Here is a 57,671-nt window from a genome sequence, read left to right as displayed (position 1 = left end):
CTTTTAAAAGAAATTAAAGTAAATCCTTTCTATGGCTATAGTTCTTTAAGATCTAAAAATGCTTCATTTAGAGGTAGTTTCAGAGATAGAAGTACAATAAAGTTTATTACAAAAGATGGAAAAGAGTATGAATGGGGTTATTCATTATCATATCAAAAAGGAATGGAGATAAAAAGAATATTAGAAGAAAGAATAAAAGAAAAAGAGGTATAAATTTTTTCTAGCTAGCTCAAATAAATTTTGAGCTAGTTATTAAAAGATTTATAGATAAAGAAAAAGAAATAAAATAGTATCAATTCATAAAATAAAAGAATGTAAAATGTACAAATAATATTTTTATAAATGAAAGGAGAGCAAGGAATGGAAGAATCTTTTAAACCTTTAAGTGTATCTGTAAGCCAATTATTTGGAGACCCTAAAACATTGTATAGAATACCTCAGTATCAGCGTCCGTATAAATGGGTTAATGAGCAAGTTGAGCAATTATGGTATGATATTTTGGATGCTTATGAGAATAATGTGGAAAACTATTTTTTAGGTTCAATAATAACAGCTAAAACCTCAGATGAAAGTGGTTATATTGATGTTGTGGACGGGCAACAAAGGATGACAACCTTGATGATTTTGTTTTGTGTTCTTAGGGATAATTATAAAGATATTAATAGTAATGATACTGGCAATCCATTTACTGTTGATATTGACGCTATAAAATCAGCTATAAGTTTAAATAACAGAAATAGACGTTTAAGGTTATTTACACATTTAAATCATCAATCTGATTTTTCAAAAACTATTTTAGATGAAGGGGCTACTTCTTCATTAACACCAATTTTTAAATATCAACTAAAAAATGATCAGGAACCCATTTATAAATTTATAAATACAGCTTTTATTTTTAAAGAAAAACTTTCAAATTTGGCTTCTGAAGAAAGAGGAAAATTTGTAAATTATCTATTTAATAAAGTTCAATTAATTAGAATAGATTGCTCAAATAGAGATTTTGCAATAAAGTTATTTCAAGTATTAAATGATAGAGGAATGGATTTAACAGCAGCAGATTTAATAAAAAGTTATTTAATTGGAAACCTTAATTCTCATTTTAAAGATGATAGAGAATTATTAAAAACATATGAACAAAGCTTCATATCTGATTGGTATAATATGGAAGAAGTCATGAAAAACTCTGATATAAACTTGAGTGAACTATTTACTATGTATGAATATTATTTACTGGCGAATAACCCTAAAAAATCATTGACAGAAGAGTTACAAGATTTATTTAAAGGGAAGAATCCAAACAAAGTTATATCTAATTTAAAAGATTTTGCAAATTTATACGATGAGAAAATAGTCAATACAAACTCTAAAATTATTTATTCTTTAAGGTATATTAGATGGAGCATGTATTGGAAAAGTATTGTTATGACAGCGTTTATTGAAAAGTATAAATATATAGATGAACTATTAATTGAATTAAGAAGGTTTTATTATTTATACTGGATTGCAGGAAAAACGCTATCTCAAATAAAACAGAGTTCATTTAATGTAATAAAAGCAATAAAAGAAAATAAGCATATTAATTATATAAAGAAAATATTTGAAAATAAAATAGAAAAGGATAAAATAATTGCTTTAGTAAAAGAAAATATAAGGTCTAGAGAAATTGATGAAGAAATTTGGATAAAACCATTACTTATATTGATTGAATATGAGATGACAGATAATTCCGTTCCACATTTTATAAAGCTTGAAAAAGAAATACAATTAGAGCATATTTTACCTAAAAGATATGATCAATATAGAGAGTGGGATTATATTAGTGATAAAATTGCTGGAACCTGGTTGAGAAGTATTGCAAATTTAACACTATTAAGTGGAAAGAAGAATGTAGAAGCTGCTAATAGTCCTTTCAATGTCAAAATGGAGACATACTCTTCTGGAAAAGAAAAAAATACAACAGCTTTCAGAATTTCACAACATATACTGGATGACTATAATAACAACAAATTTAAAAGACAATGGAATGAAAATGCTTTAAAGGATAGATGGCAATGGATTATTAATCAATTTGAAAAGATTTTAAATATAGACTGTGATGATTTAAAAAAGGAAGGAAAGCCTCTTTAAATATAAGATTAAAGAATACTTTTAAATATATATTTAAGAAGTATAGAAAAATTCTATAAATTATCAGGATTTAAAATAGTCTTCTATGGTAAAATGTAAATACTATAGAAGACTATTTTTATAAATAATTTAAAAAATTTAAAATTTTATATTATATTTTAAAAACATAATAGCTATTCAATTAAGAAAAAAGGAGGGATAATTTTTGATAAAATTAAAAAATATATCAAAGGAATTTAATGGAGAACAAGTTTTAAAAAACATTAATTTAGAAATAAAAAAAGGAGAGTTTTTTGTTTTAGCAGGGACATCTGGAAGTGGAAAAACCACTCTTTTAAAAATGATAAATTATTTATTAAGTCCTACAAAAGGAAGCATAGAGATAGATAAAAAAGATATTAAAGATTATCCTCTACGAGAACTAAGATTGGATATAGGTTATGTTTTACAGCAGATAGCACTTTTCCCTAATATGTCTGTTCGTGAAAATATAGAACTTATACCAGAAATGAAAAAATGGGATAAGAAAAGAAGAGCCAAAAAGGCTAGATATCTTTTGAATAAAATAGGTTTAGATTCTGATAAATATTTAGATAGGTTTCCAAGTGAATTATCTGGAGGAGAGCAGCAAAGAGTAGGAATATTGAGAGCTATCATAACGGAACCTAAAATTTTATTAATGGATGAACCTTTTAGTGCTCTTGATCCAATATCGAGAGCACAACTTCAAAATTTAATAAAAGAACTTCATAAAGAATTGAAAATAACGGTGGTTTTTGTAACTCATGATATGAAAGAAGCAATGTATTTAGGAGATAGAATATGTATTTTATCTAAAGGTGAAGTTATTCAAGTGGATAGTCCTGAAAATATAAAAAACAATCCTAAAAATCAATTTGTAAAGAATTTTTTTCAAATTGGAGAGGAGGCATAGAGAATGAATAATTTTCATGAAACTTTAATTTTGAGAAAAAGTGAATGGTTAAAAGCCATGCTTGAGCATATTCAGATATCATTATCTTCATTGCTTTTAGCAATATTGATTGCTGTTCCTCTAGCCATTATAATTACTAAAAACAAAAAAGTAAGAGAAATTATCTTACAGATAACAGGAATTTTCCAGACTATTCCTTCACTTGCAATATTAGGTTTATTAATACCTATTTTAGGTATAGGAGTAGCACCTGCTATGGTTGCTCTGGTCATTTATGCACTTTTCCCTATAATACAAAACACTATAACTGGCTTTTTAGAAATCGATTCTTCACTTCAGGAAGCAGCAGAAGCTTTTGGAATGACTAAAATGGAAAAGCTAAAAAAATTTGAACTGGCTTTAGCAATGCCTGTTATAATTTCAGGGATAAGAACAGCAGCAGTTATGGTTATTGGAACTGCTACTCTTGCTGCTCTTGTGGGTGCAGGAGGATTAGGCTCATTCATTTTATTGGGGATTGATAGAAATAACTCAGCTCTTATTTTTATAGGTGCAGCATCTTCAGCTATATTAGCTATTTTATTTAATGTTGGAATAAAATTTTTAGAAAAACAAAAAATAAAAATTGTAGTTTTATCTTTATGTTCTATAATTTTATTTTTACTTATTACTTTTGTACCAAAAATGAATGAAAATAAAAAACTTATAATTGCAGGAAAATTAGGAGTAGAACCTGAAATTATAATTAATATGTACAAAGTTTTAATCGAAAAAAATACGGATATAGAAGTTGAAATTAAGTCAAATTTTGGAAAAACAACTTTTTTATATGAAGCACTAAAAGCAGGAGAAATAGATATTTATCCAGAATATACAGGTACAATTATAACAAGCTTATTAAAAGAAAAAGAATTTACTAAGTCAAATGAAGCAAGGGAAGTATTTGAGATAGCAAGAGATAAAATTTTTAAGCAGGATAATTTAATATACTTGGAACCTATGAAGTTTCAAAATACCTATGCTTTAGCTTTAAAAAAGGAATTTTCAGAAAAAAATAAAATTTTTAATATTTCTGATTTAAAGAAAGTTGAAAAAAATTTAATAGCTGGTTTTACTTTGGAGTTTAATGATAGAGAAGATGGAAATAAAGGACTTCAAGCACTGTATAATTTAAATTTAAATATAAAAACTATGGAGCCATCTCTTAGATATCAGGCTATTAATCATGGAGAAATACAACTAATTGATGCATATTCTACTGATAGCGAAATTAAAGAAAATAATTTAATTGTTTTATTAGATGATAGAAAGTTATTTCCTCCATATCAGGTAGCAGCTCTTTTAAGAGAAAATACTTTAATTAAGTATCCAGAGCTAAAATTAATATTGGAAAAACTTGCCAATAAGGTAAGTGATAATGAAATGAGAGAATTAAATTATCAAGTTAGAGTTAATAGAAAATCAGCTTATGAAGTTGCTGAAGAATACCTACGGAAAAATGATTTATTAGATTAATTTTTATAATGAAAGGCAGGGTTAAAAATGATAAGAGTACTATTTGTCTGTCATGGAAATATATGCAGAAGTACTATGGCAGAATCTGTATTTACACATATGATAAAAAAAAGAGGCTTAGAAAATGAATTTATAATTTTTTCTGCTGGAACAAGTAGAGAAGAAATTGGAAATCCACCACATTACGGAACAGTAAAAAAGCTTAAAGAATTAAATATTCAAGTTGTTCCTCATAGAGCTACACAAATGACAAAGAAAGATCTAGAAGATTATGACTATATAATAGGAATGGATGAAGCTAATATTAGAAATATAGAAAAAATTGTGGGGACAAAAAGTGAAAAAATAAAAAAATTACTTTCTTTTTCTGGATTGAAGGATGATATAGCAGACCCTTGGTATACTGGGAATTTTGATAGAACTTATGAGGATATTGAAAAAGGTCTGAATGATTTTTTAAAAGAAATTTTAAAATAAAAAAAGTTGTTGCGAATTAAATTTTTTAAGTTTTGTTTAGCATCCTGAATATCTCAAGAGTTTGTTAAAAGCTCTTAAGATATTTAGTTATGCTAGCAGAACTCGTAAAGCAACAACCTTTTTTTGGATATGGAAGGATATTATTTTATATATTTTTCTTTTAATTCTTCAAGGAGTTCTTCATCCACTTGGATTTCTTCTTCATAGAAGCTTTTAATAACTCTATCAAAAGGAACTATCCATAAAGACATAGCTATTCCTTTTGGAAGAGCCATTCTAAAAGTTTTTAGTTTAATCAATAAATCATCAATTTTATTTTCTTTCATAGGGATGTAAAACACAGCAGAAGAACCTGGCCAAGTTTTACTTTGTTTTTGCTTAACTCTTTCATTCACAGCTCTTTTGACATCACTTTCCATAGTGTAATTATTAATATCTATCTGCTCTAAAAACTCTTCTAATCTTCTAGCTTGAGAATCATTTATATGAAGTATAAGCATTTTATATACTTTTTCAAAATTTATTTCCATATTATATCGCCCCTTTTTTCTTAGAAAATTTCTTTAAAAAATTAGAAAAATAACTATTTAACTTTACAGTTAGGTCATCAGCTAAAGCATAAAGAATAGGAATCACTATAAGAGTTAAAAGGGCTGAAAAAGATAAACCAAAAATAACTGTTAGAGCCATACCTCTGTATATTTCAGAGCCCTCACCTATTCCTAGAGCTAATGGAATCATTCCTAAAACAGTTGTTGCAGTTGTCATAAGTATAGGTCTTAATCTTGTGGTGCAAGATTCAATAATTGCCTCTTTTCTTTTATAGCCTCTTTCTCTTAGCATTTTTATAAAATCTATAAGTACAATGGCATTATTAACAACTATACCAGCTAGCAGTATTACACCAATCATTACCATTATATCTAGAGATTGACCAAAGATTACAAGTCCCCAAATGACTCCAATAAGAGCAAGAGGAATTGAACCAATAACAATTATAGGCATAATGAAGCTTTCAAATTGAGAAGCAAGTAAGGCATAAATTAAGAAAATAGAAATACCCAGAGCAAAAGTTAGTTGTCCCATTGCTTTTATCATATTTTCCGTATCTCCACCCCAACTGTAAGTTACTGTATTTGCAGGTTTTGCTTTTTTAAATTCTTCGATAAATTTTTGTTGAATTACTCTTTGTCCAGCTCCAGCATCATTTCCAGAGATAGTAACAGAATAAATTCTATTTTTCTTTTTTATTTCAGAAGAAGCCTCAGCATTTTTAATCGTAGCTACATCAGATAATTTTATAAACTTTTTATCAGCAACTTTTATATTAATTTGTTCAAGAGCTGCTAAATTATTTCTTTTTTCTTTTGGTAATCTTATCAGAACGTCAATCTCTTCAGTACCACTTTTTATAGTTACTGTTCTAGCTCTGTCTCCTCCTAAAATATAGTAGCTAAGAGTTTGAGCAATAGTTGCGGGATTAATTCCATAAGATTTTACTTTTTCTCTATCAACCTCGATTCTAAGTTCTGTTGAACCAGATGATAAAGTTGATGTAAGTTCCATTATTCCATTATATTTTTGCATATTTTCTAAGACTTGTTTTCCCAGAGTTTTAATTTCATCTAAATTTGAACCTTCTATAATAAATTCTATATCTCTAGTAGCATTACCACTTTTGAAAGAATTTGTTAGAGATATCTTCGTATCCAGAATATTTTTTGTAAGAGGTCTTATTTCATCCATTATCTCAAAAACAGATTTTTTTCTGTTATTTTTTTTGCCTATATCAATATTTAGAGATACGCTATTAGGCTGAACAATTGTGGAATAACTTTCAACACTTTCATGTTTAGCTACAAGATTTTCCATTTCTTTTGCGATTCTATTAGCTTTTTCAATATCAGTTCCCTTTTGTAACTCAGCCATTATTGAAAATTGACCTGTATCTTGTTTTGGGAAAAATTGAAATTTTATAAATCTAGGACCTACTAAAAGTGTAAAAAGAAAAATTCCTATTGCTATAGCTACAGTTTTTAATCTATTTATAACTGCCCAACTTATAATAGATAGATATCTTTTCTTGACTTTTCCAAAAATTCTTCCTTCCTTTGTACTTATTGAATTGGAAGTTAAAAATTTACTAGCTAACATAGGTATAAGTGTAATTGCAACTATAAGGGCAGCAATATTAGAAAATATAATTGCAAAAGACATATCTCTAAATATTTCTCTTGATATACCAGGAATAAATAAAATGGGTATAAAAACAACCATAGTTGTAAGTGATGAAGCTATAATAGAAAGAGTAACTTCATTCGTACCATTTTCAGCGGCCTCTAAAGTAGGAGAATTAAGCTCAGTTAAATGCCTAAATATATTATCAACAACAACAACTGAGTTGTCCGTAAGCATACCAACACCTATTGAAAGCCCCATAAGAGATATAAGATTAAGAGTAGTTCCTGCCATAGATAGAAATGCAAAGGTAAATATTACTGCAACTGGAAGAGAAGCAGAGATTAATAAGGTACTTTTAAAACTTTTTAAAAATATAAATAATACTATAGAAGCTAATATTAGACCTTGAATTGCAGAACTAGTAACATTTGAAATTGAGTTGTTAATATCTATTGAAGTATCTAAAACAATTTTCTTTTGAGTCCCAACTGGCATCATAGCTTCTAATTTTTCAATAGTTTTAAAAACAGAATTATTTAATTCGACAGTACTTCCATCGCTTGATTTAGAAATCATAACTGTAATTGAGTCTTCACCGTTTAAATACCCTATAGTTGATTTATCTTCATGAGTTAAAACAACATCAGCTACATCTCTTAATCTCAAAGTATTTCCATTGGCATTTATTACCATATTTTTAAAATCATCAATGGTTCTCATTTCGCCCATAAATCTCAATATCATATCCTTTGTACCATCAGATAATTTACCAACAGGTATAGTTGGAGTAGAGGCAGATATCAGAGAATACAGTTCCATAGGAGTCATATTGTACGCCATTAATTTATCAGAATCAACTTGAATTTGAACTTGCTTAGTAGGATTACCAAATATACTTACTTCTCCTACTCCTTCTAAGCTTTCAAGTTGAGGTTTTAAATATTGATCTATAAAACTTGCCAGAGTAGATTTATTAGGAGCAGTAAAAGCAACTATAGCAGTTAAGTTCCCAGAACCAACCTCAATTTTCTTTACAATTGGAGAGTTGGAATCATTTGGTAAGCTATTAGCTATTTTAGAAACCTCTCTTTGTATTTCATTAACTTTTTCATTGGAATTAACTCCAAAATTAAATTTTACAACAATAGTAGATCTTCCATAAGAAGATGTAGAGCTTATGGTATCTATACCCTCAACATTAGGTAGAGCTTCCTCAATTTTTTTAGTAATTTGATTTTCAACATCTTCAGCAACCGCTCCCGTCCAAGCAGTAGAAACAGTAACAACAGGAACTTGCATATTTGGTAACATTTCTTTTTTCATATTAAACATAGCAAGTAAACCTATGAAAATGATAGAAACCATTACCATTGTTGTAGCAACTGGTCTACGGATAGATATTCCTGCTAATGTCATTTATTATTCACCTCATTTTTAATTTCGACTTCATCATTATCTTGTAGTCCAAAGATACCTTTCACAACAATTTTATCTCCAGCTTTTATTTCGGCTGATGAGATTTCAGTATAAGGCAAATTTGTTACTCCTGTTTTAACTTCAATTTGATGAACCTTGCCATCCGAGTACTTATAGACATAATTTAACAAATCTCTTACAAAAATTGCTTCATCTTCTATAACTAATACATTAACTTTCCCAACATTTATAACAACATTTCCATACATACCATCTTTTATATTTTTTCCATTGTTTTCTAAGGATAGTTTTATTTGAAAATTCTTTGTTACTTCATCGGCAACAGGATTTATTTCAGTAATCATAGCATCAAAATCTCTATTTAATGCTTCAACCTTAACTTTTAAAGTATCACCTTTATTAATTTTAGATATTGCTTCCGCAGATATCCCTACATAGGCCTGCATCTTATCATCGTTTAATACAGTGAAAACAGTTTCCTTTGCATTAACTTTATTTCCAACTTTTACAAAAAGATTTGCAACAACTCCATCAATGTCAGCACGCCTTGTCAATTTATCAAAGTCATTTTTGGCGCTTTGAAAAGTAGCTTGAGCAACTTCCAAACTTCCTCTTGCATTTATAAAAGAACTTTCATACTGTGAAAATTCTAAAAATGATATAAGTTGCTTATCATAAAGTACCTTAAATTTCTCATAATTAGCTCTAGCTATGTCATAGCCAGCTTTTGCAGACTGATAATTTGCATTGGCTTGTAAATATGTTGCCTTTGTAGCTGGATCAGAAAATTCAACAACTAGTTCCCCTTTTTTCACCTTATCGCCATTATTTTTATAGATTTTTTCAACAGTTCCACCTTTTTCAGTAGAATGATTTATTTTATCTTGGGGTTCTAAAGTTAAACTTGATTCAAAAAGTTTTGACATTTCTTTTTCTTTTACCTCTCCAAGACTGACAAGTTTTATAATTTTATTTTCTTTAATATTATTATCTTTTTCCTCTTTTTTTCCACAGCCAACTAAAAATAAGCTTGTGCTCAAAATAAAAATTAAAATATTTTTCATTTTTCCTCCCTTGTTTAGCGAAAGCTTTAACTATTTTTTATAACTTAAATGTAAATAAGTTTTTATTAAATAATAAGTGATCTATACTTTTCAAACGCCAAATAGTAGTCCATTAAAGTTTTATTGTAATCTATATTGGCATTTCTATATTTATTTTCAGTATCAAGATAATCTATGGTTGATATAAGTCCCGCATCATATCTTTCTTGATCCATTTCAAAGTTCAGCTTTGCTACTTCCAAAGCTTTACTTTTAGATTCTCTTAATTTTTCAAGTCTAAGTAAGTCAAAATATGCACTTTTCACAGAAATCTCTATATTTTCTTTTGTAGAGATTTCTTTTAATTTCTGCTGTTCTTTTTCAAGTTTCGCTATTCTATAATCATCAATATCAGAACCAAAAGAAAAAATATTCCAAGTAACTTGTATTCCTCCCATCCACTTTGCATCTCTGTGTGAATTTTCAAATTTGGTTCTTTCAGTTGTTCCATAGGTTGCAAAAGCACTTATTTTAGGAAGAATATTTCCAGCTGCAGCAATACTTTGAGCTTCAGAAATATTAAACTGTTCTTCAGATATTTTTGCAGCTAGACTTTCATTTATAGCTTGTTCCAAATCTTTATCTATGTCAATACTTTTGGATAAATTGCTAGGAACATCAAAGTCAACAACTTTTATAAATTCATCTTTATTTAACCCCGTCTTTATTCTTAATTGTTCTCTATATGTATCGATTTGGCTTTTTATTGCAATTATATTTGATTCAATTTCTAGAAGTGAGTATTCCGTTTGAGATATATCACTTTTTTTAATTAATCTAAGCTCTAGTTGAATTTTTTGTTTATTATATCTTTTTTGTAGAATTTCCTTAGAGTTCTCAAGAGCTACCAGATCTTTTTCGGCATTTAAAAGGCTGAAATAAGCGGATATAGTTTCTATTCTCATTTGAATTTTTGAAATTAAAAAAGAATAATTTGCTATATTTTCATAAGCCTTAGCTCCTTTTATTCCTGCAAGAATAGTTCCACCTGCAAATAATGGCTGGGATATTGTAATGTTTTGTGTGTAGCCACCTCTTCCTTTTTCTCTATTTTTATCATTTATAGCAATTTCTCTATCGTAATTACTACGAGAATATTTTCCATTATATGTAACCTTAGGTAGGGCAACTTTAAAAGCCTTTTGTAGATTTATCTTAGAAATTTCTAAATTTTTTTCAGAAATTTTAATATCTTTACTATTTATAAGACTTAGTTCAATAGCCTCTTCAAGAGTAAGATCACGAGCAAATATTAAACCATTCAATAATATAAAGATTATGAATATTTTTTTCATAGTAGTTCTCCTTATTTTTTAAAATTAAATCTATACCAACATTTTTTTAATATTTTTTAATACAAATTCTCTTTTTTCTTCCATTTCATTTGAAATAAGTAGTTTTTTCACTTCTTCTAAATTTTTAATTTTAAAAACTCCTTCATCTATTTCAAAAATATCATCAATTAGAAAATTAGTTCTTATACCTTCTATCATTTTAGAGTAAGTTAAAATTTCACTTTTTGAAAAGTTAGTATATTTTTTTAAATTTTCCTTAATATTATCTCTGTGAACATTTGGAAGATTATAAATTTTTTTCAGATTTTCACTGCTTAAAATTTCAAGATTTCTGAATAAGTTTGCTAAAATAAGTTCTAGTTCAAGTTCTTCATCATTTAATTTTAATCTATATTTAATATATTTATCTAGAAATTCATCTAAGCTTTTAGAGGACTCTGAACAATCCTTTAATATATTTTTTAATAGATTTTTATATTCGGCTATGACTATAGAAAGTATTTCATCTTTGGATGAAAAATATGTATAAAAACTTCCTTTCGAAATATTACACTGTGCAGTTAATGAATTAATAGAAACCTTACTGTAACCATTTACAAGAATACTTTGTTTAAATGTATTTAAGATTAATTCTTTTTTATTTTCTTTGTCCATTTTATTTTCTTTAATCATAGTCATCTCCTTTTCAAAATTGACCATATGGTCATTGACCGAGTGGTCATTAAAAATATTATAGTATTTTTTTCTTATTATGTCAAATTTTATATTTTATAAGAAAATTTTTTCTTTTTCTTATTAGAGTTTATAAATTAAAATTCCTTGATAAAAAAATAGTAAAATGATAAAATTAAATAATATTATTTTATAATTTTATTAGGGGGATTTTATGAATTACAGAATAGAAACATTGATTTCAAGAGCAGAAGTTGAGAGAAGAATAAAAGAACTGGCAAAAGAAATTGAAAAAGAATATGAAAAAAAAGACTTAATTTGTATAGGACTTCTAAAAGGTTCAGTAGTATTTTTAAGTGACTTAATAAAAGAAATTAATTTGCCTCTTCAAATAGACTTTATGAATGTTTCTAGTTATGGAAATGAGACTACAACAAGTGGAAATGTAAAGGTGTTAAAAGATACAGATATAGATGTAAGTGGGAAAGATGTGTTAATCATTGAAGATATAATAGATACAGGAATTACTTTAGAATATGTGCAAGCTATGTTTAAAGCAAAGGGAGTATCCAGTGTTAAAGTATGTGCATTATTGAGTAAACCAGAAAGAAGAAGAGTTGAAGTCTTTGTTGACTATATAGGTTTTGAAATCCCAGATAAGTTTGTAGTAGGTTATGGACTTGATTATGCACAAAAGTATAGAAATTTACCATATATTGGTGCTGTAATTTTTGAAGAAAATTAATATTGAGTAGAGTTGATTTTATGTCATTTTATCATAAAAAAAAATATGGACAGAATTTTTTAAATAATGAACTTGAGATTTTAAATAAAATAATTGAAGTTTCTGAAGTTGGAAATGAAGATAGTATACTAGAGATAGGACCTGGTCAGGGTGCATTGAGTTCTATGCTTGTAGATAGAGTAAAAAATTTAATCTGTGTTGAAATAGACAGAGATTTAGAAAAACCGTTGCAAAAAAAATTTTCAAATAAGAAGAATTTTAAGTTGATAATGGCTGATATTCTCGAATTAGATTTAAGAGAATATTTAACAAAAAATACAAAAGTTGTAGCTAATATACCTTATTATATAACTTCACCGATTATAAATAAAATTATAGAGCATAGAGATTTAATAGATGAAGCATATTTAATGGTTCAAAAAGAAGTAGGAGAAAGAATTTGTGCCAAAAAGGGTAGAGAGAGATCGATTCTTACTTTAGCTGTAGAATACTATGGTGAGGCTAGCTATCTATTTACAATACCAAGAAGGCACTTTAAACCAATTCCCAATGTTGATTCAGCGTTTATAAAAATAAAATTAGATAGGGAAAACAAATATAAAAAAATAATGAATGAAGCAGTTTTTTTTAAATATATAAAAGCAGCTTTTTCAAATAAAAGAAAAAATATAGTAAATAATCTTTCAACTTTAGGTTTCAAAAAAGACTTTATAAAAGAGGTCTTAAAGGGGCTCAATATACCAGAAAGCGAAAGAGCTGAAAATATAGGAATAGATGATTTTATAGAGTTAATTAAAGCTTTTGAGATTAAAAAAAATTAATAAGGAAGGTTCTATGAACAAGAGTTATGAATTTATAATAGAAAGTAGACGGGAAGATATAGATTTTATAAATAAAATTGTAGAAGCTTATGAAGGAGCAGGGGTAGTAAGAACTTTAGATCCCTTAAAAGGAATAATAAGCGTTATATCTACATATGATTTTAAAGATTTTATGAGAGATATATTGATTGATTTAGGCAAAAAATGGGTTAAGCTAGAAATTATAGAAGAAGGAATTTGGAAAGGAAAATTATAGAGAGGGGTATTATGGAAAGATTAGAAAGTTTAATAGAATTTATTGTTAAGGAATTAGTTGATACAAAGGATAAAGTTAATATAACTTATGAAATTTTAGATTCAAATGTAACATTTAAAGTTTCAGTTGCTAAGGGAGAAATGGGAAAAATCATAGGTAAAAATGGGCTTACTGCTGGTGCAATAAGAGGAGTTATGCAAGCAGCAGGAGTAAAAGATAAATTAAATGTAAATGTTGAATTTATAGATTAGGGTGAAAAAATGGAGCTTTTAGTTGCTGGTAAAATTTTAGGAACCCATCACTTAAAAGGTGAAGTAAAAGTTTTGTCCAATATAGATAATATAAGTCTTCTTGAAGGGAATAAAATAATTTTGGAACTAGAAAATTCTCAAAAAAAATTATTTACTATAAAGAAAATTGAGCCTTTTGTTGCAAACAAATGGATTTTTTCATTTGAAGAAGTGAAAAATAAAAAAGATGCTACAGAATTAAGAAATGCACTTATTAAGGTTAGAAGAGATTTAGTTGGAATGACAGAAGATGAATATCTTATGAGTGATTTGATAGGATTGAAAGTCTATGACGTAAAAAACAATGAGTATTTGGGAGAAGTAACAGAAATCTTTGAAACAGCTGCTCATGATATTTATGTAATAGATACGGAAGATTATGAAATTATGATACCTGATGTGGAAGTTTTTATAAAAAAAATTGACTACCAAAACAGAAAAATGGAAGTTGATTTAATTGAAGGTATGAAAGAAATGAAGAAATAAGGAGATAGCTATTGCAGATATATTAACTTATAAGATGTAATAGGCTTGGTATAAGTTGTGATATGAAAATAAATATTTTAACATTGTTTCCTAAAATGTTTGAAGGTTTTATAACTGAGAGCATAATAGCAAGGGCAATTAAAGCAAAACTAGTAGAAATAAATATAATAGATATAAGAAATTTTTGCTTGGATAAACATAAACAAGCAGATGATATTCCCTTTGGAGGAGGCTCAGGTATGGTTATAAAAATTGAGCCAATATTTAGAGCTCTGGAAACTGTTGGAGGTAAAGTGATATACACTTCACCTCAAGGCAGAAAGTTAAATCAGGAGCTGGTAAAAGAGTTGCTTTTGAATGAAGAGTTGACTATAATAGCTGGACATTATGAAGGTATAGATGAAAGAGTTATAGAAAATAAAGTTGATATGGAAATTTCTATTGGAGATTTTGTTTTAACAGGTGGAGAATTGGCGGCAATGGTTATATCAGATGCTATTATTAGACTTGTACCTAATGTTATAAAAAAGGAGTCATATGAAAATGATTCATTTTTTAATAGCTTACTGGATTATCCACACTATACGAGACCAGCTGAATATAGAGGACTTAAGGTTCCAGAAATTTTATTGTCTGGTCATCATAAAAAAATTAATGAATGGAGATTAAAAGAAAGTTTGAAAAGAACATATCTTCGGAGAAAAGATTTACTAGAAAAGAGAGAGTTTACAAAATTAGAAAAAAGACTATTAGAAGAAATAAAAATAGAGTTATTAAAAGGAAAAGAAAATGAGAAATAAAATATATTTGAGCTTGGTGCATTACCCAGTTTATAATAGAAACAGAGATGTAGTTTGTACTTCAGTTACAAATTTTGATATACATGATATTTCTAGGACTTGTGGAACCTATGAACTGAAAGGTTATAGGCTTGTAGTTCCAGTAGATGCACAAAAGAAATTGACAGAGAGAATAATAGGATATTGGCAAGATGGAACGGGAGGTCAGTATAACAAAGATAGAGAGAAGGCTTTTGGAAGTACTGGGGTTGTAGAAAGTATAGAAAGTGTAATAAAAGAAATTGAAATACTTGAAGGGCAGAAGCCACTTATTATAACTACATCTGCAAGACTATTTTCAAACAGTATAACTTATGAAGGATTAAGAAAAAATATTTATGAAGACGACAGACCTTACCTTTTACTGTTTGGAACAGGTTGGGGATTAACAGATGAAATAATGGAGATGTCAGATTATATATTAGAACCAATTAGGGCTAAGTCTAAGTATAATCATTTGTCAGTTAGGGCAGCAGTAGCAATAATTCTAGATAGACTATTTGGAGAAAATTAATTTTCTTGGAGAAAATAATGGAAAATAAACAGATACAAATAAAACCAAACTCAAATGTTTTTTCTAATATGGGAGTTAATAATTTAAAAATAAAAAATATTACTTTAAATACTAGAAATAAAAAAATTATTTTTGATTGTGCTATATCATCTTTAAATTGTATAGATGAGATAGATAAAATTTATAAAAATATATCAGAAAAATTTGGAAGAGAATTAGAAGTTGGTTTTGAAACAGAAAATCAATATAATTTTTCAGAAGAAGATTTAAAGGAAATTGTAAAGAGGGCCGTAGAGAGATTAAAAAAGAAAAACTCTACTTCTAGGTCCTTTTTGTGTTTTTATAAAATTCATATAAAGGATAAAAAAATTATTCTGGAATTGAATGATGAGAATGCTGTATTTATTTTAGAAGAAATGAAAATAAATATAAAACTTGAAGCACTATTATTTGAATATGGTATAAAAGATAGAACTATTCATTTTTTAAGCGGAGATTTTTCAAAAGATATAAAAGATTTTGATGAAAGAATAGAAAAAATAATAAAAAAAGCAGAACAGGAAAATCAAAATAAAAGAGAGGAATTTGCTAAAAATAATATAAATTCACAAGAAAATGATTCTAATATTAATGGAAATTCCTTTAATGGGAATGGATTTAAGCCTTCATTTAAAAAGGAACCAAAAACAAAAGAAATAAAAGGAGAAGTTATTAAAATAAAAGATTTTTATTCACTCTATGAAGGCGAAAACTGTATAGTAGAGGGAGAAATATTTTTAGTTGAAGACAGACCGATAAAGAATGGGAGAGTTATAAGAACATTTATGTTGAATGATAAAACAAGTTCACTAACTGCAAAAATGTTTTTAGATTCTGCTGATGAACTTTCCATAAGTGAAGGGAAATATGTAAAATTAAGTGGAAAAGTACAGGTAGATATTTACTCAAATAATGAAAAAGTATTTATGGCAAACTCTATAAATTTTTTAGAACGGGAAAATACAAAGAAAATAGACTTAGCAGATGAAAAAAGAGTGGAATTGCATACTCATACTAAAATGAGTGAAATGGTAGGGGTTGTAGATGTAGAGGATTTGATAAAAAGAGCAAAAGATTATGGTCATTCCCATATTGCAATAACAGATTATTCAGTTGTTCATTCTTTTCCAAGTGCCTATAAAACAATTAAAGCAATGTCAAAATCTGTTAAAAGTGAAGAAGAAAAATTAAAAGTTATTTTTGGTTGTGAAATGTATATGGTTGATGATGAAGCAGAAATGGTTTCGCATGCCAAAGATATAGACATAGACAAAGAAGAGTTTATTGTTTTTGATATAGAAACACTAGGTTTAAATGCTCATAAAAACGAAATTATAGAAATTGGAGCTGTAAGAATAAAATCTGGAAGAATAGCCGAGAGATTTGGACAATTAATCGATCCAGAGAAAAAGGTTCCAGCTCATATTACAAACATTACTAAAATTACTGATGAGATGTTAAAGGGTATGCCAAAGATAGATAAGGTCATAAAGGATTTTGTAGAATTTATTGGAGATTCAACACTTGTTGCACATAATGCTCCCTTTGACATAGGATTTATAAAGAGAGATATAAAAAAATATCTAGGAAAGAAATTAGAAAACCCAGTTATAGATACATTACAAATGGCAAGAGATTTATATCCTGAACAAAAGAAATATGGCTTATCTGATATGAATAGATTTCTAGGTCTTTCTTTGGAGAACCACCATAGAGCAGTGGACGATGCTCAAGCCACAGCAAATATGTTTTTAATTTTTTTAGATAAATACAAAGAGAAAAAAATTACAAGATTGAATGATATAAATGGAGCCTTTGATTTAAATTTAAAAAAGCAATCTCTAAGAAATGTTATGATTCTAGTCAAAAATCAAGAGGGTTTAAAAAATCTGTATAGATTAATATCAGAAGCTCACATAAATTACTTTGGTGGAAGAAAAGCTAGAATTCCAAAATCATATCTTTCAAAATATAGAGAAGGTCTTATAATTGGTTCTTCACTTAGTGGACATTTTATGAACAGTGGAGAACTTTTGGAATTATATCTAAGAAACGACTTAGAGAAACTAGAAAAACAAATAGATTTTTATGACTATGTGGAGCTTCTTCCTAAATCTACATACAATGAACTTTTGGAAGTAGACTCAACTGGTGCAATTGACTCATTTGAAGCTGTAGAAGAGATGAATAAATATTTTTATGAATTGGCAACTAAAAAAAATAAAATAGTTACAGCTAGTTCAAATGTTCATTATCTTGATGAAAAAGATGAGCTTCTGAGAGCTATATTATTATACGGAAGTGGGACTGTCTATAATCCAAAACAGTATAAGGTAAATAATGGATTTTATTTCAGAACTACAGAAGAAATGTTAGATGAATTTTCATATATGGGTGAAGAGATTGCAAAGGAAATAGTTGTTAAAAATACAAAATTTATAGCCTCAATGATAGAGGAAGTGCAGCCAATACCAGATGGATTTTTTCCACCAAAGATGGAGAATGCAGAAGAAATAGTAAGAGAGATGACATATCAGAGAGCATATAAGATTTATGGTGATCCTCTTCCTAAAATAGTGGCAGAAAGATTAGAGAGAGAATTAAATGCAATAATAGGAAATGGATTTTCAGTACTTTATTTATCAGCACAAAAATTAGTAAAAAAATCTTTAGACAGTGGTTATTTAGTTGGTTCGCGTGGTTCAGTAGGTTCATCTTTAGTAGCCTTTATGATGGGAATAACAGAGGTTAATGCCCTATATCCACATTATATTTGTGATAATCCTGAATGTAAGCACTCTGAATTTATAGAAAGAGAAGGAGTAGGGATAGACTTACAAGATAAAATTTGTCCTAAGTGTGGTCAGCCGTATAGGAAAGATGGTTATTCAATTCCTTTTGAAGTATTTATGGGTTTTGAGGGAGATAAGGTTCCTGATATAGATTTAAATTTTTCAGGAGAATATCAGTCTGAAATTCATAGATACTGTGAAGAAATGTTTGGTAAAGAAAATGTTTTCAAAGCAGGAACTATATCAACTTTAGCAGATAAAAATGCAGAAGCCTATGTAAGAAAATATTTTGAAGATAATAATTTACCTATTATAAAAGCTGAAACAACAAGGCTTGGAAAACTTTGCCAAGGAGCAAAAAAAACGACAGGTCAGCATCCAGGTGGAATGATAGTTCTACCTAGTGACAGATCTATATATGAATTTTGTCCAGTGCAAAGACCAGCAAATGATGAAAATAGCTCATCTACGACAACACATTATGATTATCATGTAATGGATGAACAGCTTGTGAAACTTGATATACTAGGTCATGATGATCCAACGACAATAAAATTATTACAAGAATATACAAACATTGAAATAAAAGATATTCCACTTGCAGATAAAGAAACTTTAAAGATTTTCTCATCAACGGAATCTTTGGGAGTAAGTAAAGAGGATATAGGATCTGAAATAGGAACCTATGGAATACCAGAATTTGGAACAGACTTTGTAAGACAGATGTTAATAGACACAAAGCCTACAACTTTTGCAGAGCTTGTAAGAATATCAGGGCTATCTCATGGTACGGATGTATGGTTAAATAATGCACAAGAATTTGTAAAAGATGGGAAAGCAACACTATCAGAAATTATAACTGTGAGAGATGATATTATGAACTATCTCATAGATCAAGGTATAGAAAAGGGGACAGCTTTTAAAATAATGGAATTTGTAAGAAAAGGTAGACCTTCAAGAGAGCCTGAAGGCTGGGCAAAGTACTCTGATATGATGAAAGAAAAAGGAGTAAAAGATTGGTATATTGAATCTTGCAGAAGAATAAAGTATATGTTCCCTAAGGGGCATGCTGTAGCCTACGTAATGATGGCAATGAGGATAGCATATTTTAAAGTTCATCATCCTTTAGCATTTTATGCAGCATTTTTATCTAGAAAAGCTGAAGATTTTGATATGGAAACTATGAGCAGAGGAATACTAGCTAAGGAAAGATTAAATGAATTATCTAAAGAACCTAAGCTAGATCCTAAGAAGAAAAATGAAAAAGCTATATGTGAAATAATAGTTGAAATGGAAGCAAGAAATATAGAACTTTTACCTGTTGATATATATAAGTCAAGTGGAAAAAAATTCATAATAGAAGATGAAAAAATAAGAATACCACTTGTAGGAATAAGTGGTTTAGGTGGAGCAGTGGTTGAGAATATAGAAAAAGAGAGAGAAATAGCAAAATTTATTTCAATTGAAGATCTTAAAAGAAGAACTAAACTAAATCAAACAGTAGCTGAAAAATTAAAACAAGTAGGTGCTATTTCTGATTTAAGTGAAACAAATCAAATATCTTTATTTTAAAGGAGAAAGAGAAAATGAAGAAAGCAATACTAATTCTGATGATTATCATATCAAATTATGTCTTTTCATATAACTTTCCTATAAGTGACCCTTACTCGGCAACAATAATAGGAAGTTCTACAATAATGACACCCAATGTTAGTGAAGAAGTCCCAACAAAAGTGTATAGTGTAAAAATAAAGAAAAAAGTTCCAGAGATATTTTGGTATGCAGAAAATTTTGAGTTTTCTTTGACAGCACAGAAGAAAGAAGCACCTCTGATATTTGTATTGGCAGGAACAGGCTCTGATTATAAATCCGTGAGGATGAAATACTTTGAAAGAATTTTATACGATGCAGGCTTTAGTGTGATATCAATTAGTTCACCAATGAGTGCACAGTTTTTAATTTCAGCTTCAAAATATTCTGTACCTGGTCTTTTATTACAAGACAATAGTGACACCTATAAAGCCATGAAGTTAGCATATGAAAGAATAAAAGATAAAGTAAAAGTAACAGATTTTTACGTTATGGGTTATAGTTTAGGTGGAACAAATTCAGCAGTAATATCATATATAGATGAAAGTGAAAAATATTTTAATTTTAAAAGAGTATTTCTTATAAACCCAGCAGTTGAACTTTATAGTTCTGCAAAAAAATTAGATAGTTATCTAGATGAATTTACAAGAGGAGATACTTCAAAAATTGAATATTTAATAGAAAATGTTTTAAATAGAATGAAGAACAATATGAAAAATGAGTATACAAATATAGATTCAGAAACTATATTTAGCTTAATAAGTGGAGATTTTTTAACAGAGGCAGAAAAGAAAGCTTTTATAGGTTTGGCTTTTAGAATAACTTCAGTGGACTTAAATTTTATTTCTGATGTAATTACTAAAAGTAATGTTTATACTAAAGAAGGAGAAAAATTAAATAAGTATACAAGTTTGTTTGAAAATTTTAAGAGGATAGACTTTGCTAGTTTTGAAGACTATGTTGATAAGGTAGGCTTTCCATATTATAAAAAACAGAATGAAAATTTTACCATGGAAGACTTAAATAAAGAGGCAAGTTTAAAAATTATTGATGAATATATAAGAAATTCTGATAAAATTTTTACCGTTACCAATGAAGATGAGCTTATTCTATCCAAAGAAGATTTAAGATATTTAAAAGATGTTTTTAAAGATAAAATAAAAGTTTATCCTACAGGGGGACATTGTGGTAATATGTTCTACTATGAAAATGTTTCGTTAATGATAAATTTTTTAAAAAATGGGGTGTTAGATGATGAAAAATAAGATAAAGATATTTATATTATTTTTAATATTGATATTTACTTCATGTACAAATACAAAGGAAATTAAAAGAGAACCTCATTTAGTAAACTCTACAAATATTGAAAAAAATTATAGTGAAGAAAATGAAAGTAATTTGGATAAATATTTCGGTTCCAATGAAGATCCTTGGGAAGGTTTTAATAGAAGAATGTATTATTTTAACCACCAAGTTGATAAGTATGCTTTACTTCCTATTGTGAGAACTTATAAATTTATTACACCAGTATTTATACAAAATAGAGTAACTAATTTTTTTAGAAATATAAAGGGAATTAATACAACTGCTAATTCATTAGCTCAGCTAAAAGGTAGGAAAGCAATGAGAGCTGTGGCAAGATTCGCCATTAACACTGTTTTTGGATTGGGAGGAATGTTTGATGTAGCATCAAAAATGGGTATGCCTAAGCCTTATGAGGATTTCGGTTTAACCCTTGCACATTACGGGGTGCCTCGAGGTCCTTATTTAATACTGCCTTTACTGGGTCCTTCTTATCTTAGAGATGCCTTTGGTTTAGGAGTGGAAACAATGACAACGAGAGCGGCTGATCCATATAGACATATGGAATTATTTAAAATAAACAGTATTCCTGTTACAGTTCTTAGTGGTATTGATAGGAGAAAAAATGTTAAGTTTCAATATTATGGCACAAGTTCTCCATTTGAATATGAGTATATAAGATTTTTATGGAGTAGGTATAGGAAGTTGCAGGAAGAAACGGGGGTACAATTTTTCTAGAGGATTTTTGATTCATCTAATTAGAATGAAATTTAATTAAATAAAATAAGAGGAGGAAAATTATGGATTTAAAAGAGAAAGTTTTAGAATACAAAGAGGAAGTGGTAAAAGAAATTCAAAATGCAATTAGAGTAAAAAGTGTAAAAGAAGCTCCTTTACCTGGAATGCCATTTGGAGAAGGTCCAGCAAAGGCTTTAGACCATTTTATGGAGTTAGCTAAAAAATTGGGATTTAAAGCAGAAAAATTTGATAATTATGCTATGCATATTGATATGGGTGAAGGAGAGGAAACTTTAGGAATACTTGCACATGTGGATGTTGTTCCAGAAGGTGATAATTGGGAGCATCCACCTTATGGAGGTATAATAGAAGATGGAAAAATCTTTGGAAGAGGAACTTTAGATGACAAAGGTCCAGCTATAATATCTTTATATGCTATGAAAGCTATAGCTGATGCAGGCATAAAATTAAATAAGAAAGTAAGAATGATATTGGGAGCAGATGAAGAAAGTGGAAGTGCTTGTCTTAAATATTATTTTGGAGAATTAAAAATGCCTTATCCTGATTTAGCATTTACTCCAGATTCTAGCTTCCCTGTTACTTATGCAGAAAAAGGTTCCATAAGAGTAAAAATAAAAAAGCAATTTGAAACACTAGATGCTATAAAAATAAATGGAGGAAATGCCTTCAACTCTGTTCCAAATGAAGCCTTAGGAGAGATTCCTGTGTCTTTACTTGAGAATGTAAAAAATATGAAAAAAGTTGAGTTTTTAAAAGAAAAAGAAATCTATAAAATAAAATCAGCAGGTATACCAGCACATGGTGCAAAACCGCATTTAGGTTATAATGCTGTTTCAGCTTTATTTGAAGTTTTAAAAGAAATGGAAATAAAAAATGAAGAATTAAAAGGAATAGTAAATTTTTATGATAAATTTATAAAAATGGAGACTGATGGAGAATCATTTGGAGTAAAATGTGATGATGGAGAAACAGGAGCTCTAACTTTAAACTTAGGAAAGATGACTTTAGAGAACAATCAAATGGAAATATGGATAGATATGAGAGTTCCAGTAAAAATAAAAAATGATAATATTATTTCTCAAATAAAAAAAGTTGTAGAAGATTATGGTTATGAATTTGCTCTTCATTCAAATACACAGCCTCTATATGTTGATAGAGAAAGTTTCCTAGTTTCTACACTTATGAATATTTATCAAGAAATAACAGGAGATAAGGAATCAAAACCTAAAGCAATAGGTGGAGGTACATATGCAAAATATGCAAAAAATGCAGTTGCCTTTGGAGCATTACTTCCATCACAAGAAGATAGAATGCATCAAAGAGATGAATATTTAGAAATTTCTAAAATAGATATATTATTAAAAATATATGTAGAGGCTATATATAGATTAGCAAAATAGATTGGGGACTTATATAAATGTGGAAAAAATTAACATTAGAATCTAAAGATTCTATTGATGAATATACTAAGGGGATATTTGAAATATCAGATAATACCTTTACAAATTTATTTTTATGGAGTTTCGGAGAGGATACCGAATATAGTATAGAAGATGATATATTACTTATAAAATCAATTTATAATGGACAAATATACTATCATATGCCCATATTAAAGCCTGACAAATATGAAGATGATAAAGCTTTTCAAAAAATGATAGAAATAATAAAAAGATTTATTGAGGAAAAAGCACCTATTTTATATTTTACAGAATATTGGGTAGAAAGATTAAAAGATCATTTTGAATTTGTAGAGGCAAGGTATCTTGAAGATTATATTTATTCTGTTGAAAAATTAGCAAACTTATCTGGTCGTAACCTAGCTAAGAAAAAAAATAGAGTTGCTAATTTTAAAAAAACTTACAATTATAGTTATGAAAAGATAACAGAAAATAATATAGCAGAAGTTATAGATTTTCAAAAAATGTGGGCGAAAGTAAATATTGATAAAGATCAAGAAGTTTTAATAAGTGAAACAATGGGAATAATTGAAGTTTTAAAAAATTTCAAATATCTTGATGTAGTTGGAGGACTATTAAGAGTTGATGGAGAAATTGTTGCTTATTCATTAGGTGAGGAGCTTAACTCAAAAACATTTGTTGTCCATGTGGAGAAAGCTCTAATAGAATATGTGGGAAGTTATCAGGCTATAAATATGATGTTTTTACAGGCAGAAGCTTTAAAATATGAATTAGTGAATAGAGAAGATGATTTTGGAGATGAGGGATTAAGAGAAGCAAAGATGTCTTATAGGCCTATAAAACTACTTAAAAAATTTAATATTGAATAGCAGGGGGATGGATGTATTTAAAAATAGTATTTGAACTTATTGGCGGACTGGGAATGTTTCTGTATGGAATGGAAAATATGTCAGGAAGTATGCAAAAAATAGCGGGTCCAAAATTAAAGAAAATATTATCATCACTTACAAATAACAGAATAATAGGAATATTTGTTGGAGTTTTAATGACGGGCTTAGTACAGTCCTCGTCTGTAATAACAGTAATGGCAGTTGGTTTTACAAATGCATCTTTATTGACATTAAAACAAGCTTTAGGAATTATACTAGGAGCTAATATAGGAACTACAACAACAGGATGGCTTTTAGTATTAAATATTGGTAAATATGGTTTGCCTATGATAGGCATTTCAGCAATCTTGTATATATTTAATAAAAAAGAAGAAATAAGAATAAAACTTATGGCAATTATGGGATTTGGCTTTGTTTTCTTAGGTTTACAATTGATGAGTTCTTCCTTAAGCCCCCTAAAGGAATTAGAATTTTTCACAGATATGTTTAAACTTTTTAAAGTAAATTCTTATTCTACCCTTTTAAAGGCAAGTTTAGTAGGAGCATTGATGACAGCGATTGTACAATCTTCATCAGCTACTCTGGGAATAACAATAGCTCTTGCTTCACAGGGTTTAATTGATTATCCTACTTCTGTTGCACTGGTCTTGGGAGAGAATGTAGGAACGACTATAACAGCATTATTGGCATCTTTGGGAGCAAAGGTAAATGCTAAAAGGGCAGCTTATGCCCATACGCTTATAAATTTTATAGGACTTATTTGGGTTACAAGCATTTTTAAATATTATTTAAAATTTTTAGCAATATTTATAGATTCTAATACATACATAGGTCCAGCAATAGCGGCAGCACATACTATTTTTAATATAAGTAATGTAATTATTTTAACTCCTTTTGTAGGTTTACTTAGTGACTTTCTCGAAAAGGTAACTAAGGACGATGGTGAGCAAGATGAAATTAGAGTAACTCGTCTGGCTTCACTTATGATGACTTTACCAACTTTAATAATTGATCAAACTAAAATAGAAATACAGACGATGTCACAATTAATAAAAGATGTCTTTTTTAGAGTTGAGGAAGTTTTATATGAGCCTGATAAAATTAAAAATTATTTAGAGGAAATATCTAAAATAGAAGATAAGTTGGATTTATATGAAAAAGAAATCTATGACACAAATTTTACCTTACTAAATAAATCACTAGAAAAAAGATTAATAGAAGAAACAAGAATTAATTTACTTACCTGTGATGAGTATGAAACTATGAGTGACTATTTAAATAGAATTGCCAATAGATTAAATATGCTAAATGAAAATTCTATAGATATAGATGAAGCGAGAAAAAAATATTTATTTAAACTTCATAGTTCAGCTTTGGATCTTTTTTCTGATATCTCAAAGGCTTATGAAACAAAAGAAAGGGAAATATTTGTAAATGGGATAAGGAAATATTCTCAAATAAAAAATACTTACAATGAAGCTAAAAAATTGCACTTTGAAAATTCTGATATACCTTCAAGGCTTAATACAGGATATTTAGATATAATAAACTATTATAAAAGAATTGCAGATCATATTCATAATATAATAGAAAATTTTATGAAGATATAAAATAATGGGACTGTTGCAAACTAGACTTTTCTAAAATGCAATAGTCCCATTATTTTTTTAATTTTCTAATTCATTTTTTATAACTTCGTAAGCTCTATCAACTATTTCTTCATAAGTCATAGAAGCAGTATTTTCAATTCTGTCTAAAAATTTTAATTCTACTTTAGCTGCTTTAGGGAATTTTTGAGCAGTTGGCCAACATTCATAGGCACCTTTAATGACAAAAGGATGTACATCCACATTTAATTCCTTTGCAAGTATAGCAAAAGTTTTTCTAAATGGATTTAGTTTTCCATCTCTCGTCCTTAAACCTTCTGGAAAAATTACAACATTTTTACCATCTTTTAAGATTTTAGACATAGTTTGTATGACCTCAGCAATATCTTTATTTACATCAACTAAAACAATATTGGACATATTTGCAATGCCTTTTCTAAATGAACTTTTAAAATGATCAGCAGTTGCCATATAATAAGAATTTCTTAAAATTTTTCCAGAAATTGCATAATTGAATAAGAAGCCATCTAAAAAGCTCTGATGATTTCCAACATAGATAGCTTTTTTATCTGATAATTTAGTTTTATTTTCAACTTTAGCCCTTATATATGTCTTAAAAACAATAAGACTTAGCATTCTTATAAAAGACGAAAAAATACTGGAACTAGGAACTTTAACATCAACATTTTTATTTACAATGTCATTCCAATTTAAATTTCCAATTTTTTCAGAACTTTTATGTTCTCTGATATAATTTGCAAGCTCTATAAGTGTAGGATTTTTAGAAATCAAATCTTCTTCTTTAATACCGAAGTTAAGCTCTAAGAAATATAAAAATTCAACCATATCAAGGGAATCCATTTTTAAATCTATTTCAAGATGTGAATCTTGGTAGACTTCTTCTCCCTTTATACCCACAAGATATTTTTTGATTTTTACATACTCATCAAAATCAGGCTCTTCTTTTCTTACTTTCTTTTCTATTTTACCTTCAAGTAAATCTGGAATTAAAAATCTCTTTATTTTTCCAATTTTAGTTTTAGGAAAGTCTTCATTAAGTATTTTAACATCTAAGACTTTTTTATAATCAGCAACTTTTTGATTGTATATATCAACAATGTTCCATTTTAAAGTTTCATAGACATTGGCAATTTTTTCTTCTTTGACTTTAACAAAATCAGGATGGATAACAGCAGTTAAAGCCCCTTTAAAATCTATAACAACTATTTCTGAAATTAAATTAGTCATAGACATAATTTGATCCTCTATCTCAATTGGATTAATATTTTTACCATTAGATAGAACTATCATATCTTTTTTTCTACCTGTAACATATAAATGTTTTCCTTTAAGGTAGCCTAAATCACCAGTATGTAACCAACCATCTTTTATGATTTGTGAAGTTGCTTCAGGATTTTTATAATATCCCTTCATTACATTTCTACCTTGAACTAATATCTCACCATCTTCAGCTATCTTAACTTCAACATCCTTTATAACTCTACCAGCACAGCCTGGTATAATATCGTCCATAGGAGTAAAAGAAATTATGGGTGAAGTTTCAGTCATACCATAACCTTCACAGATTTTTAGACCTAAGGTATAGAAATCAGCAGCTATTTGAGAGTTTAATTTCGAGCCACCTGAAATAAAACTTTTTACATTTCCACCAAAGCCCTCATTAACCTTCTTAAAAATTTTTCTACTGAAACTCAAAGAATTAATTTTTTGAGCAAGTTTAAAAATAAATCTGGTAATAGCTTTTGAGTTTATAGTATCCATTATTTTCTTATGTATCATTTCCCATAATCTTGGAACAGCTATAAGCATAGAAACTTTGTATTTTTTCATTGTTTCCATAAGAGCTGTAGAAGAAATTTCTTCTAGAAAGACTATAGTCGCAGAATATATAAGAGGTAAAATACCAGTTCCTAGAAGCGGAAGAATATGATGTAGAGGCAGTAGAGCAATAGTTATATCTTCCTCACTAAACATTTTGTGTTCATCTAGAGATTCTATATTTGCAAGAAGATTATCAAAGGTAAGCATAACTCCCTTTGGTTTTCCAGTTGTTCCAGATGTATATAATATAAATGCTACATCTTCTTTTTCAGGAGCATTTACATATAAGTCTTCTTCTTTGATTTCAGCCATATCAATTGAAGCAAAGTCTATATTATCGACAACAATTATCTCAACATTCTTTTGTAAAATATTAAGAGCTTCTTTTACTTTATCATGATGCAAACTAGAAGTTATTATTTTTGTACTATCTGAATTATCAATATAGTAAGATAGCTCTTCAGCTGTACTGGATGCATCAATACAAACAGCAGTTGCTTTAGAATCCCAAATACTAAAAAAAGAAATTAAATATTCAGGTCTATTTTCCATAAAAATTAAAATATTTGATTTTTCTTTTAAGTTAGAAAATTTTGTTAATTTTTTTATATCTAATATTAACTCTTTATAAGTTATAGCTTTATCTTTGTAATAGATAGCTACTTTATTTTTATCTACTAATATTTTCAAAAAAAGTCCTCCTTAAAATCTTTATATAACTAGCGTTATTTAATAATTATAGCATAATTTTTGTATAGATAAAAGAATAAATTTTTGAATTTTTTAAATATTTGCCTCTAAAACTTAGAAAACTTTATCTTAAAATATTTACTTTTCAAAGAAAATAAATTAAAATAATGGAAGATATAAATTATTTTTGAAAGGAGTATTTTTTATGAAAGAGCGTAATATTGCTGTAGCTGTAATTCTTTCTTTTGTAACTTGTGGAATATATTATATTGTTTGGATGTATAATATGGGAAAAGAAGTTGAGGAAGTAGGGGGAGATAAAAATGCAAGTATGATATATCTTGTCTTAACTTTAGTTGGACTTCCTATAGTAGCAATGGCATTAGCACAAAATGAGGTAAATAAAATATGTCAAAAAGGAAATATTTCATAATAATTTTTTTAGCTATAGGACTAGCTAGTATTTTATATTATAAAAAATTTGGAGGAAGTATTTGCTTATTTTATAATTTTTATGGTGTTCCCTGTTTGAGCTGTGGAATGACTAGAGCTTATGTACAACTTATGGAATTCAATTTAAAAGGAGCTTTTTATTTTCACCCTTTATTTTGGACAGTGCCATTTATAGTAATATTTTTAATTTTTGATAAGAAGAAATATTTATATTTATTGTTTACTGTTTTTATTTTAGTTTGGCTTCTGAGAATGTATTTATACTTTCCAATAAGAGAACCATTTAATTTTAATCATAATGCATTGATACCTAAAATATATAGCTTAATATTTTAAAAAGAGGCTGTTGCAATTTAAAGATTCGTAAGTGTTTTGAAGTCTACCTAATTAATAATTTCTAGTATTTTTATTAAAGCTATGCTTCTCAAAAATATTGAAATTTTATATTTAGACGGACAAGTAAAATTTTTTAAAATCTAATTTGCAATAGCCCCTCTTATTTTATTCTGTGATTTTCTTTTTTGTTATTTTACTTGCAATTCTATTTTTTGTTTCTTCCACAATTTTGTCTACAGTTTTACCATTTGGTTCGATTCTTTCTAAAAATTCTACACTAAGCTTTCCCTTTTTAGGAAATTTTTGATTGATAGGCCAAGAATCGTAGGCACCATTTATAACAAATGGATATACAGGAACATTTAATTCTTTAGCTAAAATAGCAAATGTTTTTTTAAATTCGGATATATCACCAGTTCGTGTTCTTGCACCCTCTGGAAAGATCATAAGTTTCTTTCCACTTTTTAAAACTTTTGATGCAGCCTGCAAAGTTGTCTTTAAATTTCTGTTGACATCAACTAAGATTATATTTCCATTATTAGCCAAATATTTTTTAAAATTACTTTTAAAATGAAGAGCTGTTGCAATATAATAATTTTCAGCTAACTCTTTTGAGCTAAAAGATTGGTTAACTATAAAGGCATCATGGAAACTTTGATGATTTCCAGCAATTATTCCAGCCCCTTCTTTTATGTTTTCTTTACCTTTTATACTAAGTCCAAAGTATAATTTATATATAGGTCTTAAAATAAAGCTAAATATTTTTGAAATAAAGGCACTTGCTGGTAATTTTACCTTATCTGAATTTTCAAAAACCTTTTTTAAATTTTCATTCTCTTTTATAAGTGCAGTTTCAGCCTTTTCTATTGCTCTTGTTAAAATTGTTTCAATAGTTTTATTTTCAACGAAGTCTTCTTCAGCAAAATTAGTTGAAAAATTAGAATTGATAAAGTTCATAAGTTCAACCATATCTAATGAGTCAAAACCTAGATCTAACTCTATATGAGAGTCTGGATTGATTTTTTTCTGATAAGTATCTTCTATATATTTACTCACAAGCTCGTATTCCAGTCTTATTTTTTCTGGAATAGTTATTTCTTTTTCATTTTTATCTTTAGAAGCTTCCACCTTATTTTCCAATAAATCTTTTAACATAAATCTTCTAATTTTACCCATTTTCGTCTTTGGAAGTTCATCTTTAACTATTTTTATATCATGAATTTTTTTATAATTTGGAGCATTCAAATTATATTTGTCTATAACTTCCCACTTTATAGCTTCGCTTATATTTACAATTTTTTTTACTTTAATTAGTTCAAAATCAGGGTAAACTACTGCAATTAAATGATTATTATGCTCTGTTATAGCAACTTCTTTTATTAGGTCAGTTTCTTTTATAATTTCTCCTTCTATATCTGAAGGATTGATATTTTTTCCATTTGGAAGAACTATCATTTCTTTTTTTCTTCCAATTATAACAAGATGATTACCAGACATTTTTCCTAGATCACCAGTGTGAAACCATAGTTCTTCATCAAAAGCTTCTTTAGTGGCAATCTCATTTTTATAATATCCCTTTGTAACATTTTTTCCTCTGACTAGGATTTCATCATCTGATGTAAATTTAACTTCCACATCAGGAATAATTTCTCCAACAGTATCAGCCCTTTCTCTTCCAGGAACATTAAATGAGATAATAGGTGCAGTTTCTGTCATACCATAGCCCTGTATTAAATGAAAGCCAAGAGTCAAGAAGTTTTCAATCACTCCAGCATCAAGTTTTGCACCTCCTGAAGCCATAACTCTTATATTTCCACCAAATTCATTGTGAACTTTAGAAAAGATTAATTTTCTTATTTTCATAGATTTAAATTTTTTAGCTAATTTAAAGAAAAATCTTCCAAGGGAACTTTTATTAATTTCTCCCATTATTGCTTTATCTAACATTTCCCAGACTCTGGGAACTCCAACAATAACACTTATTTTATGTTCTTTCAGATTTTTCTTTAAGCTTGCTGATGAGATTTCACCTAATATTACAATGGGCACACCAAAATATATTGGCATAATTAGGGTAAAACTTAAAGGTAATATATGATGATAAGGTAAAATAGCAAGTATAGTGTCATTATCTGTAACAAGATTTACATTTTTAACTCCATTTATATTAGCCATTATATTTTCAAAACTCAGCATAACACCTTTAGGATTTCCAGTTGTACCTGATGTGTATAAGATTAATGCTGTAGCTTTTAAATCTTCAACATCAACAGTTTCAGTATCAACTTTAAAGTTATCGGGAATTTTAACTTCATCAACATTTATTAGTTTAACTTGATGCTTAGAAAGCTCCATGGCTTTTTTTGCAATATCCTCTGTTTTATTAGAAACAAAAATATATTCAGGTTCGGCATCATTAAAGACATAAGCAAGTTGCTCATCAGTATAACTGGCATCTAAATTTATTGAAATAGCTTTTTTATCCCATATAGAAAAAAGAGAAAAAATAGTTTCAGGTCTATTTTCAAGCATAACTGCAACTTTGGCTTCTTCCTCTATTTCTAACTTATTAGAAAAAAACTTCACATATCTTATGACATCGCTATAAGTGTATCTGTCTTCATTATAAATAACAGCAGTTTTTTGCCTGTCATATAAAAATCTTATTGACATTTTTACCTCCTAGATTAAATTATCAATCATCTCCTCAAGTTCTTTTTTTTCATCATTAGATAGATCGTAACCAGCTTTCAATTTTTTTAAAATTTTACTATCTTGAGCAGTCATACTCTTTTCTAAAATTTTTATTATTAATTTTAAATAGAAATTCATAAAACCTCCCTTTAGCCTTTTAAAATATAACCATAACCTCTTACAGATTGTAGAATTTTGCCCTCATAGTCATTTATTTTATTTCTTATTTTATTTATGTAAACATCTACAATGTTAGTATTATTAATAAAATCTATCCCCCATACCTTTTCTCGAATATAGGTTCTACTCAGAGCCAGATTTTTATTTCTTACCAAAAGTTCAATTAGAGCAAATTCTTTTTGAGTCAATTCTATTATATTTTCATTCCTAGTTAGTTTTCTACTCATCATATCAAGCTTAAAATCTTGAAAGCATAGATTTATTTCCTTTACAATTTCAGTAAATTCTACTCTTCTGTATAAAGACTTTATTCTATACAAAAGCTCAGTAAACTTAAAGGGTTTTAAGATAAAATCATCAATACCAGCTTTAAATAAGTCAATTTTCAAATCAAAATTACCGTCAGAAGAAAGACAGATAAGCCCAACTTTGTTGTTATGATTTCTGACTTTTTCGCAGAAAAATTTGGCATCTATGTTTTTTACTCTACTATCCATAATTATTATATCATAGGGATTTAGATAATATTTTTCTAAAGCTTCAACAAAGTTTTGTGCAAAGTCAGTTATTATAACTTCTTCTTTAAAAGCAGTTTTTAAATAATTTATAGTTCCTTGATCTTCATGCACAATTAATACATTCATTTTCCTTCTCCAAAAATTTTATTTTTTTTGTTACCTCGAGTATATCCTAAAACGAAGTCTAAATTTATATTTTTCATAGAGTTAAAAATACTCTGCTTTATGTTAGGATTATTACTTTCTAATTTTTTCAATAATTCTTTGATTTCTTTTCTCTTAGAATCCATTTTTCCAGATTCTATAGGGCAGCCACAACTCATAGGGAAAATATTGTTATAAGACATAAAATTTATGATATCTTTCTCTCGTACATAGGCAAGAGGTCTTATTAAAGTTATTTTTCCACTTGTAGATGGAGCTTTAGGTATCATTGTTTTCACAGTACCTGCGTAAAACATATTTATCATAGTTGTTTCAATAATATCATCAAAATGATGACCTAGAGCTAATTTATTAAAGCCCAATTCTTCAACTTTTTTATAGAGAACCCCTCTTCTCATTTTGGCACATAAAAAGCAGGGACTTTCTGGAGCTTCTTCAAAGGCTATTTTCCAAACATCTGCATTAAAAAGTTCGCAGTCAATTCCCATCTCTACTAAATTTTCTTTAAATTTATCAATATCAATAGCTTCAAAACCTGGATTCATAGAAATAAACTTAAGTTCAAAATTTTTACTTCTATCTTTTTTTAATTCTTGAAAAAGTTTACATAGAAGTAAGCTATCTTTACCCCCAGAAACTCCTACAGCTATTTTATCGCCATCTTGAATTAAATCAAAATCGTTTATGGCTTTTATGAACTTTGCCCATATTTTTTTTCTATATTTTGTTCTCAGGCTATTTTCTATAAATTCTTTTTTTGATAGTTGAATAGTATCTACAGCTAAATTATTATTTTGTAAGTCAAGCATAAAACTCCTTAAAAATTTATTAGGATTATAGTTTATTATATGAAAAAAAGTTATTTCAAGAAATTTTTTTCTAAATAATCTGCCACTCCATCTTCATCATTTGTAAGATAGGTTTTATATTTGAAATCTTTGGTACTCATATAACTATCTTTCATAGCAACAGGATAACCTACAAATTTTAACATTTTATAGTCATTACCACTGTCACCAAATGCCATTATTTTATTTGCCTCTATACCAAGTTTTTCTGAAATAATTTTAACTCCCATTTTTTTACTACAATTTTTCATATTTAAATCCAAACAATCTGAAGAAGAGATAACGATTTCAAGATTATCTTTGAAGTGTTTAAACATTAAATCTTTAGCAGAAAACAGTTTTTTTTCTTCCTCTTCTATGATTAAAACCTTTTCAAGATCAGGCAAAATATTAAAATCCTCTAAAAAAGTAAGCTTGTGTTCATTTTTTATTTCTTCATGGATTTTTGCATATCTTGGTAAGAAGACATCTAAGCCATTGAAAGCCTTATAATTAATTTTTTCTTCATCAAGAATCTTTATTGCTTCTTTTCCTAAACTTGCAGGTATGAGATTAGTTTTTAAAATACTTCCATCTTTATTATAAATATTAGCACCATTGTTACATATCATATACATTTCAACATCAATTTTTTCTCTTATCTTTACAGCAGAAGTAAAACTTCTTCCTGTAGCAATAGCGATTTCATAACCTTTTTCTTTAACTTTTCTTAAAATATCTATTGACTTTTCAGTAACTATACCCTCATTATTAAGCAAAGTTCCATCTAAATCAGAAATTATTAGTTCCATTGTTTACCTCTATTCAAAATTATAATTAGTCAATATGCTGGAGCTCAGTTCACCTTTATCTTTTTTAAATTCATTCAATGATAGTTCTATAAAACCTCCAGCTACATTAAAAGCATTTTTTATACCTAAATCATTTAGAAAACCAACTGCATCCAGACTTCTATGTCCTGTTCTGCAATACACATAGACATTTTTATCCTTTGGAATGGAATCTAATTGGTTGACAAGACTTCTTAAAGGAATATTTACAGCTCCCTTTATATGACCAGCCTCAAATTCATAGTCTTCCCTAACATCTAGTAAAAAAGACTTGTGTTTTACTAAATTTTCAATATTTTCAACTTCAATCTCATTTACATTAACTATTTTAGCTTCCTTATTTATTGCCATTAAGGCAGCAATATTTAAAATATCAGGGTTTATATCATTGTCGCTGTAAACTCTAACTTTTGCTAATTCTTTGATACCCATATCATTGTCCATCAGACTTTTTATGCAGTCTAATCTTTTTTCAATATTTCTCTCATTAGCAATTTGAAAACCTAAAATTTTACCACTGTTAGCTTCAAAAATTATTTTTACAAAAGCAACTAGATAAGATGGTGAAGGTCCATTATAATCATTTGAAAGATATTTGACTGTTAAAAAATTTTTCCCTGTTTCTTTAAGTTCCCTTGTTGTATAGCCTATACTTCCCAGTTTATAGTTATGCAAGCTGAAAATATGAACCTTATTATTAATAAATTCCCTATTTTTAGCCCTAAATATATCTTCATCAAAATTATAATTATTACTTTTCAGATCTTTATATATTATATTAATGAAATCTTCGTCAAAATAGGATGAGATATTTTTATCCAATTTTATCATTTAATCCTCCCAATATTGCACCTATTAAATTATCATATTCTGAAACTTGAAATTTCTCTTTATTGAAATAATCAAGTATAGCTTTCAAAATAATACTTCCTCCAATTATAACATCTCTTCTTTTATAATCCAAACCTTTTATATCTAAATTAAGTGGAATATTTTTTAAAAAAAGTTCAATATTTTTTTCAATATCATTCTTATAGAGATAATATAGATGGACTTTATCGCTGTCATATTCTTCCATTTTTTCTTTTACACTAACTTGAGTGGTAACTGTACCTGCAAGCCCGATTAAATTAAAATCATATAATAAAAAGTCATTTAATTTTTTTAATTCTTGCTTCAAATACTGTGTTGCATTATCTATATTAGTTCCTGAAAAATTATATTTTCCATCTTTTAAAAAGAATTTCTCTGTGATTCTAACTGCTCCCACATCAATACTTATAGTTTTTTTAATTCCTTGATTATTTCCAAGAGTAAATTCAGTTGAACCACCACCTATATCGAAAACAAGAATATCTTTTTTTAGCTCAATAGCAGAGCTCAGTCCTTTAAAATTTATGTATGCTTCTTTTTCACCACTTATACAGTTTATTTTTATACCTGTTTCATTTAAGACTTTTTCAATAAAATAATCTCTATTTATTGAATCTCTTGTTGCAGAAGTAGCAAAACAAATCGTATTTTTTATAGGAATTGAAAATTTATCTAAAGTTTCTTTAAATTTTTTTAAGGCTGTAAGGCTTCTTTCTATTGCTGTTTCCTTTAAAAATTTATTCTTATTGACATCTTCACCCAGTTTAACTATCTCTAAATCTTTGTGAACAATTCTTTTTAAATTAAGCTTATGCCCATTTTCACTTAGCTCAGCTACAAGCAGACGACAAGAATTAGTACCTATATCTATACTGGCTTTTAATATATTATTTTTATATTTATTCATAACTTTAAGAATTTCATCTTCAGTTAATACAATTTTTGATAGAGATTTATCTTGGAAAATAGCAATGCTTATAATTTTTCCAAAAGAATTTTTTTTATCCTTATTCATAAGTTCAAAAATTTTATCTTTTGGCATAAAAATAGGTTCAGCATCAATCTCAAAGAGTTTGAATAAATTTTTTGCCTTCTCTAAAAAGTTTTTATCTATATAGCCTCTTAAGAAAGAAATTTCCAAATCAAAAGTTATGCCCTTTGCAACAGCTTCTCCATGAGAAATAGTTTCATAGTTATAGAAACTTTCAAGGGCATGGGCATAAGTATGTCCTAAATTTAAAAATGCTCTTTCAGCTTTTTCAAGAGGATCTATATCTACATAGTTCTTTTTAATTAAAATAGACTGTTCAACCATATTTAAAAGAGCTTCACTATCATAATTTTTTATTTTTTCAGCATTTTTAATAATAAAATCAGTATAGTTTTTATCTTTTATCAAAAATAAATGCTTTAAAACTTCTCCCATACCTGATTTAAATTCTTTTAAAGGTAGAGTTTTCAAAAATTCTACATCAATTATGACCTTGTAAGGTTGTTTGAAAGCACCTATCATATTTTTACATTTAGGATGATTTATAGCAACTTTTCCTCCCACACTTGCATCAACCTGTGCAAGTAGAGAAGTTGGAACTTGGATAAATTCTATTCCACGCATATAAGTTGCAGCGATATAACCTCCCATATCACAAACAACTCCTCCTCCTAAAGAAATTATAAGTGATTTTCTTGAAAAATTATGCTCAAGCATAAAATCATAGACAGGAAGAATAGTTTCAATATTTTTATATTTTTCACCATCTTTTACAGTAAAATAGAAAATTTTATCTTTTTCCGTTAAATTTTTTTTTATTTTATCAAAGTATAAGTCAGCTACTGTTTCGTTTGAGAAAATTAAAACTTTATCAAAATTTATAGTAAATTCATTTAAAATATTAAGAATTTCTGAGCCGATATAAATATCATTTGAAATTTTTTTAATTGACATAAAATCCCCTTCTAATTTTTATTCCAGTAATTAACATTATAACATATTAAAAATAAATTAGAAAAATAAAAAAGCCGACTTGGTCGGCTAAATTGTATCAGCAGTTAATAAAGAAAGTTTTTTAAAATTATATTTTATTGAACCATTCTATCTGTTCTTTTATAGCTTTCTTAAATATTTCTCCCTCATATATCTCATAATGACCACAGTCATACTCTATAAGTTTTTTATCTGAATTTAGTTTTTCAAATATATAGTTCATTTCTTCAGGTGAGTTTACAACATCATTTTTGGCTTTTCCCAGAAGAACAGGGATTTTTATGCTTGACAAATCATTATCTACAGACAGTTCATTTATGTGTTTTATAGTAGATAGAGATAATTTTGTATTCATTAAAATTGGGAATAAATCCTTGTATCTTTCTAAGAAATCTTTACTTTGCTCGTCAGATAGAAGCTTTTTAAGGGGTAATAATAATTTTTTATTTTCACTTATTTCTTTGTACTTTATATTTTCAATTTGATTAATATATTTTTCTATACCTTCTTCATCAAACCCCAAAGTATTATTTCTAAGACCATTAGCGAAGGTAATTTGTGCATATACTCCATCTATTTCTCTTTTTAGTGCGGCTAACTTTAAAACATATAAACCACCTAGAGATGTCCCCCATAGAAATAGTTTATTATCTTTTAAATCTTCGTCTTTTTTTACATAGAGAATCATATTTAAAATATCATTAATTTGATTTGAAGGTATGATTTCTCTATCTCCTTGACTTTCACCAAAACCATTATAATCAAAAGTTACTACATCAAAACCTTCTTTTGAAAAAATTTCTGCATATCTAGGGAAGAATAAGTCTTGTATTCCTGCAAAACCATGACACATCAATATAGTTTTAGCTTTTCTTTTTTGAGTATCAGCTAAATATCTTCTCCCTTTTAGAATATTTTTTTCAGAATAAATTTCAAAATTTTTGCTTTCTATTTCCATCTAAATCCTCCTTAAATTTTTTGCAAATTATTTTATATGATATAAGGAATTATTTAGTATGTCAAATTAAATTTTTTTATTTTCTTTTTCCAACAGCTAAAATATTTTCTACATCAAAGGCATGACATGGTGTTACAGCGTAAACCATAGAACAATGAGGGCACTCGTATTCAAAAGTTGTCATTGTAATTTCTTTGTTACACTCTTTACAAATGAATGTAGCTGGGAAGGGCATCATTTGATCATAGAAGCCCATCATTCTAAGTTTTGCCTGAACTTGTTTACCATCTTCAAATTTTCCTGAACAACCGTCGTGCATAAAAACCTCCTTTTAGAATTATATTAAATTAAATTTTTTCAAATCTTCATCTACTGTTGTCATTCCAGCTATGCCAAAATTTTCTACTAAGACTTTTACTACATTTGGTGATAGGAAGGCTGGTAGTGTTGGTCCTAGATGTATATTTTTAACACCTAAGTACAGTAGAGCAAGTAAAACAATTACAGCCTTTTGTTCGTACCAAGCAACATTGAATGCTATAGGTAGCTCATTTATATCATTAAGTCCAAATACTTCTTTTAATTTTAAAGCTACTACTGCCCATGAATATGAATCATTACATTGACCAGCGTCTAAAACTCTGGGTATACCATTTATATCTCCTAAGTTTAATTTGTTATATCTGAACTTAGCACAGCCTGAAGTTAAAATTATAGTGTCTTTAGGTAATTTTTCTGCAAATTCTGTATAGTAATCTCTCTTTGCCATTCTTCCATCACAACCACTCATAACTATAAATTTTCTAATAGCACCTGATTTTATATTTTCAACAATAGTATCAGCTAAACTTAAAACTTGATTGTGGGCGAAACCGCCTACAATTTCCCCACTTTCGATTTCATTAGGTGCTTGACAAGTTTTTGCCAACTCAATCACCTCAGAAAAGTTTTTTGTTCCATCTTTGTTTACTTTAATTCTTTTCCAGCCTGGGAAACCAGCAGCATTAGTAGTAAAAACTCTATCTTTATATGAAGCATTTTTTAATGGTGGAACTATACAGTTTGTTGTGAAAACAATAGGACCATTAAAATTAGTAAAATCTTTTCTCTGATCCCACCAAGCATTTCCATAATTTCCATAGAAGTGAACATACTTTTTTAATTCAGGATAAAAATGACCTGGTAACATTTCTGAGTGAGTATATATATCGATACCACTATTTTTACTTTGTTCCAACAGCTGTTTTAAATCATAAAGGTCATGACCACTTATTAATATTCCTGGTCTTGTCCCAGCACCTATTTTGATTTTTGTCATTTCTGGATTGCCAAATGTAGAAGTATTAGCTTCATCAAGCAATGCCATAACTTTTACACCATGATGACCACAATCTAAAACTAAAGCTATTAAATCCTCCACTGATAAGTTGTCATCTATACTTGCAAGAAGAGCTTTTTCTGTAAATTCAAAAATATCTTCCTGTGTTTTACCTAAGTTCATTGCATGTTCAGCATAGGCAGCCATACCTTTTAAACCATATATTAATAGCTCTCTTAAAGATCTTATATCTTCATTTTTTGTTCTTAAAACTCCAAGAAGATCTTGTTTGTCAGCATAAGTTTGTAGTTCTTCATCTGAATCAAAATGCCAGTTTATAATTTCACTGCCATATCTCTCTATCATACTTTTATCACTGTCTTTTATATATTTTTTTAAATCTTCTCTTAATTTAAGTCCTTCTTTTATTTCATTTATTATAGCTTCATTATCAAAGTTAGCATTAGTTATAGTTACAAACAGAGAGTTTACAAGGTATTTATTTACTTTATCCAAAATTAATTTTTTTGCTTCTTCTCTTTTTCTCAAAATAGAACTATAAATTGCAAGTCCTTTTGCTGTATATATTAATAAATCTTGTAGTGCAGAAGTATCTGCTTTCTTTCCACAAACCCCTATAGTTGTACAGCCAGTCCCTTGAGCTGTTTCCTGACATTGATAACAAAACATATTATTTGTTGACATTTTCTTTCCTCCTCTTGATTGCCCGACAATATTTAATTTCTATAAAAGTAAAATACTATAAAAATTTATAAAAATCGGTAACAGTTGTTACATACTTTTTCTTGAAATATTTCAATAAATGACATATAATAATTCTATAAAATATAAGCTAATAAAAATGGTAACTAATAGACTGAAAACAAGCTATTTGATTTATTAAATTCCAATTAAGGAGGGAAATATTATGAAAAAACTTTTATCAATATTTTTTATTTCACTTTTAATAATTTCGTGTAGCTCGACAAAAGAAAAAGAAGTAGTAGCAAGAAGCTATGATTTGGCAAGGGTATCTATGATTAAACCTATGGCAAACTTTAGAGTTGAAAAAATAAATGATGAAACAATTGTAGATAGCAAAACTATTATAAATAATAAAAAGGCAAATCTAGTTATAGTTATTACAGAATGGTGTCCACATTGTAAAAATGAACTTCCTGATATTGAAAGATTTTATACTGATTATAAAGATAAGGTTGAGCTCACTGTTATATATAGCAATGACAGGACTACTAAGGAGAGAGTTAAAATATTTGATACTTCACATAATTTTTCTTTTAAGAGATACTTTGATAAGTATAATGAGGCTTATGTTGTTTTTAGTGTAAAGAAATATCCTAGTAACTATATTGTACAGAATGGGACTTTTGTAAAAATAGATAATCCTGTAACTTATGAAAAATTAGTTGAGATTTTTAAGAGTTTAAAATAATAAGAGATTTATTTTAATATTAAATAGTTCCTAAATTATATATTTTAATAAAAAGAAAGTGCTGAAATAAGTTTATTTAATGAACTTGTTTTAGTATTTTCTTTTTTTATAATTATATTTATAAAATTAGTTTTAAACAGTGAATGTAAAATTTAAAAAAAGCTATTGACAATTTTAAAAGTACATGATATATATAATCTATAAATTATTAGCCACTAAATTAAGGGAGTGCTAAAAAATAAAAAAATAGTTTTCTTAATTTAAAAAAGGAGGGATTTTATGAACCCAAATAAATTTACAGAAAGTACTATTATGGCAATAAATTTAGGTATAGACATAAGTAAAAATAATATGCAGCAGACATTGAAAGCTGAATGTTTAGCTTTGGCAATTTTAAGTCAAGCAGATGGTTTAATTCCTAGAGTAATTAACAAAATGGATTTAGATTTAAAATATATTAAAAATGAATTGGAAAGAGAGATTAAAAATTTCCCTAAAGTTCAAATGCAGAATATAAATAATGATGAGAATATAAACATAGATCAGAGAACATATTCTATTTTAAAAAATGCAGAAACTATTATGAATAGTTTGGGGGATAGTTTTTTAAGTGTCGAGCATATTTTTTGGGCTATGATAGAGAATTTAGATGTTTTAAAAAGATGTGGGATAAAATTGGAGAAGTATAAGGAGGTATTGATGAATATAAGAGGAAATAGAAAAGTAGATAATCAAAATCCAGAAGCTACTTATGAAGTTTTAGAAAAATATGCTAAAGATTTAGTAGCTTTAGCAAGAGAAGGAAAAATTGATCCTATAATAGGTAGAGATTCTGAAATAAGAAGAGCTATACAAATAATTTCAAGAAGAACAAAAAATGACCCTATTCTAATTGGAGAACCAGGAGTTGGTAAAACAGCAATAGTTGAAGGATTAGCACAGAGAATTTTAAATGGTGATGTTCCAGAAAGCTTAAAAAATAAAAAAATATTTTCACTTGATATGGGAGCCCTTGTTGCTGGTGCTAAATATAAGGGAGAATTTGAAGAAAGAATGAAAGGAGTACTAAAAGAAGTAGAAGAGTCTAATGGAGAAATTATTCTTTTTATAGATGAGATACATACTATAGTTGGAGCTGGAAAGGGAGAAGGTTCTCTTGATGCTGGAAATATGTTAAAACCTATGCTTGCAAGAGGTGAGTTAAGGGTTATTGGAGCTACTACTATAGATGAATACAGAAAGTATATAGAAAAAGATCCAGCACTTGAAAGAAGATTTCAGACAATTCTAGTTAACGAACCTAATATAGATGACACAATTTCTATTTTAAGAGGTTTAAAAGAAAAATTCGAAACTTATCATGGAGTGAGAATTGCAGATGCTGCTATAGTTGAGGCAGCTGTTCTAAGTCAGAGATATATAGCAGATAGGAAACTTCCAGATAAGGCAATAGACTTGATAGATGAGGCAGCAGCTATGATAAGAACTGAAATAGATTCTATGCCAGAAGAACTTGACCAACTTACAAGAAAAGTTCTTCAGGTGGAAATAGAAATTAAGGCTTTACAAAAAGAAACTGATGATTCATCTAAGGAAAGACTTGAAAAATTGGAAAAAGAATTAGCAGAATTAAATGAAGAAAAAAAGGTTTTAACTTCTAAATGGGATTTAGAAAAAGAAGATATTGCAAAAATAAAAAATATTAAAAAACAAATTGAAAATGTAAAGTTAGAAATGGATAAGGCAGAGAGAGAATATGACTTGACAAAACTTTCTGAATTAAAATACGGAAAACTTGCTGGGCTTGAAAAGGAATTAGTGGAACAACAAAATAAGATTGATGGTAATGGAAAAGAAAATTCATTGCTGAAACAGGAAGTGACAGCTGATGAAATAGCTGATATAGTTTCAAGATGGACAGGGATACCAGTATCTAAATTGACTGAAACAAAAAAAGAAAAGATGTTAAAATTGGAAGATAATATGAAGGAGAGAGTAAAAGGACAAGATGAAGCAGTTAAAGCAGTTGCAGACACTATGCTTAGATCTATAGCAGGATTGAAGGATAAGAATAGACCTATGGGATCTTTTATTTTCTTAGGTCCTACTGGAGTTGGTAAAACTTACTTAGCAAAAACATTAGCTTTCAATTTGTTTGACAGTGAAGATAATGTTGTCAGAATAGATATGAGTGAATATATGGATAAGTTTTCTACAACAAGACTTATAGGTGCTCCCCCTGGTTATGTTGGTTACGAAGAAGGTGGTCAATTAACAGAAGCTATAAGGACAAAACCTTATTCTGTTATCCTATTTGATGAAATAGAAAAAGCTCACCCTGATGTATTTAATATTTTACTTCAAGTTTTAGATGATGGTAGACTTACTGATGGTCAAGGAAGAGTAGTTGATTTTAAAAATACGCTTATTATAATGACATCAAATGTTGGTAGTCATTTGATATTAGAGGATATAAATCTGTCAGAACATACTAAAGAAATGGTTTTAAATGAACTGAAAGGAAGATTTAGACCTGAATTTTTAAATAGAATAGACGATATTATAACTTTTAAAGCCTTAAGTTTAGATTCAATAAAAGAAATAGTTAAACTTAATTTAGAAGCTCTGGAAGAAAAATTAAAAGATAAGTATATAAATCTGAATTTTTCTGATAAGGTAGTAGAATACCTAGCTGAAAATGCTTACGATCCACACTATGGAGCAAGACCACTTAGAAGATTTATACAAAAGGAAATAGAAACAAATCTAGCAAAAAAATTATTGGCAAATGAAATAAAAGAGAGAACCACTGTACTTGTAGACTTAGAAAATAATAAAATTATCTATCAGGAAGTATTATAAAATTTAATAGGGCTGTTGTATGAACTGTATTTTAAATCTTGTGTCTAGGATTTTGGATGGAGTTCAATGTAGCAGCCCTTAATTTTTATATTTAATTGTTTAAGATTAGTAAAATAGAGAGTGTAGAAAAAAAGTTCACACTCTCATAAGACCTATATCTTTTCTAAAGTATTTATCTTTAAATTTAATTTTTTCTAACTCTTTGTAAGCGTTCTCTCTTGCTTTTTCAGCTGTATTTTGTATAGATACAATATTTAAAACTCTACCACCATTAGTAAAAAATTTATTATTCTCTGATTTGACTCCAGCTAGGAAAAAGTTTGCATTTTTATTATTTTCAAACTCTTCCAAACCTTCTATTTCATTTCCTTTCTCATATTTAACTGGATAACCACCAGCAGCTAAGACAACACAACAGGAAGCTGCATCCTTCCATTTAATATCGAAGTTTTCTAAATTTTTATCCATTGCACTTTGAATTAAATTTAAATAATCACTTTCAAGAAGAGGAAGCACAGCTTGAGTTTCTGGATCTCCCATTCTCATATTGTATTCAAGTAAATATACCTCATCCCTAGCTATCATAAGTCCAAAGAAAATAATTCCACAAAAATCAAGTTTTTCTTCTTTTATTCCTTTTAATGTAGGTTTTAGTATATCTTTAATAAATTTTTCTTCTACTTCTTTAGTGTAATAAGGATTAGGAGAAATTACTCCCATCCCTCCAGTATTCAATCCTTGTTCACCCTCGGATATTTTTTTATGATCCTTAGCAGATAAGAAAGGTAGAATAACCTTAGAATCAGTAATAGATAGAATAGACACTTCCACCCCATCCAGAAATTCTTCAATAACAACTGTATCTCCTGCATTTGCAAAGATTTTATTAGTCATAATTTCATCTAAGGCATCTAAAGCTTCTTTTTTATTTTGACAAATTAAAACTCCCTTTCCTGCTGCCAGTCCACTTGCCTTTATAACAAGAGGATAGTTCATTTCATCCAAATATTTTATAGCTTCTTCTTTATCAGTAAATGCTTTATATTTTGCAGTTTTGACCCCATATTTCTGCATAAAGTCTTTAGCAAAAGCTTTTGAACCTTCTAGCATAGCGGCTCTTTTATCAGGTCCGAAGATTTTTAAACCTTGACTATGAAATTTATCTACAATGCCATCAACTAATAACTCTTCACTTCCAACTATGGTTAAATCTATTTTTTCTTGTTTGGCAAAGTTAAGAATTTCCTCTGTCTTTGAAATATTTATATTTTCACAATTTTTTAAAAACTTATTGTATGCATTTCCTGGAGCTGCATAAATTTTTGTAACTTTTTTATTTTGGGAAACCTTCCATGCTATTGCATGCTCTCGTCCACCTGAGCCAACTATTAATATTTTCATTTTTATTCTCCCATCAGTTAATTAATGTTTAAAATGTCTTAACTTACTAAATATCATAGAAATATTATTTTTATCACATTCATCTATTGATTCTTGATCTCTTAAAGAACCACCAGGTTGAATAATAGTAGAAACTTTATTTTTAGCAACTAATTCAACCACATCTTTGAAAGGGAAAAAAGCATCAGAGGCCAAGACTAAATCATTTTTTCCAAATTTTTTTGCCCTTTCAACAGCCTTTTCAGCTGCCCAGATTCTGCTCACTTCTCCGCCACCAATTCCAAGTGTTTGACCATCTTTTACTATAACTATAGCGTTTGACTTTATGTATTTTACAACTTTTAATGCAAATAATAAATCTTTTTCCTGTTCTACACTAGGCTTTGTCTTAGTTACAATTTCTAAATTTTCACATAGCTTTGTATTACTATCTTGTACAAGTATTCCACCATCAACTTTTATAAATTCTTTTTTATCACTTGGTTTTTTTCCACATTTTATAAGTCTTAGATTTTTCTTTTTAGTTAGAAGCTCTAAACTTTCTTTTGAGAAATCAGGAGCTATTATTATTTCTAAAAATATTACATCCAAAAGTTTAGCCGTTTCAAGATCTAATTTTTTATTGAAAGCAACTATACCACCAAAAATTGATACAGAATCCGATTCATAAGCTTTTTTATATGCCCTCTTTGTTGTATCAGCAATAGCCACTCCACATGGAGTTGAGTGTTTTACTGCACAGCAAGCTGCTTCATCAAATTCTGATACAAGCTTCCAAGCTAAATCCATATCTCTAACATTGTTGAAAGATAAGTCCTTTCCATTTAACTGTTCGAAATCTTGCATGGCTCCATCATTCATATTATCAATATAGTAAGCAGCTTTTTGATGAGAATTTTCGCCATATCTCATAAGCGAATTTTTTTTATAAGATATAGTTAGGTATTCTGGAAATTCCTCATCCAATAGAAATTGAGATATAGCTGCATCGTAGGCAGAGGTTAAATTGAAAACCTTTCCTGCAAGCATCTTTCTTGTATCAAAGCTTACATCACCATTTTTATCTATTTCAGTTTTTATTAATTCATAGTCTTTAATATCACTTAGAACAACCACATCTTTAAAAGATTTTGCAGCCGATCTAAGCATAGTAGGACCACCTATATCAATAAATTCTATTTTATCTTCAAAGCTCAAATTTTCTTTAACTTTTTCAAAGAAAGGATATAAATTTACAATTACATAATCTATTGTATCTATATTTTTTTCCTTTAAAGTATTCATATGTAATTTATTATCCCTCAGTGCAAGTATTCCACCATGGATATTGGGGTGTAAAGTTTTTACTCTGCCATCTAGCATCTCATCAAATTTTGTAATCTTACTCACTTCTATAACAGGTATATTATTTTCAAGCAGATATTTATATGTTCCACCTGTTGAAATAATTTCAATGTTTTTGCTAACTAAGAACTTAGCCAAGTCTAAGATACCTGTTTTATCAAATACCGAAATTAAAGCTCTTTTCATTATAAAACTCCTATTTTTTTATTAATTTTTTCACAACTCTAGGAAGTAACTTCCATTCTTTTTCTAAAACTAAACTTTGAATCTCTTCAGGGGAAGTAGCTGAACTTATATCAACTTTTTCTTGTTCTATTATAGCTCCAGCATCAATTTCTTCATTAACATAATGAACAGTACAGCCACTTTCTTTTTCAGAATTTTTAAATACTTCCTGATGAACTTTCATTCCATACATACCAGAACCGCCATACTTTGGTAAAAGTGAAGGATGAATATTTATTATTTTATTCTTATATTTTTTTAAAAGTTCACCATTTAAGATTGATAGAAAACCCGCTAATACAACTAAATCTATCTCTCTTTTTTCAAGTAATTTTAAAATTTTTTCAGAGATTTCATTTTTTTCAAATTGAAAAAAATCTATATTATTCTCTTTTGCAATTTGCTCAGCTCCACATTTTCTATCAGCTATGACACAATCTAAATTTATTCCATTTTTTATTAGTTGTCGCATATTAGAGCCACTACCAGAAACAAGAACAGCTATTTTAGACATAAACTATTATTTCCCTTCTGTATATAGCCGATTTCGTAAGCTTCTTCTCCGAGATTTCTTAAAAACTCTATAATGGCTTCTGTATCTTTTTCATCAACGACTAAAGTAAAGCCAACACCCATATTAAATGTACCATACATTTCATTTTCTTCAATACTACCTCTTTCCATAGTTAGTTTAAATATTTCTGGGACTTTTATCTTATTTTTAAATACAACAGGCGAAAGTTCTTTAGACATACAACGAGGTAAATTTTCTATAAGCCCTCCTCCTGTTATGTGAGCCATTCCATTTACATTAAATTTTTCAAGAAGAGCTAATATATTTTTTACATATATTTTTGTAGGTGTTAACAATATATCCGCTACTTTCTTCTCTCCAAATTCTTTTGTTTTTATTATCTCTTCATAGTCTTTAAAAATTTTTCTAACTAAAGAATAACCATTACTATGGAAACCGCTTGAAGAAATGGCAATTATTTTATTTCCTTCTTTAACTTTAGAGCCATCAATTAGGTTTTCTTTTTCAACTATACCCACGCAGAAACCAGCTATATCATAGTCACCATCTTTATAAAAACCTGGCATTTCTGCTGTTTCACCACCAACTAAAGCAGCCCCTGCTTGAAGACAACCTTCTGTAACTCCTAAAACAAGTTCAGCAGCAACATCTGCATCTAATTTTCCACAAGCTAAATAATCTAAGAAAAATAAAGGCTTTGCCCCATGACATAACACATCATTAACACACATTGCAACACAATCTATTCCAACTGTATTATATTTTTTTTGTTTTAAAGCAATCTCTAGTTTTGTCCCAACTCCATCAGTTCCAGAAATAAGAACAGGATTTTTATATTGACCTAATTCATACATAGCTCCAAAACTTCCTAAATTTGTTAAAACTGACTTATTATGAGTCTTTAGAACATTTTTTTTCATAAGTTCAACAGCTCTGTATCCTTCTTCTTTATCTACACCTGATGATTTATAAGAATTTGACATTTATTTTCCTCCACTACTTTTATTTAAAGCAATCCATATTACAATTTAATCCATTTAAAGCTTTTGTTAAGTTTTCTATTGATAAGTATTCTAAAGTTGTAGCACCTATATGTTGTCTAATTTCTTCAACTGACATAATATTTCCTATTAGTTCTTTATCACTGGCTATACTTGCACCAAAATATGCTTCACTTATTACAACTGGTGATGCTGATCTAAAATGTACTTCTTTTGCACCAGCCTCATAGAGAATTTTTATTAAAATTTTTGAAGTTGTTCCTCTCACAAGAGAATCGTCAACAACAACAACTCTTTTATCTTTTATCAGAGTTTTCATGGCATTTAGTTTTAATCTAACTGCCATCTCTCTTGAAGCTTGCCCAGGCATAATAAAAGTCCTACCTATATACTTATTTTTTAATAGAGCTGTTGCATAGGGGATTCCACTGGCTTCTGAAAATCCTATTCCAGCTGGAACACCCGAGTCAGGAACTCCTATTACAAAATCTGCTTCAATAGGATTTTGTTCATAAAGATACTTTCCACAGGCATGTCTAGCCTCGTATACACTTAAACCGTCCATAACGCTATCTGGTCTACCAAAATATATATATTCAAAAGAAGAATAAGATCTTTTTTTTGTGTCGCTATATTTTATAGATTCCATTCCGTTTTTATCAATTATAAGCATTTCTCCAGGTTCAATATCTCTTATTAGTTCTGCTCCTATGCTGTCAATTGCACAAGATTCAGAAGCGATGACATAGGTACCATCTTTAAATTGTCCTAAGCAAAGAGGTCTAGTACCTAATGGGTCTCTTACTGCAACTAATTTATCTTCTATAATAATTGCCATTGCAAAAGCCCCTTCGATGGCTCTTATAGTATTTAATATAGCGTTTTTATAGCCATATTTTGCATTCTTCCCAATTAATTTTAATATAATTTCTGTATCAGTTTCAGTTTGAAACATTGAACCATTTTCTAGTAAATCATTAACTATAGCTTGTGTATTAATTAAATTTCCTGCATGTACAAGAGAAACCTTACCTAATAATGAGTCCCCTCTTAATGGTTGATAATTTCTGAATGAAGTTCCATTTTCTACACCATATTTTACATGGCCTACTAAAATATTTCCCTTATAACTATTTAAATCTTTAACTGAAAAAACATCTGCAACTAAGCCTTTTCCTTTTATAGTTTTGTGTCTTATAGCTTCTTCTGAGATGGAATCACATATAGTTATTCCAGCACTTTCTTGTCCTCTGTGCTGTAGAGCATAAAGACCATAATATGCTATAGAAACCAAATCATCTCTATAGCCTTCAGTGTATAAAGCAAAAATTCCTCCTTCTTCAATTTTTTTTACCATTTTTGAACTTCCCATTTTATTAGTTTCCTCCTAATTCTAAACCTCTATACTTTTATATTTATAATTTTTTATAAGTTTGATAATTTTTAGTTTTTTCCGCCAAGTCTTTTAAATATTTCTAAATAAGCATCTTCTACATTTCCTAAATCTCTTCTGAATCTATCTTTATCAAGCTTTTCACCTGTTTCTTTATCCCAGAATCTGCAAGTATCTGGAGTTATTTCATCTGCAAGTAATATTTCACCTTTTGAATTTTTTCCAAACTCAATTTTAAAATCTACTAAAATAATTCCTAATTTATCAAATTTTTCTTTTAAAAGATTATTTATTTTTTTTGTTATCGAATAAATCTCTTCTAGTTCTTCATAAGTAGCTAGATTTAAAGCAACAGCATGGTGATCGTTAATAAGAGGATCACCATATTCATCATTTTTATAACAGATTTCAAAAATAGTATTGCTAGGTCTAGTTCCTTCTTTTATTCCTACTCTTTTAGCCATAGATCCAGCAATCAAATTTCTTGTTATAACCTCTAATGGGAATATCTCAACCTTTTGACAAAGTTGTTCTCTATCATTTAATTTTTTTACAAAATGAGTTTTTATACCATTTTCTTCCAATAAATTAAAAATTACAGTTGTAATCTCATTATTTAAAATTCCTTTATTTTTTATAGTTCCCTTCTTTGCACCATTTCCTGCTGTAGCATCATCTTTATAGTGAACAATTACTAAATTTTCATCATCAGTCTTATATAATTGTTTAGCTTTTCCTTCATAAATAAAATCTCTTTTTTCCATTTTTTCTTCTCCTTTTACATTTTATAAAACCCAAAGTTATATAATTTAAAATTCTACTTTTCTTTCATTATCAGCTATAAATTTTTCTTTCATTTCTTTTCTAAATCTAGCTAATTTTTCTTTAAGTTCAGGATATTTAATTGATAGTATTTGAACTGCAAGCATTCCTGCATTGTATGAATTATCTATTCCAACTGTTGCAACCGGAATAGATTTTGGCATCTGTACTATAGAATATAGTGCATCCAAACCACCTATAGCTCCATTTAAAGGAACACCTACAACAGGAAGTAAAACTTTAGAGGCTATAACTCCGGGTAAATGTGCTGCAAGTCCAGCTCCGGCAATAATTACTTCCACTCCTCTTTCCTGTACATCCACTAAAACTTCTTCTAGCTTTTCTGGAACCCTATGTGCTGATAAAACATATGCTTCAAAATCAATTCCAAATTCTTTTAAGCAAGTGGCAGCTCCTTTCATCTTATCTTTATCTGACTGACTTCCAAAAAATATTGCTACTTTCATCTCAACCCCTCTTTTTTAATTTTTTATTTAAAATATTTAATTCCATTTAAGAAAATATTTTGGTCCAATTTACCATCTATATTCTTAAATATCCCATCAGAATATCTTTCCGAATGTCCCATTTTTCCTAAAATTTTTCCATCAGGTGAAATTATCCCCTCAATAGCTAAACTTGATCCATTAGGATTAAATCTAAATTCGTTTGTAGCTTCTAAATCAAAGTTTACATACTGAGTTGCTATCTGATTATTTTTTATAAGTTCTTTTAAAGTTTCTTCATCGGCATAGAATCTTCCTTCTCCATGAGATACCGGTATATCAAAACTATCTCCTATTTCAAAAGATGATAGCCATGGAGAAGAATTTGAAACTATCTTTGTTTTTACCATTTGTGAAATATGTCTGCCTATTTTATTAAAAGTCAAAGTTGGTGATTTCTCATCCAATTTTCCTATCTTTCCATAAGGAAGAAGCCCAGATTTAATAAGAGCTTGGAAACCATTACAAATTCCTAAAATAAGTCCGTTTCTTTCCATGAATTTTTCTATTGCTTCCTTTATTCTTGGATTTTGTAAAATTGCAGCTATAAATTTTCCTGAACCATCAGGCTCATCTCCTGCACTGAATCCTCCCGGCAAGACAAAAATTTGAGAATTTTCTAAGTCTTTAACGATTTGCTCTATCGAATCTCTTATAAAATCCTGATTTAAATTTCTGAATAATCTTATCTTAGATTCTCCACCATTTTTATTAAATACATTGTACATATCATATTCTGAATTTGTTCCCGGGAAAGCAGCTATCAAGACTCTTGGTTTTGCAACTGTTATTGAGCTTTTCAATATTTTTTTCTCAGTATTTTGACCCAAATCTTTATATACTTCAACTTTCTCATCTAACTTATGAGGGAATATAGTATCCAATTTTGCTAACCATTTTTCCTCAACTTTTTCCAGACATATTTTTTCTTTTGAAGTCTTGATAGCAAATTCACTTATTGTTTCTCCTAAGTATACTGCATTTTTATATTCTAATTTATCTGTAGATTCAACTACTATACTTCCAGGTCTTAGAGAAAATAAGTCAATTTCTTCATTTTCCAAATTAAATCCTATTCTGTTTCCAAAACTCATTTTTGATAAAGCCTCTGAAAGTCCTCCGGCTTTGATAGCCATAGCTGAAACTATTTTTTCTTCTTTCATATTTTTTAATACAAAATTAAAATTTTCTTTTAATTCTTTACTGTCAAAGAAAAATTTATCATCCATTTTATTTTCAATTAAATATAGTTTATTTCCGCTTTTTTTGAACTCAGGTGAAATAACATTATCAATATTGACTGAAGTCACAGCAAATGAAATTAGAGTTGGTGGTACATTAATATCATTAAACGTACCGCTCATAGAATCCTTCCCTCCAATGGCTGCAATTTCAAAATCTTTTTGAACCTTTATAGTACCTAAAAGAGCTAGTAATGGTTTAGACCATTTGTATGCATCTTTTCCTAATTTTTCAAAGTATTCTTGGAACGAGAGTCTGGCTTTAGTATAGTCAACCCCGGCTGCAACAAGTTTTGCCAATGATTCAACTACTGCATACATAGCTCCGTGATATGTTGACCATTCACTTACATAAGGATTAAACCCATATGTAATAGCGGAAGCTGTCTTGGTATCTTTATCTAAAACAGGAAGCTTAGCAATAGAAACATCAATAGGAGTCATTTGATATTTCCCACCAAAAGGCATAAGAACTGTTCCCGCTCCCACCATAGAATCAAACATTTCACATAGACCTTTTTGTGATGCCACATTCAATTTAGAAATATTTTCCACCCATTTTTCTTCTAAATTTAAGTACTTGTTTTCAGCTTTAAATGGACTTGCTTTTTTAGCATAATCTTTTACTTCCACTTTAACTGTTTGTTTAATTCCATTTGTATTTAAGAAAGCTCTAGATATGTTTACAATATCTTTTCCCTTCCATCTAAGAATTAATCTTGCTTCTTTTGTAACTCTTCCTACAACTGTTCCCAGCAGATTTTCTTCAGCAACATATTTTAAAAACTCGTCAGTATCTTCTTTAGAAACTATTATTGCCATTCTTTCTTGTGACTCTGATATGGCAAGCTCTGTACCGTTAAGCCCATCATACTTTGTTGGAACCAAATCAAGATTTACTTCAACTCCGTCAGCCAATTCTCCTATGGCAACTGAAACTCCTCCTGCCCCAAAATCATTACATTTTTTTATTAACTTTGTTGCCTTAGGATTTCTAAATAGTCTTTGAATTTTTCTTTCTTCTGGTGCATTTCCTTTTTGAACCTCAGCACCACATAGTAGTAGTGAATCATCTGTATGTTCTTTCGACGAACCTGTTGCTCCACCACAACCGTCCCTTCCTGTCTTTCCACCTATTAAAATTATGCTGTCTTCCGGAGCGGGACTTTTTCTTACAACATTTTCTACGGGAGCTGCTGCAACAACTGCTCCTACTTCCATTCTTTTAGCCTTATAGCCCTCATGGTATATTTCAGAAACTAGGGAAGTCGCTATTCCTATTTGATTTCCATAAGATGAATAACCGCTTGCTGCCCCCTTAGTTATTTTTTTCTGTGTCAATTTGCCCTTTAAAGTATCTTCCACTCTTTCTAAAGGATTAGCTGCTCCACTCACTCTGATTGCTTGATATACATAAGCTCTTCCTGAAAGCGGATCTCTTATTGCACCTCCTAAACAAGTTGATGCTCCTCCAAAAGGCTCTATTTCTGTAGGATGATTATGAGTTTCATTCTTAAACATCAGTAACCATTTTTCTATAGCTTTCTTCCCTGAAAAATCCTCTGTTTCAACATCTATATAAACAGAGCAGGCATTATTTTCTTCAGAAACTTCTAAATCTTCAAGTTTTCCTGTTTTTCTTAAATATTTCCCCATTACAGTTGCCATATCCATAAGTGAAATATCTTTATGTGGAGCAACTATATTTTTAATTTCTAAATAATTTTGAAATTCTTTTGACATATCCTTTCCAAATTCTGATTCAGGAAATTCTACATTTAATATCTTAGTTTCAAAAGTTGTATGTCTACAGTGATCTGACCAATATGTATCAAATACTTTAATTTCTGTTTCAGTTGGATTTCTTTTCTCTTCCTTAAAATAATCCTGAATATATTTTAAATCTTCAAAAGACATTGAAAGAGCCAAGTCATCTCTTAATTTTTTCAATTCTTCCTCAGATAATTTTAAAAAGTCATCATAAGTTACAACCTCTGTATTAAATACTATATCTTCTTTTGCTAATAAATTAAGATCTTTTTCCCTTGTTTCAATAGGATTTATATAGAAATTTTTTATTTTATTGAATTCTTCATCTGTCAAATCTCCGGATAAAATTATTAACTTTGCAGTTTTTATCTCTACATTTTTCTCCCCCTCAACAACTATATCTATACATTGTAGAGTTGAATCTGCTCTTTGATCAAATTGTCCCGGAAGATATTCCACTGCAAAATATTTTTTCCCAGTCAGGTCAATTTTTTCAAAAATATTATCAGTTACAACTTCTGAAAGAATCATCCTTTTTATTTTTTCTACATTTTCTTGCTTACCAGATAAGTTAAAGAGATCATAGCAGTTGATAAGTCTTAAATCTTCTAAAGAGTTTATGTTTAACTCTTCTTTAAACTGTGCCAACAATCTTTTTGCATCCAGATCAAAACCATTTTTCTTCTCTACAAAAAATCTTAAATCTGACATTTTTCTCCTCCATATAATTTTTTCACTATAAAATTAAAATTAATAAATATATATTATAAATTTTACATTTGGGTATCTAAGAAAAATTTTCATTTCTTCGAAACTCAATTCCCATAAACTAATTTGATAACCATACTGTGATAACTCTAGTGTTTTCTTCGAGCTAATGCTCTCGAAATTCACTGAGTTTCACATTTGGGTATCTAAGAAAAATTTTCGTTTCTTCGAAACTCAATTCCCATAAACTAATTTGATAACCATACTGTGATAACTCTAGTGTTTTCTTCGAGCTAATGCTCTCGAAATTCACTGAGTTTCACATTTGGGTATCTAAGAAAAATTTTCGTTTCTTTGAAACTCAATTTTTCTAAGATAACCATAAAAAAATCTGGGTACACTCTACCCAGATTAAAGCACAACAAAAAAATTGAAAAAATTTTTCTTAGTTATTTTATTTTTCTTTTTCATATATAATTCAACTCTTTCTATATTTAAGTACATTACTATCCTCCTAATTTTATCAACCAATAAAAAATTTACTTTAAGCAAAATAGTAAAGTCCTTTTTTCGTAGTGGTTAATTTACGGTCAACCGTAGAGACACTTGTCCATATTCACAAGCATATACGAATAATATTCAATTCCTTATATATGATACAGTATTTTTAAAAAATTGTAAATAGTTTTGTTATTTTACAACTTTCATTTTACAACTTTTATTATTTTCAATTAAGGTTTTAAAATCATTTATTCCTATCAGGATTTTCTTCATTTGGATCCCTCCTTTTAAAGAGTTTAATCTTCTTTTTTAATTTCTTCTATTCTATCAAAATATTCATATAATTTCTTTAAAAATAATATTAATATAAATAATCGTAATGTAGTTTAGAGTTTATTATATTCTTCATAATTTTTATAACCATAACAAACAGAATTTCTAAAATTATAGTGATTTATATCATTATTTAAAAGCCAAGAAAAATAATTTATAAAATCTTCTCCATATATTACTCTTATGTTATCATCTTTTAATAAATTCTCTAAATTTTTTCTTTTTTTGTATAGAATTACCTTTTGCGTATAATTCTATCTAATCAATAAACTTTTTTCAAATTAAAATACTCTTTTTCACTTCTTTCTTTTTTATAAAAATTTGCTATTGAGTACATTTTTTTTGAATAAGATTTTTTATTTGCTATTATAAGTTCATATTTTTTAGGAATTTTTATAATTTCTTCCTCATTAAATAAATCAGCCTCAAAAGATTTTTCTTCAACTTCTAAAAAATCTCTCATTTCTATAAACTTTTCTTTTTTTATGAAAGTTTTTACATAATTTAAAGCATTGTCGTAATAATTACTTCCCTTTGTGTAAAGGATCAAATCAAGGTTATTAAAAAATTTAGTCGAATTTTTATTAGTTACTCCAAAAGTTATAAGAGAATCAGCACATAGAATTTTTAAAAGCTTTTTATTTCTATAATCTTCTTCTTCTTTATTTTCCAGAGCAATTAAGATTATATCTGAGGTTCTTGCCTTTATTTTATGATAGTTATTTAAAATTTTATTGTAGTTGAAATCATTAATTAATAATATTCCTAAGTTATTTAATGAGAAAAACCAAGGATTTTTATAATTATAGTAATCTAAAGAATATGAAAAGGCACTGGACATATCCTCCAGAAAATCTTTTAAGAAAGGAAAATAAGTTTTAAACTTATTAAAAGCTTGTATAAAAGAATCCATATTAAATTTTCTAAGATTCTCCAAATATAAGACAGCTTCTATATCAAGATCATTGGCTAAGTAGTCTTTATCAGTTATTGCAACAACATTATCTAAGATTTCTTTTTTTAACTCATTTTTTATATACTTTATAAGAGCATAGTCCTTATCAAAATCTTTTGACATTATCCTTACAACAGCAATGTACTTATTTGGATTTTCTATAAATTCATTTATAACATCAGAGAAAGTTTGCTCATCTATCAATATCATTTTTCTATTTTTTATTTTCATATAAATACCTACCCTATCTATTTAGTTTTCTAATTGCTTTTATAATCTCTTTGTTTTTAGTTGCCTTAGCATATAATTTCATAAATTTTTCAAAATTGTCCTCATCTAAATTTAATTCTGTTTTTATATAGTCTTCTAATTTTTTTATTTCCTGTGGAAACAACATTGGTTTTGTTGAGTTATTAATTTCTTCAACACTTTTGTCACCATTTAGGAAAAAAATTATTTTTTTCCAATTATCCATAGGATCTATTTTTCTCAGAAGCATAATGCTTCTATAATCAAGTTCTGGAACTTCAGGAAAGCCTTTTCTTTTTAAAAAGGCAAGAGTTTCTTCATCACCATAAGTGAAGGATAAAAGTTCTCCAGCCTTTCTCATATTCATTATTTTTGGCAACTTTGTAATAATGTTATTTGTTCTTAAATACTTTGATAAAGGTATTAATTTAACAGCTGAATAAAAAGCTATGGCAAATTCATTAAAACTTAAATTTTCCATGAGTTCATTATTTTCAATTAATTTTATCATTGAGTTAATTTTATTAAAGTCAATCATTTTTACTCCTATTAAAAATTATTTTAAATAATTATTTATTTAAATATATCATT

The 57,671-nt window shown here is 28.3% G+C and carries 49 protein-coding genes and 1 riboswitch (1 of these 50 running past the window's edge); of the genes, 22 read left to right on the top strand and 27 right to left on the bottom strand.

The window, feature by feature from the left end; genetic code table 11:
* The 5 genes from Q4A58_RS01645 to Q4A58_RS01625 form a co-directional block, all read left to right on the top strand.
* A protein-coding gene (locus Q4A58_RS01645; protein ID WP_303116024.1) for a hypothetical protein crosses the window boundary here: on the top strand, nt 1-213 show its 3' portion. It extends 342 nt beyond the left edge of the window; 213 of the gene's 555 nt are visible here — the last part of the coding sequence; its start codon lies off the left edge, out of view; it ends in the stop codon at nt 211-213.
* A gap of 147 nt (nt 214-360) precedes the next feature.
* Nucleotides 361-2,127, top strand: coding sequence for a DUF262 domain-containing protein (locus tag Q4A58_RS01640; RefSeq protein ID WP_303116021.1), 1,767 nt, complete (start codon nt 361-363; stop codon nt 2,125-2,127).
* 205 nt (nt 2,128-2,332) lie between these two features.
* Nucleotides 2,333-3,061, top strand: coding sequence for an ABC transporter ATP-binding protein (locus Q4A58_RS01635; RefSeq protein WP_303116019.1), 729 nt, complete (start codon nt 2,333-2,335; stop codon nt 3,059-3,061).
* A 3-nt stretch (nt 3,062-3,064) separates the two neighbouring features.
* Nucleotides 3,065-4,576, top strand: a complete 1,512-nt coding sequence (locus Q4A58_RS01630; protein WP_303116017.1) for an ABC transporter permease/substrate-binding protein — start codon at nt 3,065-3,067, stop codon at nt 4,574-4,576.
* Between the two features lie 27 nt (nt 4,577-4,603).
* A complete protein-coding gene (locus tag Q4A58_RS01625) occupies nt 4,604-5,053 on the top strand; it encodes a low molecular weight protein-tyrosine-phosphatase (RefSeq protein ID WP_303116015.1) in 450 nt (149 codons plus the stop codon).
* Nucleotides 5,054-5,193: 140 nt separating this feature from the next.
* Here Q4A58_RS01625 and Q4A58_RS01620 read toward each other — a convergent pair whose 3' ends face one another.
* The 5 genes from Q4A58_RS01620 to Q4A58_RS01600 form a co-directional block, all read right to left on the bottom strand.
* Nucleotides 5,194-5,583 carry a hypothetical protein gene (locus Q4A58_RS01620; protein WP_303116014.1) on the bottom strand — a complete coding sequence of 130 codons (390 nt, stop codon included), beginning with the start codon at nt 5,581-5,583 and terminating at the stop codon, nt 5,194-5,196.
* Between the two features lies 1 nt (nt 5,584).
* Nucleotides 5,585-8,650 carry an efflux RND transporter permease subunit gene (locus Q4A58_RS01615; RefSeq protein WP_303116012.1) on the bottom strand — a complete coding sequence of 1,022 codons (3,066 nt, stop codon included), beginning with the start codon at nt 8,648-8,650 and terminating at the stop codon, nt 5,585-5,587.
* The gene (locus Q4A58_RS01610; protein ID WP_303116010.1) at nt 8,647-9,735 is read right to left on the bottom strand and encodes an efflux RND transporter periplasmic adaptor subunit; all 1,089 of its coding nucleotides are present in this window, start codon (nt 9,733-9,735) and stop codon (nt 8,647-8,649) included. The genes Q4A58_RS01615 and Q4A58_RS01610 overlap by 4 nt, the downstream gene beginning before the upstream one ends.
* 65 nt (nt 9,736-9,800) lie before the next feature.
* Entirely contained in the window at nt 9,801-11,069 is a 1,269-nt protein-coding gene (locus tag Q4A58_RS01605; protein WP_303116008.1) for a TolC family protein, read from the bottom strand.
* 30 nt (nt 11,070-11,099) lie between these two features.
* Complete coding sequence (locus Q4A58_RS01600; RefSeq protein WP_303116006.1) at nt 11,100-11,741, bottom strand: TetR/AcrR family transcriptional regulator; 642 nt, start codon at nt 11,739-11,741, stop codon at nt 11,100-11,102.
* 214 nt (nt 11,742-11,955) lie between these two features.
* Between Q4A58_RS01600 and hpt the strand changes: the two genes are divergently transcribed.
* From hpt to Q4A58_RS01535, 13 genes are all read left to right on the top strand, one after another.
* Entirely contained in the window at nt 11,956-12,486 is a 531-nt protein-coding gene (gene hpt, locus Q4A58_RS01595; RefSeq protein ID WP_303116004.1) for a hypoxanthine phosphoribosyltransferase, read from the top strand.
* Between the two features lie 20 nt (nt 12,487-12,506).
* Nucleotides 12,507-13,307 carry a 16S rRNA (adenine(1518)-N(6)/adenine(1519)-N(6))-dimethyltransferase RsmA gene (gene rsmA, locus Q4A58_RS01590; protein WP_303116002.1) on the top strand — a complete coding sequence of 267 codons (801 nt, stop codon included), beginning with the start codon at nt 12,507-12,509 and terminating at the stop codon, nt 13,305-13,307.
* Nucleotides 13,308-13,320: 13 nt separating this feature from the next.
* On the top strand, nt 13,321-13,563 hold the full coding sequence (locus Q4A58_RS01585; protein ID WP_303116000.1) for a DUF4911 domain-containing protein: 243 nt from the start codon (nt 13,321-13,323) through the stop codon (nt 13,561-13,563).
* Between the two features lie 11 nt (nt 13,564-13,574).
* Nucleotides 13,575-13,814: a KH domain-containing protein gene (locus Q4A58_RS01580; protein ID WP_303115998.1), complete on the top strand. Its 240-nt coding sequence runs from the start codon at nt 13,575-13,577 to the stop codon at nt 13,812-13,814.
* A gap of 9 nt (nt 13,815-13,823) precedes the next feature.
* Nucleotides 13,824-14,339: a ribosome maturation factor RimM gene (gene rimM, locus Q4A58_RS01575; protein WP_303115996.1), complete on the top strand. Its 516-nt coding sequence runs from the start codon at nt 13,824-13,826 to the stop codon at nt 14,337-14,339.
* 62 nt (nt 14,340-14,401) lie between these two features.
* Complete coding sequence (gene trmD, locus Q4A58_RS01570) at nt 14,402-15,139, top strand: tRNA (guanosine(37)-N1)-methyltransferase TrmD (protein ID WP_303115994.1); 738 nt, start codon at nt 14,402-14,404, stop codon at nt 15,137-15,139.
* Nucleotides 15,129-15,692 (top strand): RNA methyltransferase, encoded by a 564-nt coding sequence (locus Q4A58_RS01565; protein ID WP_303115992.1) that lies wholly within the window; start codon nt 15,129-15,131, stop codon nt 15,690-15,692. The genes trmD and Q4A58_RS01565 overlap by 11 nt, the downstream gene beginning before the upstream one ends.
* Before the next feature lie 17 nt (nt 15,693-15,709).
* Nucleotides 15,710-20,095 carry a PolC-type DNA polymerase III gene (locus Q4A58_RS01560; RefSeq protein ID WP_303115991.1) on the top strand — a complete coding sequence of 1,462 codons (4,386 nt, stop codon included), beginning with the start codon at nt 15,710-15,712 and terminating at the stop codon, nt 20,093-20,095.
* 14 nt (nt 20,096-20,109) lie between these two features.
* On the top strand, nt 20,110-21,378 hold the full coding sequence (locus tag Q4A58_RS01555; protein WP_303115989.1) for a serine/threonine protein kinase: 1,269 nt from the start codon (nt 20,110-20,112) through the stop codon (nt 21,376-21,378).
* Entirely contained in the window at nt 21,368-22,153 is a 786-nt protein-coding gene (locus tag Q4A58_RS01550) for a VacJ family lipoprotein (RefSeq protein WP_303116037.1), read from the top strand. The genes Q4A58_RS01555 and Q4A58_RS01550 overlap by 11 nt, the downstream gene beginning before the upstream one ends.
* A 62-nt stretch (nt 22,154-22,215) precedes the next feature.
* Nucleotides 22,216-23,574 carry a dipeptidase PepV gene (pepV, locus tag Q4A58_RS01545; RefSeq protein ID WP_303115987.1) on the top strand — a complete coding sequence of 453 codons (1,359 nt, stop codon included), beginning with the start codon at nt 22,216-22,218 and terminating at the stop codon, nt 23,572-23,574.
* Nucleotides 23,575-23,591: 17 nt separating this feature from the next.
* Nucleotides 23,592-24,464: a DUF2156 domain-containing protein gene (locus Q4A58_RS01540; RefSeq protein WP_303115984.1), complete on the top strand. Its 873-nt coding sequence runs from the start codon at nt 23,592-23,594 to the stop codon at nt 24,462-24,464.
* Nucleotides 24,465-24,475: 11 nt separating this feature from the next.
* Complete coding sequence (locus Q4A58_RS01535; protein WP_303115982.1) at nt 24,476-26,095, top strand: Na/Pi cotransporter family protein; 1,620 nt, start codon at nt 24,476-24,478, stop codon at nt 26,093-26,095.
* A 57-nt stretch (nt 26,096-26,152) separates the two neighbouring features.
* Here the strand turns inward: Q4A58_RS01535 and Q4A58_RS01530 are convergent, their stop codons facing one another.
* The gene (locus Q4A58_RS01530) at nt 26,153-28,624 is read right to left on the bottom strand and encodes an AMP-binding protein (RefSeq protein WP_303115979.1); all 2,472 of its coding nucleotides are present in this window, start codon (nt 28,622-28,624) and stop codon (nt 26,153-26,155) included.
* 205 nt (nt 28,625-28,829) lie between these two features.
* Here Q4A58_RS01530 and Q4A58_RS01525 point away from each other — a divergent pair, with 205 nt between their 5' ends.
* Both Q4A58_RS01525 and Q4A58_RS01520 read left to right on the top strand, forming a co-directional pair.
* Nucleotides 28,830-29,057 carry a DUF4234 domain-containing protein gene (locus Q4A58_RS01525; protein ID WP_303115977.1) on the top strand — a complete coding sequence of 76 codons (228 nt, stop codon included), beginning with the start codon at nt 28,830-28,832 and terminating at the stop codon, nt 29,055-29,057.
* On the top strand, nt 29,033-29,413 hold the full coding sequence (locus tag Q4A58_RS01520) for a DUF2752 domain-containing protein (protein WP_303115975.1): 381 nt from the start codon (nt 29,033-29,035) through the stop codon (nt 29,411-29,413). The genes Q4A58_RS01525 and Q4A58_RS01520 overlap by 25 nt, the downstream gene beginning before the upstream one ends.
* A 165-nt stretch (nt 29,414-29,578) precedes the next feature.
* Here Q4A58_RS01520 and Q4A58_RS01515 read toward each other — a convergent pair whose 3' ends face one another.
* From Q4A58_RS01515 to hcp, 10 genes are all read right to left on the bottom strand, one after another.
* On the bottom strand, nt 29,579-32,086 hold the full coding sequence (locus tag Q4A58_RS01515) for an AMP-binding protein (RefSeq protein WP_303115973.1): 2,508 nt from the start codon (nt 32,084-32,086) through the stop codon (nt 29,579-29,581).
* A 9-nt stretch (nt 32,087-32,095) separates the two neighbouring features.
* Nucleotides 32,096-32,245 (bottom strand): hypothetical protein, encoded by a 150-nt coding sequence (locus Q4A58_RS01510; RefSeq protein ID WP_303115971.1) that lies wholly within the window; start codon nt 32,243-32,245, stop codon nt 32,096-32,098.
* Nucleotides 32,246-32,256: 11 nt separating this feature from the next.
* Nucleotides 32,257-32,931: a response regulator transcription factor gene (locus Q4A58_RS01505; protein WP_303115968.1), complete on the bottom strand. Its 675-nt coding sequence runs from the start codon at nt 32,929-32,931 to the stop codon at nt 32,257-32,259.
* Entirely contained in the window at nt 32,928-33,779 is an 852-nt protein-coding gene (locus Q4A58_RS01500; protein ID WP_303115965.1) for an ATP-binding protein, read from the bottom strand. Before Q4A58_RS01500 ends, Q4A58_RS01505 begins: the two co-directional genes overlap by 4 nt.
* A gap of 50 nt (nt 33,780-33,829) precedes the next feature.
* Nucleotides 33,830-34,609 carry a Cof-type HAD-IIB family hydrolase gene (locus tag Q4A58_RS01495; RefSeq protein WP_303115962.1) on the bottom strand — a complete coding sequence of 260 codons (780 nt, stop codon included), beginning with the start codon at nt 34,607-34,609 and terminating at the stop codon, nt 33,830-33,832.
* A gap of 9 nt (nt 34,610-34,618) precedes the next feature.
* Entirely contained in the window at nt 34,619-35,479 is an 861-nt protein-coding gene (locus Q4A58_RS01490; RefSeq protein ID WP_303115959.1) for a rhodanese-like domain-containing protein, read from the bottom strand.
* Nucleotides 35,463-37,460: a 3-dehydroquinate synthase gene (aroB, locus tag Q4A58_RS01485; RefSeq protein WP_368501012.1), complete on the bottom strand. Its 1,998-nt coding sequence runs from the start codon at nt 37,458-37,460 to the stop codon at nt 35,463-35,465. The genes Q4A58_RS01490 and aroB overlap by 17 nt, the downstream gene beginning before the upstream one ends.
* A gap of 133 nt (nt 37,461-37,593) precedes the next feature.
* Nucleotides 37,594-38,463 (bottom strand): alpha/beta hydrolase, encoded by an 870-nt coding sequence (locus tag Q4A58_RS01480; RefSeq protein WP_303115953.1) that lies wholly within the window; start codon nt 38,461-38,463, stop codon nt 37,594-37,596.
* A gap of 76 nt (nt 38,464-38,539) precedes the next feature.
* A complete protein-coding gene (locus Q4A58_RS01475) occupies nt 38,540-38,782 on the bottom strand; it encodes a hypothetical protein (RefSeq protein ID WP_303115951.1) in 243 nt (80 codons plus the stop codon).
* Nucleotides 38,783-38,800: 18 nt separating this feature from the next.
* The gene (hcp, locus tag Q4A58_RS01470; protein WP_303115949.1) at nt 38,801-40,486 is read right to left on the bottom strand and encodes a hydroxylamine reductase; all 1,686 of its coding nucleotides are present in this window, start codon (nt 40,484-40,486) and stop codon (nt 38,801-38,803) included.
* A gap of 223 nt (nt 40,487-40,709) precedes the next feature.
* Between hcp and Q4A58_RS01465 the strand changes: the two genes are divergently transcribed.
* Nucleotides 40,710-41,234 (top strand): redoxin domain-containing protein, encoded by a 525-nt coding sequence (locus Q4A58_RS01465; RefSeq protein WP_303115947.1) that lies wholly within the window; start codon nt 40,710-40,712, stop codon nt 41,232-41,234.
* 279 nt (nt 41,235-41,513) lie between these two features.
* Nucleotides 41,514-44,096 carry an ATP-dependent chaperone ClpB gene (clpB, locus tag Q4A58_RS01460; protein WP_303115945.1) on the top strand — a complete coding sequence of 861 codons (2,583 nt, stop codon included), beginning with the start codon at nt 41,514-41,516 and terminating at the stop codon, nt 44,094-44,096.
* 135 nt (nt 44,097-44,231) lie between these two features.
* On the opposite strand, the gene purD is transcribed toward clpB, so the two are convergent.
* The 11 genes from purD to Q4A58_RS01410 all read right to left on the bottom strand — a co-directional run bounded on the left by purD (nt 44,232) and on the right by Q4A58_RS01410 (nt 57,618).
* The gene (gene purD / locus Q4A58_RS01455) at nt 44,232-45,497 is read right to left on the bottom strand and encodes a phosphoribosylamine--glycine ligase (protein ID WP_303115943.1); all 1,266 of its coding nucleotides are present in this window, start codon (nt 45,495-45,497) and stop codon (nt 44,232-44,234) included.
* Between the two features lie 21 nt (nt 45,498-45,518).
* Nucleotides 45,519-47,030 (bottom strand): bifunctional phosphoribosylaminoimidazolecarboxamide formyltransferase/IMP cyclohydrolase, encoded by a 1,512-nt coding sequence (purH, locus tag Q4A58_RS01450; protein WP_303116036.1) that lies wholly within the window; start codon nt 47,028-47,030, stop codon nt 45,519-45,521.
* Between the two features lie 7 nt (nt 47,031-47,037).
* Entirely contained in the window at nt 47,038-47,580 is a 543-nt protein-coding gene (gene purN, locus Q4A58_RS01445) for a phosphoribosylglycinamide formyltransferase (protein ID WP_303115940.1), read from the bottom strand.
* Nucleotides 47,568-48,584: a phosphoribosylformylglycinamidine cyclo-ligase gene (purM, locus tag Q4A58_RS01440; protein ID WP_303115934.1), complete on the bottom strand. Its 1,017-nt coding sequence runs from the start codon at nt 48,582-48,584 to the stop codon at nt 47,568-47,570. Before purM ends, purN begins: the two co-directional genes overlap by 13 nt.
* 19 nt (nt 48,585-48,603) lie before the next feature.
* Nucleotides 48,604-49,974 (bottom strand): amidophosphoribosyltransferase, encoded by a 1,371-nt coding sequence (gene purF, locus Q4A58_RS01435; protein ID WP_303115931.1) that lies wholly within the window; start codon nt 49,972-49,974, stop codon nt 48,604-48,606.
* A gap of 71 nt (nt 49,975-50,045) precedes the next feature.
* Nucleotides 50,046-50,759: a phosphoribosylaminoimidazolesuccinocarboxamide synthase gene (gene purC / locus Q4A58_RS01430; protein ID WP_303115929.1), complete on the bottom strand. Its 714-nt coding sequence runs from the start codon at nt 50,757-50,759 to the stop codon at nt 50,046-50,048.
* Nucleotides 50,760-50,804: 45 nt separating this feature from the next.
* On the bottom strand, nt 50,805-51,284 hold the full coding sequence (purE, locus tag Q4A58_RS01425) for a 5-(carboxyamino)imidazole ribonucleotide mutase (RefSeq protein ID WP_303115926.1): 480 nt from the start codon (nt 51,282-51,284) through the stop codon (nt 50,805-50,807).
* Between the two features lie 23 nt (nt 51,285-51,307).
* Nucleotides 51,308-55,045, bottom strand: a complete 3,738-nt coding sequence (locus Q4A58_RS01420; RefSeq protein WP_303115924.1) for a phosphoribosylformylglycinamidine synthase — start codon at nt 55,043-55,045, stop codon at nt 51,308-51,310.
* Nucleotides 55,046-55,595: 550 nt separating this feature from the next.
* Nucleotides 55,596-55,694, bottom strand: a riboswitch (purine riboswitch).
* 235 nt (nt 55,695-55,929) lie between these two features.
* Nucleotides 55,930-56,112 carry a DUF4209 domain-containing protein gene (locus Q4A58_RS08065; protein WP_368501010.1) on the bottom strand — a complete coding sequence of 61 codons (183 nt, stop codon included), beginning with the start codon at nt 56,110-56,112 and terminating at the stop codon, nt 55,930-55,932.
* A 26-nt stretch (nt 56,113-56,138) separates the two neighbouring features.
* On the bottom strand, nt 56,139-57,062 hold the full coding sequence (locus Q4A58_RS01415) for a hypothetical protein (RefSeq protein ID WP_303115922.1): 924 nt from the start codon (nt 57,060-57,062) through the stop codon (nt 56,139-56,141).
* A gap of 13 nt (nt 57,063-57,075) precedes the next feature.
* Nucleotides 57,076-57,618, bottom strand: a complete 543-nt coding sequence (locus Q4A58_RS01410) for a hypothetical protein (protein ID WP_303115919.1) — start codon at nt 57,616-57,618, stop codon at nt 57,076-57,078.
* Between the last annotated feature and the right edge of the window lie 53 nt (nt 57,619-57,671).

It is taken from the genome of Fusobacterium sp. (assembly GCF_030528405.1).
Lineage (GTDB): Bacteria > Fusobacteriota > Fusobacteriia > Fusobacteriales > Fusobacteriaceae > Fusobacterium.
Note: the sequence above shows the minus strand (reverse complement) of the source record. Positions and strands in the feature narration are given on the sequence as shown.

What these genes read in the sequence shown, in the direction of transcription:
- Q4A58_RS01630 (WP_303116017.1), top strand. Translation starts at nt 3,065, where the DNA reads ATGAATAATTTTCATGAAACTTTAATTTTGAGAAAAAGTGAATGGTTA.
- hpt (WP_303116004.1), top strand. Translation starts at nt 11,956, where the DNA reads ATGAATTACAGAATAGAAACATTGATTTCAAGAGCAGAAGTTGAGAGA.
- Q4A58_RS01550 (WP_303116037.1), top strand. Translation starts at nt 21,368, where the DNA reads ATGAAAAATAAGATAAAGATATTTATATTATTTTTAATATTGATATTT.
- purE (WP_303115926.1), bottom strand. Translation starts at nt 51,284, where the DNA reads ATGAAAGTAGCAATATTTTTTGGAAGTCAGTCAGATAAAGATAAGATG.
- Q4A58_RS01505 (WP_303115968.1), bottom strand. Translation starts at nt 32,931, where the DNA reads ATGAATGTATTAATTGTGCATGAAGATCAAGGAACTATAAATTATTTA.
- Q4A58_RS01620 (WP_303116014.1), bottom strand. Translation starts at nt 5,583, where the DNA reads ATGGAAATAAATTTTGAAAAAGTATATAAAATGCTTATACTTCATATA.
- rimM (WP_303115996.1), top strand. Translation starts at nt 13,824, where the DNA reads ATGGAGCTTTTAGTTGCTGGTAAAATTTTAGGAACCCATCACTTAAAA.
- Q4A58_RS01415 (WP_303115922.1), bottom strand. Translation starts at nt 57,062, where the DNA reads ATGAAAATAAAAAATAGAAAAATGATATTGATAGATGAGCAAACTTTC.
- purF (WP_303115931.1), bottom strand. Translation starts at nt 49,974, where the DNA reads ATGGGAAGTTCAAAAATGGTAAAAAAAATTGAAGAAGGAGGAATTTTT.
- Q4A58_RS01535 (WP_303115982.1), top strand. Translation starts at nt 24,476, where the DNA reads ATGTATTTAAAAATAGTATTTGAACTTATTGGCGGACTGGGAATGTTT.
- Q4A58_RS01615 (WP_303116012.1), bottom strand. Translation starts at nt 8,650, where the DNA reads ATGACATTAGCAGGAATATCTATCCGTAGACCAGTTGCTACAACAATG.
- Q4A58_RS01510 (WP_303115971.1), bottom strand. Translation starts at nt 32,245, where the DNA reads ATGAATTTCTATTTAAAATTAATAATAAAAATTTTAGAAAAGAGTATG.
- Q4A58_RS01525 (WP_303115977.1), top strand. Translation starts at nt 28,830, where the DNA reads ATGAAAGAGCGTAATATTGCTGTAGCTGTAATTCTTTCTTTTGTAACT.
- hcp (WP_303115949.1), bottom strand. Translation starts at nt 40,486, where the DNA reads ATGTCAACAAATAATATGTTTTGTTATCAATGTCAGGAAACAGCTCAA.
- Q4A58_RS01580 (WP_303115998.1), top strand. Translation starts at nt 13,575, where the DNA reads ATGGAAAGATTAGAAAGTTTAATAGAATTTATTGTTAAGGAATTAGTT.
- purC (WP_303115929.1), bottom strand. Translation starts at nt 50,759, where the DNA reads ATGGAAAAAAGAGATTTTATTTATGAAGGAAAAGCTAAACAATTATAT.
- rsmA (WP_303116002.1), top strand. Translation starts at nt 12,507, where the DNA reads ATGTCATTTTATCATAAAAAAAAATATGGACAGAATTTTTTAAATAAT.
- Q4A58_RS01540 (WP_303115984.1), top strand. Translation starts at nt 23,592, where the DNA reads ATGTGGAAAAAATTAACATTAGAATCTAAAGATTCTATTGATGAATAT.
- pepV (WP_303115987.1), top strand. Translation starts at nt 22,216, where the DNA reads ATGGATTTAAAAGAGAAAGTTTTAGAATACAAAGAGGAAGTGGTAAAA.
- Q4A58_RS01560 (WP_303115991.1), top strand. Translation starts at nt 15,710, where the DNA reads ATGGAAAATAAACAGATACAAATAAAACCAAACTCAAATGTTTTTTCT.
- Q4A58_RS01625 (WP_303116015.1), top strand. Translation starts at nt 4,604, where the DNA reads ATGATAAGAGTACTATTTGTCTGTCATGGAAATATATGCAGAAGTACT.
- Q4A58_RS01480 (WP_303115953.1), bottom strand. Translation starts at nt 38,463, where the DNA reads ATGGAAATAGAAAGCAAAAATTTTGAAATTTATTCTGAAAAAAATATT.
- Q4A58_RS01585 (WP_303116000.1), top strand. Translation starts at nt 13,321, where the DNA reads ATGAACAAGAGTTATGAATTTATAATAGAAAGTAGACGGGAAGATATA.
- Q4A58_RS01495 (WP_303115962.1), bottom strand. Translation starts at nt 34,609, where the DNA reads ATGGAACTAATAATTTCTGATTTAGATGGAACTTTGCTTAATAATGAG.
- Q4A58_RS01610 (WP_303116010.1), bottom strand. Translation starts at nt 9,735, where the DNA reads ATGAAAAATATTTTAATTTTTATTTTGAGCACAAGCTTATTTTTAGTT.
- Q4A58_RS01600 (WP_303116006.1), bottom strand. Translation starts at nt 11,741, where the DNA reads ATGATTAAAGAAAATAAAATGGACAAAGAAAATAAAAAAGAATTAATC.
- Q4A58_RS01410 (WP_303115919.1), bottom strand. Translation starts at nt 57,618, where the DNA reads ATGATTGACTTTAATAAAATTAACTCAATGATAAAATTAATTGAAAAT.
- purN (WP_303115940.1), bottom strand. Translation starts at nt 47,580, where the DNA reads ATGTCTAAAATAGCTGTTCTTGTTTCTGGTAGTGGCTCTAATATGCGA.
- purD (WP_303115943.1), bottom strand. Translation starts at nt 45,497, where the DNA reads ATGAAAATATTAATAGTTGGCTCAGGTGGACGAGAGCATGCAATAGCA.
- Q4A58_RS01420 (WP_303115924.1), bottom strand. Translation starts at nt 55,045, where the DNA reads ATGTCAGATTTAAGATTTTTTGTAGAGAAGAAAAATGGTTTTGATCTG.
- Q4A58_RS01490 (WP_303115959.1), bottom strand. Translation starts at nt 35,479, where the DNA reads ATGATAAAATTGGATAAAAATATCTCATCCTATTTTGACGAAGATTTC.
- Q4A58_RS01515 (WP_303115973.1), bottom strand. Translation starts at nt 32,086, where the DNA reads ATGTCAATAAGATTTTTATATGACAGGCAAAAAACTGCTGTTATTTAT.
- clpB (WP_303115945.1), top strand. Translation starts at nt 41,514, where the DNA reads ATGAACCCAAATAAATTTACAGAAAGTACTATTATGGCAATAAATTTA.
- trmD (WP_303115994.1), top strand. Translation starts at nt 14,402, where the DNA reads ATGAAAATAAATATTTTAACATTGTTTCCTAAAATGTTTGAAGGTTTT.
- Q4A58_RS01555 (WP_303115989.1), top strand. Translation starts at nt 20,110, where the DNA reads ATGAAGAAAGCAATACTAATTCTGATGATTATCATATCAAATTATGTC.
- Q4A58_RS01605 (WP_303116008.1), bottom strand. Translation starts at nt 11,069, where the DNA reads ATGAAAAAAATATTCATAATCTTTATATTATTGAATGGTTTAATATTT.
- Q4A58_RS01500 (WP_303115965.1), bottom strand. Translation starts at nt 33,779, where the DNA reads ATGCTTGACTTACAAAATAATAATTTAGCTGTAGATACTATTCAACTA.
- Q4A58_RS01465 (WP_303115947.1), top strand. Translation starts at nt 40,710, where the DNA reads ATGAAAAAACTTTTATCAATATTTTTTATTTCACTTTTAATAATTTCG.
- purM (WP_303115934.1), bottom strand. Translation starts at nt 48,584, where the DNA reads ATGTCAAATTCTTATAAATCATCAGGTGTAGATAAAGAAGAAGGATAC.
- Q4A58_RS01475 (WP_303115951.1), bottom strand. Translation starts at nt 38,782, where the DNA reads ATGCACGACGGTTGTTCAGGAAAATTTGAAGATGGTAAACAAGTTCAG.
- Q4A58_RS01520 (WP_303115975.1), top strand. Translation starts at nt 29,033, where the DNA reads ATGTCAAAAAGGAAATATTTCATAATAATTTTTTTAGCTATAGGACTA.
- Q4A58_RS01565 (WP_303115992.1), top strand. Translation starts at nt 15,129, where the DNA reads ATGAGAAATAAAATATATTTGAGCTTGGTGCATTACCCAGTTTATAAT.
- Q4A58_RS01640 (WP_303116021.1), top strand. Translation starts at nt 361, where the DNA reads ATGGAAGAATCTTTTAAACCTTTAAGTGTATCTGTAAGCCAATTATTT.